We start from the raw sequence: 43,485 nt of genomic DNA, 5'->3' as shown, positions 1-43,485 counted from the left end.
TGCCCGGGCCAGCCTGGATCAACCAACCCGCCGAACCCGCAGTCGCGGAGACCGAACCGAAACTAGCCGCCTAAACTCACGCTGGCCTCATTCACCTTGACAAATTCCGATGTCCCACCCACTCCCCTGGCCCAGCGCAGCGAACCCCCGAATTTCGGGGGAACCATACGACAAGTATGCCGAATCCGACGCCCCACGTCCAGATTCAAAGCGAGTTACCCCTGGTAACTCTATAGCTTGCTCCAAAAATAATTTCACCTCATCGGCGCGAATGCGAAGGTGAGTGTGAACTAAAGCAAGTGCTCGCACTTGTATCACCGGGAACGCTCTTACCCCCGGTATCGTCGACTGTATGAGCGATGCAAATGTGACTAACGACGAAGTGGCCGTGCGTGCACGCGCCTTGATTGAAGCTGACGTGTCAGCCCGTGTGAATGCGGTCGTGGCCATCGCTGAGGCGGCGAAGCAGAACGATGCCGCCAACGCCCACCTCAAGCAGGTAGTGAAGGATGCAGAGGCGGCTCTGAGAGAGTCCAGCAACGCGCACGCCGCGGCCTGGAAGGCAGCGCTGAGCGCCGGCTGGACTGAGAAGGAACTGCGCGCGACGGGCGTTCGTTCGCCCGGGGGTTCGGCACCGAAGATGCGTAAGCGCCGCGATGCACCTGCAGTGGCAGACACACCTAGCGAGTGACTACTTCGTAGGAAAAGCGACACAGTGGGCCCCGCCAGAGCGTGCAGCTCGGCGGGGCTTTGTCGTACCCTCCGGAGTTTCGCTTTAACCAAGAAGTGCTCTGCAGTGGAACTAGTTGCACTTCGCTCCCACGGGAGTAAAGGGTGCCGCGCAGATTCCTACGGAATCCGACCTCCGGTCGCCCTTGACACCCGCTCCGCTGCGTACAACGGGCTCAGGTACCAGCAGATGGCAAGCCATCGGCTGATAGCCGATACATCGAAATAGTTCAGGCCACCTGTGATCTGACGTCGATGGACTTCCGGACTGAGAAGGGGAACGACCGTGAATGACTCACTGACCGTATACACGCTGCCGGGGTGCATGCAATGCGACCTGACCAAGCGAGTGCTTGACGACGCGGGACTGCCGTACATCGTGGTCGACCTGGCCACGAACCCGCACGCGGTCGACGCTGTGAAACAGCTCGGCTACGCATCCGCACCAGTCGTCGTAGTCGGCGCCGCCAGCTGGTCAGGATTCCGACCCGACAGAATCAAAGCCCTGGCCAAGGCACCGGCCACTGTGCCGGCCGCATCGACTGATGAGCCGGGGGACGACTCATGGGAGTAGCCAAGAGCCGGCCGCAGGTCGCGGAGCCAAAGCGACGCGCACTCACGCCCTCAGAAACCGCGGAGCGGCTGCGACTGAGCAACCGGGATCTCGCGCGGCTTAGGCACCGCGGCGAGGGGCCAGCCTTCGTCGCTCTGTCGAGAAAGACTGTGCGCTACCTGCGGTCAAGCGTCGACGAGTGGGAGTCCCGGCACACCACCTGGAACGGCGACCGCCCCGCATAGGTCACCGGCCGGCGTCGTGGCTCCGGTTATGCTCAGGGCTCTCGGTACGATGCCGGGGCCCGGCCGGTGCGGCGTGCTTTTCTGGGGCACGAATCTCTGTCGCGCTCGTCGGGTACGTGCGGGAGTTCAGGTCAACTATGCGCTGCAGCTCTGGATCCAGCGCGGCCGGGGCCGGCTCGACCACGGGCAGCGCCGACCGCGCGTGCAACTCTTCGATCGACGCTGGCGGCGTCTCCCCGGCAGAGATCGCTCGCGCGCGTACCTCCGCGAAATATCCTTCCGCTGCACCTGGTCGCGGGGCATCGTCCATCGGCTCATAGAGCCGTCCGTCATCGGTGTAGGTCACCCCGTCGACCTCGACGTAAGTCACGCCGTCGATATGGTCATCGAGCATCTGGTTGAACCTGCGATCTTGCTCGGTTGCGCGAAACTCATCCGCGAGCATCCCGCCCGCGATGGCGTCAAACCCGTCGTCGTTGCTGGCGGCAGCGTCGGTCATCGTGCCTCCTTCGATTCGTGCTGGTCGGCGTCGTCAGCGAGGGCTCGGCGCACGCTCGACGCCCCGACCTGCAGCGTGTGGGCGATGGTCGCCCAAGTCGCTTTCTCGGCGCGCATGCGCCGGGCCACCGCGACGCGTTCGGCAGTCATCACGCTTGGCCGGCCGCCGAGCCGGCCGCGGGCCCTCGCGGACGCGAGGCCGGCGCGGGTGCGGTCGGAGATGATGCGGCCATTCATCTGCGCGAACGCCGCACAGATGTGGAAGAACAACTCACCGCCGGGGGTAGTGGTGTCGAACGGCTCCGTGAGCGACTTGAACTCCACGCCGCGCTCCCCCAGGTCAGCGACAATCGTCACGACGTCGGTCATCGACCGGCCCAGCCGGTCCGTGCTGTAGACCAGCAGAGTGTCACCACGGCGCAAGAACTTCATGCACTCGACCAGGCCCGGCCGGGCCGCGTTCTTCCCCGTCAACTTGTCCGAGTAAATGAACTCCGCACCAGCCGCGCGAAGCGCATCGCTCTGCGAATTCAAGTTCTGGTCCTGCGTCGAAACGCGGGTATAGCCGACGACACTCATACGCCGGCCGTCAGCTCAGGGAAGCTCGTCTCCCACACCTCTCGGATGGAATCAGGCAGAGTCAACTGCGGCCAGATCCGAATGAGCAGATCACGGTTAAGCGCCTCGATTTGAGCCGCGGCATCTGAGCGGGTAATGACCTGTTGGTAGGCAGCTACCACGGTCGCGTCGAACGTTAGATCGACGGCGAATTCCTTCCCAATGTTGGCTGACACGTCGATGGTGGGGTCCAGTACGCCCGCAATCCATGCAGGTAGCCATACATGGCCCGTCGCCGGCCCTCGGAGCCAGCTGAGACTGTCGGGAGCGGTCTGGCCCCTGGCACGGCGCCAGCGCCGCAGATCTTCGTCGTCCATCGGTTCCTCGTCCAGGACGAAATCTCGAGAAAGCACTTCACTACCTCCCATATCCCTGATCGTTGCTGCGCTCTTGTCCCCGCGCCTGGTAACCCCGGCCCTCCGCCGGGCTTGCCTCCCCGGGCCGGATGATCGCCGTTGCGCTCGTCGGAAAATTCCGCTTGTTCACGTCGATGATCCGCTGCAGCTCCGGGCTAAGCGGGAGTGTCTGGGCCGGCGCGGGCTGAACTCGATCCACCGTGATCTTGTCGAACACTGCCACCAGCTCCGCCGGGCGAACCGCGAGGTAGCCGACTGGGGGGCGTGATCGCTCTGACTGTTCGTTCCACACAGCCTTGTCGATCAGGCGGTGGTCCAGTTTGAATGCCGACTGCTCGGCAACCTGGTCGAGGAACAGCTTGCCTGTCCGGCCGTTTCCCTCACGGCCGAAATGCGCCTGATTGATATTCGCGTAAACGTTGGCGAGCGTTGACACGAAGTCATCGCGCCCCAGAGCGGGTAGATCCGCGTTGCGGATCGCGCCGGTGGCGTTTCGCCAGTAGTCCTCGATCTGGTTCGGCTGAGCGAATGGCTTACCGCCGCCTTTGTGCATTCCGAACGGCCTCACCTTGCCCGCCCAGTTCGGGTACAGCTCTGAAAACAGAGCGGCGTGCAGCTGCTTGGCGTGAGCCAGGTCAAACGTCTTGTTGATCGGGATGGCGCCCCGCAGAATGTCGCGGCGGGCAGCACCGGAAAGAGAATTCTCGAGCCGCTGCAGGTGAGCAGGGTCGCGGATCCCCGCAGTGTTTCGCATGACGTGCTTGTTGCCTGTTTCCGTGAGCGGATACAGCGTCGATTGAAAGTCCGGGTACGCCGTATCGAACTGCTCCGCGCGGGGCATCAGCTTTCGACGTCCGAGGCCGGCAGCCCGATTTCAGCTCGCGCAAGTGCCTTGAACTGCTCGGTGGAAATCTGGTCCGTGGACAGGAGCACCATCAGCTCGACGTCGCGCCGGGTCGCCTCGTAGCCTTCCTGCGCATCGCTCGCGAAGTTGCTCGCGATCTGCTGCGTCAGGTCCGGGTCGACACCCTCGAACAGGCCGGGGTAAAGCGCTTGAACGTCATAGCCAGCGGTCATAAGAAGCCCTTTCGACAGTTCCTCCCATTTTACAGGATTCAACCGAAAACGTCTAGAGGTAGCTTTCGGTAATTATGATTCCGGCAATGAGTTTTGGACAGGTAGCGGCGATTGCTGTTATCGCTAAATGGCGGCGATCTTTGATCGCTCTTTGGCGCAGCCCTCGACGTGCCCATAAACGATCGTTATTGGGCGCTGCTTCTTGAAAACGTATCCCCAAAACTGAGCATTGACCGGAGGCGTCCCGTGCCCCGGTCCGACAACCTAGACGACCCGCTCCCCCTCTCCGGAATCTGGACGTCAACCGCGGCATTCTGCACGCGGGCTCTTGAGTATTCCTCCATCCAACTCAGGGTCACTGCCCGTCGGTAATCTTTGCCAGAGGCATGCCAGGCGGCCCACAGGGCCACCATCAGCGCTACCACTGCAATGACCACGAGCGGTATCGCGACCGAGCCCAGAGTCGATCCGAGTTGCTGCTGCGTGATTCCTCTCACAATTCCGGTCTCTGGGTCCGTCATCTTGATCATGATGCCGAACCAGCCGTTGGCTACAGCGAGGACAAGAGTCCCTAGCAGCGTCGCCGCCACAGTGACGGCACCGAGAATCCCCGACAGTGCCGGCGCCGCGTTCCCGGCTGCGTTCCGTTCAATTCGATAGCGAAGTTCCATCATCACTTGGACTTTCACCGCTTCATCCTCGGCAAGGAAGGAGCGCACTCTTGCTGCCGTTTGAGTCAGGTCGTCATGAATATGACACTGCGATGCACGCTGCGCCGGATCTTTGAAACGGTGATCGAGATACCAGCCCCACGCGACCTGCATTCGAGAAGACTGACGTTCTGGAGGTGCACCTGGAATCTCTGACATACGTGAATGATAGGGATCCTCACCGACACCGCAATGCGGCCGTAGGCATGACCTCGCCGTTCATACAGCCCGCCGATTCACCACGTGATCGTGCCCCACTGCAGACGATCACTATCGGCCAGTCCGCAAATGTGCGTCGAGAGCGCGCCGAGAAGCGTTCAACGCAAGCTGAACCTTTATGGCTTCTTTCTTGTACGGCGGCATTTCTGGATCCTCAAGATGAGCGTGGAAAGAGACGTCTGAACTGACGTGGCTCTCCCAGAGTTCGGGGAGACGTTCAGGACCGATGGCGCCGAAAAGGGTGAGTGCTTCACTGCCCATACGGCCCGCTTCGTCGGAGTCTTTGGATCCTCCCCGGTTGTAATTTTCAAGCAGTCTTTGCAGCAACTCCTGCTCACGAAAGAGCCGCTGAAACTGTTGATCAGCGGTTGAGATGGCCAGGGCAGTCCTCCTGTCGAGCCACCCCAACACCAGCGCCACAACGGACGCAGCCACAGCAGCGAACATCGCAATAATGACAGCTGCAACCGCGGCGAGAACTGCGGCCACTTGAATCCATAGTGCAACCTCTACTTGTTCCATATTCGCGACGCTACAGTCCTGCTGAATGTTTGGCTGCACAGCGGGCCGCTGGGCACGTGGGACGGGCTATCGTGCCGGCATGGAACCGGACTCCCTGGGCGCTCCCCCGAACTGCGAGCGATGCCTAGTCCCGATGCTGGCCGCCGGGTCGCCGACTAACCCGTTCTGGCAGTGCCCATCGTGTGAGCTGGTGCGCCTGGTCTAGCTCGAAACGCTGCGACCGGTGGCGGATAATGGGGGGATGAAGTGGGACCTGGCACACCGGCCGCGAGACGCGGATGAGTCCACGCCGGCCACGGTCGAAGCGCCGAATAGCTGGGCGGCCGTCGAGCAGCTGCGCGGCACGATCCCCGCCGATCACCTGGTGCTGTACGTCAGGCCGGGGCGGTAGCGACCAGGTAGCCGACCCTGGGCCCTCCCCACTCATTCGAACCTATGTTCTAATGGTTGTTTATGGCCTCGGACACCGAACGCGCCAGCAGCTCGAACCCGCACCAGGCGGTGCGGGCCGACACCCTCGGGCAGGTCGAGCCCGACCGCGGGGGCGAGTTCGTCGTGCGCCCATACAGCCTCACTCCCCCGGAGCTGGGCGAATTGTCGGTGGCCATGGCCGGCGAACCGACGCGCGTCCTCGCCTGGGTGAGATACCCCGCCACCGCTGACCACGTGCGCGCCCTGGCCCTCGCCTGGCCGCCTCGCGCCGTCTACGTCGAGTGGGAGGATTGCGGCATCCACCGGGCGTGGGTGTGGGCCTCGGCCGTCGAGCGCACTTCCGCCGACCAGGAGGCCGCCGCAGCCGCCCCGGAGCGGCCGCGGGCGGCAGTGGTAACGGCCAAGGGCACGGTCCTTTTGGTGAGCAAGACGGAAGTTCTAGCTGACGGGTGCCCCGCTCAGACATTTGAGGAAGCGATTGAGTCTTACGGCTGGGCTGCGGCGATAGACCTACTCGACCCCACCTGACGTTTAGCCCCGTTAGGAATCGTTTGAGCCGTTCTTGCCGTAGTAGAAACCAATGACAGCTGCCGCCAACGCCTGCGGTCCAGAGATCGCCGCCACCGCCATGGTGAACTTCTCCCCGTCGATCCAGCCACAAACAAGAGCAAGCATCACCATGAAGTAAAGAACAGTCAAAATTCCGAGCACTGCAAACGTCAGGAACTGACGCGTGACCTGATCGTGGGTGCCCTTGGGCCACTTGCTGCGCTTCTTCTTGAACTTGTATGGGCCTGCCGCCGGCGTAGCGAGTTCGGAAATGTTCTCGTCGAACTCATCGTGGCCAGAAAGCGCCGTCAGGGGCGCGGCGGAATCAGCCATTGCGCGCTTCGAAGCACGGAGGCTCGGAGGGCATCAAAACGAAAAAGCCCGTCAGCCCCGGGTACAACGGACGCTCGTCATCAACGAGTTCCAGGACCGGGTCGAGCAGGAGAGTGCGTCGGTACATCTCGGCAGCAGCTTCCGCGCTGCATGCGGCGATGAATTGCTTCACGATGGTCCGATCCGAATCGGAAATGGTGAGTTCAAAGCTGCTGTCCTGGTGAAACTCCTGGAAGGCTTTTCCTGTCACTGGATCTCCTTCCATGTTGAGTTTGTTTTTCGGGCCGACAGTTCGTCCCGCATTCCTCACAGTATACACAATGATGCGCAGTCCATGCACATTTTTTGCACATTAAGCGTGCCAAAAGGGTATAGTGACGGTATGAAGCCGTTTTGACACCACCCAAACGACCTCGATCGCACTCCGTGAGCTGCACTCCCGGAGCCCTCACCGCCGGCCCAATTGGCCGGGTAGTAGTAGACCCCAAGCACAATTGCTTTGGGGTTACTCAGCACAACTCCTAACCCCATGAAGGAACAGTGGATCATGACATCTATCCACCCCAGAAACGACACAAAATCTTCTCGCCGTCAGAGCGCGGAAAAAATCGTTCGCCTCAACGTGAACCTAAATAGCGACACCGCCGAAGCCCTCAAAGACCTTGCTGAGGAACGAGGAATCTCCGTGACGGAAGCCGTTCGCCGCGCCATCTCGGTTTATAAGTACATCGAGGATGAAGTGAGCGCGGGTCATAAGGTCCAAATCGCCGACAAAGTAAACAAAACAGTCACGGAGCTAGTTCTCATCTAATAGCCGCTGAGCGGATATTTGCTGGACGTTCGACTGAGCCGGCACCTTGCGAGGCTGCACCTTTTTCGGTGCAGCCTCGTTCGCGTATTTAGCCTGCGAGCATTGGCCCAACGAGCGTTGCGAGGGATTCCTAGCTGAGGTCGACTCTCAGGTGTGGCGGGTCTATGAGGGTGAGACGTACATCGGGATCGTCACCGAGACTGACGCGACGTCGGCCGGACCCTGGCCTCACTACACCGCGCAAAGCGCTGGTGATGAGGCCACTACCGTCCCCACTACCGACGATTGGCGAGCTGCGCTCGACCACCTGATCGAGGCAGCTGACGCCAGCTAGCCGGTGAGTTAGATCCGGGCTAGGCGCGCAGCGTAGATGGCCGTGCGTTCCCGGTCGTATGCGTCGTCGGGACCGTACACGGCGCTGCAGTTCGTGCAACGAGTTGCGGGACCGAAGTCGGACGGCAGCGGATCGAAAACGAACTGGTCAATGTCCTCGAACGACGTCACCGACTCGTCGAACGTGCAGACTTCGCAAGCCCGGCCGTGCACACTGCCTGTCTCTGGTCCGCTAGTCATCTGCACAAACTAACAAGACCCGCTGACACGGCCTCGGGCGGTGAGCGCCGGCCATGTAGCCGGGCTCCTGGCGGATGCCAGCGAGTCCGCTCACAATGGTTCGATGGAGCCGCAACGTCGCGCACATAGCCGCTGGGCGTCCCCCTGGGGTGAGTTCACCTATCGGGCCGCTGTGTTCCTGCGCATCGTCGCCCTCCTGGCCGGCGTCGTGATGGCGGGCCTGGTGCTCGTGCACCTGGTGCGCGAGGGCTGGGCGTCGTTCCTGCTGCAGGCGTGCGTCGAGGCGGGCGTGTTCCTGGTTGTTGGGATCCTGCTGCAGCTCGTGGTGCTCGTGCGCGACCGCGCCGTGCGGCCATAGCCGTTCGGTGGGCAGAGAAACGCCCCCGGCCGGGAGAGAGGGCGGCCGGGGGCGTGCTTGGGGGCTCGTGACCTGGCGGAGCGGGTCGATCGAGGATGGTTACTGAGTGGGCGGGCGGTATCCCTGGCCGTTGATCGCGGTCTGGGCTTTGTCCAGCTCGTCTCCGAGCTGGTCGGCCAGCTGCGCGACACGGGTCAGGTGATCAACCGCCGTTGCGATGCTCTGCACGGGATCTCCCCCGTCGTCTTCCTTGACGTCGAACTGGTCGAGTGAGCGGCCTAGGCCGCTTGCGAGCTGTTCGAGGGCCTGCGGGAGCCGGTGGCCGACCCATTTGACGTTGCCCAAAATGTCGCAGACGAGGGGCGCTGGCAGCTTTGCTGCAAACGTTGCGTCGGTCAGTGACCGGATGGCTTCGGCCGCGTTGTCCGCGTACTGGACTGCTGGTGCTACGTCGTCGCTGCTGGTCATGTCCGCTGCTCCTGTTGATCGCGTTCGGTATGGCCGCCGGCTGGCGGCCTACGGGTGTTATGCCTGGTCGTCGGGCTTGCTGTTGCGGCGGATCTGGGCGACGGCGCGGCTGAGCTCGGCGCCGATGTAGTCGGCGTCGATGACGCGGCCGTAGGTCTTGGATCCTTCGGGGCCCCAGCTGTTGGTGTGCTCTCGGCCGACGACAATCACGGCATCTCCCTTGTGGAGCGTTGCCGCTGCGTTCTCGCCCAGCTCGAACTTGGCCTCAACGAAATGCGTCGTGGCGTCAACGTGTTCCATGTACCTTCCGGCGCGGTACTCCCCCGTGTTCTCGATGACTCGAAATTTCGTGATGTTGAGACTGCCAGCCTTCACTACGTCGACGTCGGCGGCGAGGTTCCCAGTGATCGTGCGCTGAATTGACATGGGTTCTGCTCCTTCGATGGGTTGTGCGGTTAGGTACGGTTTCGAGCTATTCGGCAAGTGCGGTGATGAGTTCTGGTCGAAATCCGGACCAGCTGGTGAATGCCGTCTCAACGACGGGTGCCTGCAGGTGTCCGAGCGCCCGTATGTGCTCGAGCGCGGCTTCGTCCTGGGACAAGTCGACGACCGCGTAGCTGATGCTCTCCTGGTCAAGCTTCATCTTCGTCATTCGACACGGCTGGCACTCCGGCAACGTATAGACGACCACTGACGCATTCATGTCCCTGTCCCTTCCCCACCAACAATTCTTTGTGCCTGTCTGGCAAAGGGAATCGATTGAGAGCGGGAGTGCCGTTGTGCAGGGTCGTGGAATACCGGAGCGAGAGCAGCGAGCGAGGATATGCCGCGAAAGCCTGGAATGGAAGGCGCGGAGCGAACTACGGTGAACGGCCAGACAGGTGCAAGCATCACAGGCTCTACAGTGCCGCGCAGCGGCTCCTCTAGGAGCCGGCCTCCGTGCCGGTGACCGTCTTGCATGGCTATTTTGTTTGGTACTTCTCGCGTATGGCGGCCTCGACAACGCTACGGATCGTTGCGCCGTCTTCCGCGGCCGAAGCTGCGTCGATGAGTTCGAGAACATCGGGGGCCAGCCGGGTACTGAACGGCACCGTGGCCTCTCGGCGCGGCCGGCCGCGACGCGGTGCGGCGCCAGCCGTAGCCGCGGGTGGCTCCGAGGCCACTGGCGTGACCTGAGGAACCGGCGCACTCTGGCGGTAGTCCACCGGGTCTACGCGCTCGTCGGGTGCCGCCTGCGGCTTGCGGCGGCGGCTGAGGTCTGGTCGGTCTTGCTGCTGGTCGCTCATCGAATCACCTGGTTCACGATCTTGGTGTACGCGGCCACGACGGGCGCGCCCTTTCTATAGTTGCCGTACCACTCCCCCGTGAGGCGAACTTCTTGAATGATGGCCCTTTCGGGTACTAGGGGCATGAGAAGCATTCCGGTGGCGCGCAGCTCGTCCGTGCTGGCTACGGCTGGGCGGGAGGGGATTGTCTCTTGTACCCTGCCGAGGACGATCCCGGCCTCGGAGAGCGTGATGGGTGCGGCGATGCGTGTTCTGCTGAGGCGGAACTGTTCGACAGTGCGCCGTGCGCCTGCAACGCCGTCCACGCCGTCACTGGAGGCCGTGGCGGCATAAACAATCGAGTCGGCAGCGTTCAAGGCTGACAGGATGAGCGGGCCGCCCTGCCTGTTGGGGCAGTCGATAACCACCAGGTCAGCGGAGATACCGACAAGTGCCGTTCGTAGTCTCAATTCGGCGTGGTCTGCTCGATCGGCCTCACGGTTGGAGACGTTGCGAGCGGAGGGAATCACGCGGAGATTCTTTGACCAGGTGGACTGCACGGCCAAGTCCTCGCCCCATCCTTGCGGGTCTTCGTCTCCGAGAATCGCGCCGACGTGGAGGCCTTCACCGGAGGGTGCGACGTCGAGCCATTTGGTCGCTGCTGCACGGGGGTCAAGATCAACCAGGACCGTCCGCCGGCCTTGCTCGGCGGCGGTCATTGCGATCGATACGGCGGTAGTCGTTTTCGAGACGCCGCCCGATTCGCTGTAGACCATTAATATTTGCATGCTTTCAATCATTCCTGCTTGCATTCCTTCTGTCAATGATTCCTGCTTGCATTCCTTCTGTCAAGGATTCCTGCTTGCATTCCGTCTGTCCATCATTCCTGCATTCTGTCTTTCTGTCTTTCATGCATTAATTATCCGCCTGGAAGAACGGGCAACTCTCGCTATCGCGCCTACCGGGGGAGTGTGAGGGGGTCGCCCCTCACCGGCCGGCCCACGAGGGCCGGCTGACAGTTGGTTCTGGCTAGTCGGCCTCGACGAGGCACTGGGGGCAGCTCTTGGCGATTGACAGGGCGCGGTTGAAGTCGTCCATGCGGTGCAAGCTCTGGTGGCCCGCGCAGGCGGAGAATCGTTCGGTCATGGTGTTGCCTTCCGGCTGGGGGAGGGGCGGCCGTGGCCGCCCCTCCGGATGGTTAGTCGTTGACGCGGGTGAGAGTGTCGACGAAGATCACCTATCCGGCGCTGTCGATCGTTGCCGTGTGCGCCAGGGTGTACCCGGCTTGTGCGTGGTTGTGCAGATCCTCACTGCGCTTGGCGAGCTGACGGGTACGGCTCCATGTGTCGTCGTCGCCTTTGGTGATGGGCGTCTCGATTGTCTGGATGCTCATGGTGGCCATTGCTCTTCCTCCCGTTCGCTAGATGTTGCGGAGCATGCTCACGACCGTGGGGAACGGGGACAGGCTCTCAACGAGGGTGTCGACGGTTCCCGGGTCGGGCTTCTGCGCGAATGACTTCTGGACCCGCGCGAGCTGGCGGTCTGTCAGCCCCACGGTTTTGCCGTCTGGGGTGGTGCCGACTGCGATGGCGGTTCCAAAGATCACGGTCGGGTTGCCGAGCAGGTGGGCGAGCACGGTTGCGGGCAGGTTCAGGGTCGACCCGTTGATGAGTCCTTCATCGTCCACGAATAGGTCGATGCCGTCGGCCAGGTCGACAACGGCAAACATGCGGCAGTCGATGGCGGCGGCTATATCCGTTCCGCTGTTCTGACCGTCCAGGTCGAGTGTGGTGATGGTTTCGGTCGGTTTGATCTTGACGCTGCGGATGGTGGTGGTGGTCATTGTGTTCCCTCTCCAAGGATGGTGAGATACGCGGGGTCCCGGGCTCTCGTGGGCAGTGGTTGTGTAGTCGTCCACCGTTTTTCTGCCCTTGGTGGCAAGAGAAATCGATTGAGAGCGGGAGTGCCGTAGTGCACGCAATCTGGTGCGAAATAAGGGAGCTTGCGACCGCGTGCCAGATTGTGGGTGACGAAGGCACGCAAGCGAACTACGATGACCGGCCACCAAGGGAAGAAAAGTTCTATCAGGTCAGGCCGGCGCAGCCGGTTCCGCGTGGATACGGCCTCCGTGCCGGATTCACCTGGGGGAGTGTGAGGGGGCGCCGTCCCCCTCACGGCCGACCCCGTGAGGGTCGGCCCGACCGGTCAGGTGGTGGCGGTTGAGCTGGCGGTTACGTCGTCTTGGTCGCCTTCCCAGAAGTGGCCTAGTCCTGCGTCGACCATGCTTCGGATCAGCGCGGCCGCATTGATGCCGTGTGCAGCTCGGTCGGGAAACGACAGGGTGACGGTGATGCTCTGGGTGGGGGCAGCCTGGTCGACGTCGCCGTGCTGCGCGTCGGTGGCGTATTGGTACGTCCACGCGATGGCCACGGCGCCGGTCGGGCCGTCGCCTGCGGCCGTGATGGCGGCGCGGTGTTCGTCCTGGCCGAGGTGGGGTGCTCGGCTGCAGCTCCACGGGATCCCGATAACGTCGACGGTCGTGGTTCCGCACGTGGCCCCGGTGGGGCTGAGGTCGGCGGCGGGGGCGTCCTGGTCGACCTGGTGCGCCTCGAGCGTGGCGGGGCGTTGGTAGGTGATGATCATGGCCGGATCTCCTGTGGTCCCTGTGTCGGGACCGTTCTCGAGGGTGGGTGCCGGGCGGGGCCGGCTGCAGCTGGTGGGGGAGTGTGAGGGGGTGCCCTCTCACGGCCGGCCCTGGGTGGGCCGGCCGCTGGGGCGGGATTACTCGGGCCGCACGAGCTGCTGAATCTCGGCGTATGGGGCGGTGTCGGTCCAGGTGTAGCCGGTGGTGACGCTGACTGTTTTGAGGTTGGCGCGCACGACTTCGCGCCACTGGCCGCGGATCTTCACCCGGTCGCCCTTCTTGACGGTGGCGCGGTCGTAGCCGGTGGCTTTGCCGCTTTCGACCTGGGCGGCGCGTACGGCTTCCCAATAGGCGATCTGGTCGCGCTTCTCGTCGAGGTGCGGAGCGAGGCGGGCCGTGCGGGCCTGGATCTGCTCGGCGGTGGCGTCGATGTAGCCGCGTGTGTCGTCGTAGCACTGCGCGGTTATGCGGCGTTCGAGCTTGCGGAGCTCAGCGCCCAACGTTTCGATGCGGTTGGCCACGGTGACCGGGTTGTAACGGGCGTCTGTGGTGTGGGTGGCCGCGTCGGCGCGGGCCTGGGCGACGGTGGCCTCTGCGCTGGCTTCGACTGATTTACGCATGGCCGTGTCTGCTTTGGCGATCGCGTTGCGGTGGCGGCCTTCTGAGTGGTGGCCGACCTTGATCGGCTCGCCTCCCTCGGGCAGCCGGTCCAGCGCTGCGCGGGCCTTGTCGTAGGCGGCATCTTCCGCGCTGGTCTTGCGCGCTGCTTTCGCGGCCAGGGCGTCGACCCGGTCGGCCTGGCGCTCGATCTTTCCGGCCTCGACGTCGGCGGTTGTGCGGTGGCCGTTGTCGATTTCGGTTGTGACCTCAAACCCGGCGGCTTCAAGTGCCGACTTGGTGCGGGTGATGGTGTGCAGCTTCGGCAGGCGGTCCCGGGACTGGGGGACGAACCAAGCGCTGATGCTGCGGCCCCAGCGCCATCCGGTGGACTTGAGGACTTCGGCGGTTCCGTCGCCTCGGCTGGTCCCATCGATCATCGTTCCGGCTTCGTGGGTGTGGGTGATGGTGAGCATGAGTTCTTCCCTCGATCTAGGCGAAGCTGTCGGCGCAACGGGTGGCGGTGCAGGTTTCGCCCGGCTGAGTGTCTGCGGCACCTTCGGACCGGCAACCGCTGCAGGCGCACCCGCTGGCGTAGCGCTCCCCGGGGTAGGTGTTCTCGTACGGGTAATCGGTCTCAGCCATCGGTTCTCTTCCTCTTGAACAACTGTTTTTTTGCCCTATCTGGCAAGAGAAATCGATAGCGACCGGGAGTGCCGTAGTGCACGGATTCTCGGGCGAAATATGCCCGCAGGGCGCGTCCGAGAATTTGGGTGACGGAGGCACGGGAGGGAGCTACGGTGAAACGCCAGAAAGGACAAAAAGCCCCATTGGACAGTGCCGCGCAGCGGCTCCGATTCGCTTGTGACGGCAGCGCCGTCTTGGTTTCAGAGTGATGTCACTCTGATAGCCCCGGCCGCGCAGCGGCTCAAATTGGGGGAGGGGTACAGCGGCCGCGCCGCTGTTCGGTCACGGCCCGTTAGGGGCGGGTACCTGGTCATGGCGACGTGTTCGTTGGCGCATTTCGTGGCCGGTCCGCCCACTACCGCACGCAACACGCCCGGGAATCGAGTAAACAACACAATGATCAGGCTGTATTCAGGCAATATTCGACAGCGAATATTTCCGCTACCAGGCATTTAGTAATCCGCTGCTAACGGCGCTCAGACGTCGTTCGTTTCACTTTCAGGGTGAATCAAATCTCACTCGTAAACGAGCACTTAGGACGCGGCACCCATTCCTCCGCGTGGCCGACTGGGGCGGAGGTCACGTGGTGCTAGGGGACACTTCGCAAAAGTTAGGTCACACCGACCGGAAACCATTCATTCGTGACGAGAAGCATTTGAACCGTTTTGCTGTCGGCGTGTTCGCGTAGCGTTGTGCCTACGGCGACGTGCTTGTGAAACGACTCGTGTGAAACGACTTCATACGAAAAAGAAATGGCCCCGGGTGCAACCGGGGCCAATCCAAGAAAGCACTCACCGATCCGCAATAACCCAAACTGCACGTAAGGAGAATTGATGACGATCGATCTGTCAAATGGTATGAGCGAGTACGCCAGCCACGATACCTCAGGGGCTTCAGAGAGTGTGGGTCCGCGGGGGTCGGGTGGGCGCCGTTCTGCGGTCTTCTTCACGGTCTTGGAGCGGTCACTGGCCGTGATTTCGGTTTCCCGGAATCTTCTGAGCCTGCTCGATAAGACCACGCAGTTCTTGGCGCAGTGGGGGTGGATCCCGCCCCGTCTCGCTTGGTGATCCGGCTCCCCACGCGCGCAAAGCGTCCAGGTTGAGGCTTTCGACATCATCGTTGCCAGGGTTCCGTGCCACAAATTCTTGGGGTCGCTGCGTGGGTGGGCCCGGCGTGGCAGTGGGGGACTGTCACGCCGGGTTGGAGCAGACGTTACTCCTGGAGAACGTCCTCGGTTTCGCGGCAGGCAGTCGTACCCTGGCGGTCGGCGTTGGTCGACGAAACTGGCCAATGCGTTCTCGGCGGGATTGGTTTAGTTCGCCCTGACCGACGGCGATTCGGTCAGGAGCTGCTCGAACTGGTCCTCCGTCGTGGCGCCGGCGCTAATGAGGGCGGGCATGAACCGGGCGATCGCGTCAAACCCCGCCGCCTGGCTGCCGTACACCCCCAAGGACACCAGGTGGCTGGTGCCGTTGGACATGCTGAGCTCCACGCAGGGGTAGTGCTCTTCTGGGGTGATGCCCATCCGGACGGCGTCGGCGAAGGTGTTGCTGTCCAGCTGCTCCTGGATGGAGACAACCTGGTCGAGGTTGATCCACACGTCGTCGGCGCCGACCACGGGGCGGGTCCGGTCGTGCTCGTAGGTGGTCACGGCAAGTTTGATGAAGCGCATAAGGGCGTCCTTTCGAGTAGCGGGTCCTCGAACGCTAAGCCGGGCCGCCGCCAGGGTGACGGTTGGCTTTGGGTCCTGTGGAGAACTTGCCGGGGTGGGGGAGTGTGAGGGGGCGGGGGCCCCTCACCCGCGGTCGCCCCGGTCACGGGGCGGCCGCGGCCCGCACTCATTTGACCGGCAGTGCCTGCAACGCGATCTCGAGGGCACGGTCGTAGCTCATACCGCCGGGGCGGATGGTGCCCTTTCTGAACCGCAGCTCTTTAGGTGTGCGCATGGTGCCCTGGTAGTTATCCGGGGCCTCGTGCAGGGGACCGTAGCCCGGGTTCAACAAGGCCCACCTGGTGAAGGGGTGCCCCGCGTGCAAGACCTTGTCGATGAACACAGGGGTGGGGTTCTGGCACAGCGCCCAGAACCGGGCCGCTTCGCGCCGCCCGGTGAGTCGTTCGCCGATCGGGCTGGCTGTCAGGCCGGGGGCGGGCATCCGCCGGGTGGTCGTGTAGTGCACGTACGGGCGCAGCTTCGAGTCGTCCCGGGCAGGAATCGCATCCATCGCTTGGAGCGAGGCCCGGGCAGCTTTGGCGTGAACGCGGGCTACCGCGTTGTCGTGGCCATGATCCAACGTCCACACCCGAGCATCGAGAACACAGCACACCAGATTCCAGTCGTAACTGTAGAACTCCACCAACCGCTCCAGATCCCGAACCGTCTTCCACCCCGGGATGGCGTACCGGGCGAAGAACGCGTTCGCGGCTTTCCGGTCGGCTGCAATGTCATCACTGCTGCGTACAGGCCCGGTGACAACGACGTGGGACAGATACATGAGACTCTCCGCTCAACTGATTTTTTTGCCTGTCTGGCAAGAGAATCGATTGAGAGCGGAAGCGCCGAAGTGCCCGCAGTCTCGGGCGAAATAAGGGAGCCTGCGACCGCGTCCGAGAGTGTGGGCGCAGGCGCGGGAGCGAACTACGATGACCGGCCAGACAGACAAAAAAGTGCCTGAACCAAAGCCGGCCGCAAAGCGGCTCCACAGGGTTCGCGTTTGTGAAGGTGGTGGCGTCGGTAGGCTGCGGGCATGCCGGCGACCGAGAGTACGACCACCCCCATTGATCTAGCCCGTCAACTGGGCCACACCGATAACGGTCGAGCGATTCGAGGATGGTTGCGGCTACATCACCCGCGTCCCGGCGTCGAAAAGCACCAACCGTGGGTCCTCACCAACTCGTTAGCCACCGAGGTCCTCGCCGTCTTCCAGCACTGAGCCGCAGTCGCACACCCACTCCAGCTGAGCGTGGCGTGGCCGCGTTTACGCGGCGTCGCCGAGGTACTGCCAGCGGCTCTCTGGATTGAGGTTGCCAGCTGCGACGAGCTCGAGCGCGCATCGGTGGTCGGCCAGGTTGTCACTCGAGCGTGGATAGCGCGGCCAGACCCGTTCTCCGGCGTTGCTGGCTTCGAATAAGGGCCGGCTCGACACGTGAGGGCGCTTAGGCCGGTGCCGGGGGTGGGTGTTCATGGTGGTGACTTCGGCTTGCCACCACGCCCACACCTCCCGCTCCACCCGATACCGCTCCAAACGGGCCAACAGCGTCCCGGCCACACCGAGGATCTTCGCCGCCTGGTCACGGAGGTCCTGCTTGGACCTGGCCCACCCGTCACGGTGGCTGACGAGGAGTTTGTGTCGGCGCAGCCGGCCCAGGATCGTCGCGGTATGCCGGGCAGTGACGCCCAGAAGGCGGGCGGCGGTCTCAACGGTGACGGAGGAATGCTGCTTCAGGAGGGCGTAGAGCTTGCCAGCGAGGTGACCCAGACCGCGGCGAGTGAAGAGGTCGTGACGTTGGTCGGTGAGTTGCGCCTCGAGCTGGGCCACGAGAGCGGCGCGGGTGTTGAAAAGCTCGTCAGCGCTACGCGTGACGACAGGCAGATCGGCGGCGGGGGGGCGGGGGTTATGTAGTGGTTGTGACCGGACTGTACGTGGGGTTGTGGAAAACGTGGAGACTAGCCGCCATTCCGCTGCGTTTCCCTCGTCGCTGGCCGTGACCTTCTCGACGTAGCCGGCCTCTGTGAGGGCGATGAGCGCGTTGGCCGCGGTGGTACGGCCCAGGCCTGCCATGGGGCCCAGGTCCCGGATCGAGGCGGCGACAACGCGTTTGCCGGTCTGCAGCGTCAGGTACGCCAGGGCCCGGAGAATCGTTTGCTGGTTCGACGTAGCCTCCGTTGCACCCCACCGGCCGGGGTTGACCCGGAACCGCTCCAGCAGGTCCGCCACACCGGTGACGATGGCGTCCAGCTCCGTGAGGTCCTCCGGGGGTTTCTGTGCCGGCAGGGGGCGTTGCAGGGCCGCGTACTGCACGGCGACGTTCCACTGGCGCTCCAGGCGGGCGCGGGCCTCGCCGGCAGAGCGGGGGCGGCGGCCGCCACGGCCGGTGTTCTTCGTCCGGTAATGCTCCATCCCCGGCGCACTCTTCACAGCGTGTTCGACGTCCTGGAGAGTCCAGCCGGCATTCGCGACCGAGAGCAGGCACATGAACCCCGTCCAGGACGGGTTGCTGCCGCCGTCAATGGTGGCCATGTGCGCAGCACCTGCGGCGCTCAGTGCGCGGTGGCCCCGGTGGTGGGTGTCTACGGGCCCGGACGGGCGGCTCTCCTGCGCCCGCAGCGCAGGCTTCCGCTCCTCAAGCAACCGGGCCAGGGCCGCTAGGTCGGCGGTCGTCGTCGACGGGGCAGCCAGGGCGGCCAGGGAGCCGCGGAGCACGGTGGAGTGGCTACCGTCGCGGTGTGGGGACAGCGGCGGCCGGGCGGCGCCGGTGACAGTGTTCAGGAGCATGCCGAAGTCCAACTGGCTATACGTGACCTGGGCAACCCGGGCAACAGGAGCCACGTTGCTCTTAGCTGCCCCGTCCTGGAGGGCGATCCAGAGGTGGCGGCCGCCAGTGCCTGAAGACTGGCAGACGACGTGCTCGATCGACAGCTCGTCGAGGATGCGGGAAAGGGCATCGCACTGGTCGGCGGCTTGCTCCATCAGCTCAGCGTCGACCGCGCCCTGGATTTTGCCGTCGAAGTCGAAGCAAAGGAACCGAAACAAGCCCGTGTCATCGGCCAGGTTCATCGCCCACGGCGTCGTGGGCTCAACCGGTCCGACCCGGTGAATCAAGGGGTAGTTGTTCTCATCCAGACGGCCATACGCATCGCGTTTCATCACCCGGACCTGGTCGCGCGGACTAATACGGCGCGTCAAATCCCACGCTGTCCGCTGCTCCGTAGACACGCCGAACACCTTTCTGGGTGCATTCGGCATGAAATCAGCTATGCTCTGTGGCATAGAGAAACCTCCCGTGAGGGCTGGTGATCTGGATTAGCTCGAACCTCTACCGCCGGGAAGCTGAGAGGGTTTGAGCTACGAAACTTGCAGAAGCCCGTCGCGAAAGCGACGGGCTCTTTCGTTTAAGCGGCTGGTATGGGCAGCTCCTCGAGTTGGGGGCGGCCGATGTCGAGCACCGGGAGGTGCCCGCCGTTCTCCGCAAGTGACCGAAGCAGAGTCTGCATGTACAGGGCCTTCGCCGCGCCACTTGCTGCTGCCGCCTCGTTCACGAGGGCGAAGATTTCCGGGTCAACCCGGACCTGCAAGAGGACAGTTGGTGCGTTGTCCTGGCGGCGTCTGCGTCCTGGTTCCATGGCCATGGAGCCAAGGGTGGCAGAACACATCGCTATTAATACATTCACCCGGCGGCGTGTCGGATTAACTGCCGAGGAGGTACGCCTCGTAACCCTGGAGCGCCGTCCGGAGTGCGCTGGAATCGAGCGCATAGATGACTCGCTGGCCTTGCCGCTTCTCGCCGGCGTCCGAAGTGACGATGCCTGTCGATTCCATTTCCTGGAGGTGGCGGAACACGGTTTGGTAGGTGGTGTTGAGCTCTCGCTGGATTGCACCAGACGTCATCCCTTCTGGGTTGAGCGCCAGTAAGCGGATGATCGCACCTCGAAGGGGATTCGCACCAAACACCACTGTCGCCCTCTCGGCCGATGGCGGCAGAGGTTCTTCAGGGGACGCATAGCGTGGCATCCCCTCATTCTGCCGCAGCTGAACAATTCACGACTCTACACTAACACTTAATGTTAGAGTCGAATTAGAGGTGCTGGCGTGACGCAGACGATTAAGACAAGACCTTGGCACTGGCCGGCACAACAGCGCCAGCGATTAACCCAGGACGAATTCCAGGACCTGGCCGAAGTCACGGGTGACGAGATCTCGACGAGCGGTGAAAACGGTCCCAGCAGGCCGGCGGAGAACGTCGTCGGGGGCATCATCCTCGACGTAGCCCATCGATCGGAGATCGATGAGCGCGGCGTGGACTGCGGGGCGGCTCATCGTGTCGCCAATCGCGTCGAACAGTGCGTTAAAGCTCAAGGGCCTGGGAAGCAACACGCGGAGCACAAGCACGCGGGAAGGCGCGGAGAAGAGCTCTTGGAACAGTGCCACCCGGTCAGGGGCATGTTTCATCAGATTGTCGTCGCGTGCCATGCGCTCAATTCTGGCGTGGATCCGCGCATTTCCGGCCGCAACACGACTCGTTTGCGGTTAATGCAAACGCATCTAATTACGTGTGTAAATCAACAAGACTCCCAATGTCGGTGGTCGCACATAGGGTTTCGAATCGACCCGTTTGCGTGACCACATGAACAGTCACCGAAATTCAGGGAATTTGAGCGGACACACAGTCCGGACACACCCCTCGTTCAGGTGGCATTTGGGGGCGAAAAAGTAGAGACTAGTCAGGGCCTTTGGGGGGCGTCCTATATCCCTCGGATGCGTAGCAAGAGTTCGAGAGGAGATACCGCACATGAGTGACACCAGTCACCGCAGCACCCGCGATGTCTTCGGCGCGGCTGACCGCGCCGGAGATTACATCGAGGAAGACACCACCCACATAGCCCCGCCGACGCCTCGCCGTCGAGCGGAAACAACTGATGGTGCCCCCACGCGCCTCCCAGCGGGGATTGACGCAGAACCCGTCATGACACCGGTGCATGTGGAGCTCGCACCTGAGGGGCCGGCCACCGTGAACCTGGCCAGCACCTCGGTACTGTTTGGTGGGTCGGCGACCGCCCTGGTCGCCGGGTCGCGAATGACGAACCCAGCCAAGGCCACCACAGGGTTCCGGGGCGCCCTGGCGAATCTGGGCCTGCCGGTCGGGCCCAGTGCCGCGGAACTGGGGGAGCGGCGCCTGCAAGAGCAGCGCACAGCCCATGAGACCACCGTGCGCCAGGCGACGTGGACACGTGCGGTGTCGGTGCTAGTGAACAACCCGAAGGGCGGCACCGGGAAGACTCCGACCGCGTTGTTGCTTGGGGGAGTGCTCGCCGCGATTCGTGGCGGGTCTGTCGCGATTTTGGAAGTCTCCGACGACCCCGGCGCCTTGAACTTCCGGGCTGAGGGGAACCCGCAGCTCGGCTTGGGCGAGCTGGTCCGCGACGTCGACCAGGTCGGCACCGTCGGCCGCCTCGCCGGATACACCGCCCCGCAAACTTCGTTCGCGTCCGTGATCGGATCCACCGGGCGACGTGAACGCCTCACCGGCGACTCCGTCGTGGCCGTGTCCAACGTCATCGACGAGTTCTACGCCATCCGCGTCATGGACTCCGGCAATGTCCCCACCTCCTCCGCATTCCAGGGCGCCGTGTCTGTAGCCGACGTCCTCGTGATCCCCGTCATGAACGCTGGAGACTCGGTCCTGGAAGCCATCCAGCTGCTCGAGGAGCTCCGCGCTGCAGGTGGCGACTCCGCCGGACTGGCCAACCGGGCGATCGCTATCCGACTCACCGACGGACGCCCCGAGAACGACGCCGTCCGCCAGGAAGTCGAACGCCTCCTCAACCAAGCCGGCGTCACCGCCCTGCACGACATCCCCTACGACGCGCACATCGCCGAGCGCGGACAACTGACTCTCGCCCAGCTCCAGCCCGCGACCAGAGAAGCATTCGTGGCCGCGGCCGCGAGCGTGGTCCGAGCACTGCAATCCGCGGTCTCCACCGCCCCCACACAGAACCGAAAGGCCTAACCCACCATGCACGACCTCATGCTCCGCGCGGCGATCGACAATCCCCTCGACGGGATCCTGCCTGACTTCTCATTCGGCGGAGCCGAGTTCACCGCCCTCTGGCAAAAACTCATCGCCGCCCTCTGGGCCATCGGGATCCTCGTCTCCATCGGATACCTGATCTTCGGAATCGTCGCCATGGCCGGGGCCTCCGGAGACACCAACCCCAACCCACAAGCCCACGCCCAAGGGCGACGCAAAGCGGTGTGGGCAGGCATCGCCTTAGCCGCCCTGGCAGGCCTAGCGATCATCGTCGGCGCCGTCCTCTCGTTCGCCGGCTAACCGCCCCTCACCCAAGGAGTCCCCTCATGCGAATGGTTACCGCATCAGGCCGCAGCCGGTGGCCTCTCGTCATCGGTGGCGGCCTCCTGGTCCTCGCTATCGGCGGCGGTATCGCCTACACAGCGACACAGCCGGCGACCGAACCGGCCACAACACCCACCCCGAGCGTGCCCACAGCAACACCGACACCGACCGCCACAGGTGGCGCGTCCGGCAGCGGTGACAACGAAGATGACGTCGCACCCACCGGCTGTCTCGGTGGCCTGGACCGCGACGTCAACATGGTTCTCAGCGCCCAGAAAGCGGCCAAACATAGCGCCTACGGAGCTGTAGAAGTCGCCACGGCCTTCTATCGATTCGTCTGGCAATCGCCCTACCCAGCCTCAGCAGATGCGATCGCTGTAAGCGACGCCATCATGTCTACCGGCACGCCGGAATCGTATCGGGACCTCGCTGGCACCTATGCCTCCACTGACGACCTCACAAACGGTGAGGTTGAACCTGGTGCCCCCTTCCATCTGTCAACCACGAACGGGCTCTGGCTCGTCGGTGAGAACTCGAAGGCTGACCGCGTAACGGTAAATATTGCCGCCGGCTACGTAGTGAATGGAGAACTGAGCCCAACTAAGGTCACAGCTCAGGCCTTCGTCATGGTCTGGGAAGACGGCGCATGGCATGTGGCCGAGGGCGAACAGCCTGACGCAGAGAAACTCACTGCTGGCGGCAACCGCTACACCGGGGGCTGCTGATGGCAGCGGGAGACGGCTGCACCAACATCGCCACCTGCGCATGGGACGGCGCAACGGGAGGAATCAGAGATGCAGTTGGCGGTGTGAATAACGCCGTGAATACGGCTGCGGGTGTCGCGAACTTCTGGTCGGATCCAGCGGGGAATTCGTTCAAGATGATGCAGAACGGGGCCAAGGGCCTGGCCGATAACGTGCTGCCGGCGCTGACGCACGCGACCCTGCCGGATCTGACCGCGGATTGGTTCCTGCAGGCGTATCGGGTGTCGTTCGCCCTGGCGATTTTCGTGTTTGTCGCTTTGCTGATTCCTCAGATTGTGCGTACCGCGCGCGGGCACCAGTCAGGCCGCGAGTTGGGCGAATCGCTCGCGTTGTACGGGCCGGCGTTCATTCTCGGTGCCATGTTCGGGCCTGCGCTCGGCGCGTTCCTCGTGTCATTCTTTGGTGCCCTGTCGGATTCGCTGATCTCGTGGGGTGTGACGAACAACGCACAAACGATCGTGGACAAGTTCTCCGTGATGCTCTCGGAGGAGAACAGTGACGGTTTGGCCGGCGGCGCCGTTCTCGGGGTGATCTTGATGTTCTTCATGATCCTGGGCTTGTTGATTGTGCTGCTGATGCTAATCGTGCAGCTCATCACCCTCTACTTCTCTGGGGTGCTGTTTCCGTTGGGGTTCGTGTGGATTGTTGACCCGCAGAAGCGGAAGTTCGGGTCCAAGATCGCCTACCTATGGTTCGGGATCCTCGCGTCCCATCCGCTGCTGTTCTTCCTGCTCGCGATCGCGTACAGCATGATGTCCGCGCAGGTCGACGTGTTCTCCGGGTCGCCTACGCTTGCGAAGACGGTGACGTTGGTGGTATCGATCCTGGCGTTGTTCATGGCCGGGCTGTCGCCGCTGGCATTGACGAAGTTCGCCCCCGTCATCCCCACCGGTGGCGGCGGCGCGGCGGTTGCGGGCCCGACAATTGGGTCCCAGTCGATGCAGCAGGCCGACGCGAAGTACGGCGGCAGCAGCCCCAGTAGTTCGGCGAGCAGCAAGAGCGATGACAGCTCGTCGGCATCCGACGAGTCGGATAACTCACCGGTCACCACCGGCGGCACCGGCAGCACGGGTAGCAGCTCCGGAGGCGGCGCTTCGGCTGCAGCCGAAGGCGACACAGCGACGTCGTCGATCTCGGAAGCCGCCTCACTCGGCGGCACGGCTGGCGGGACGACCGCCGGCGCCACTGCAGGCGGCGCGACTGCCACCGCTGGTGGGAGCGCCGCCGCCGCGGAGACCGGGATGGCGGCAGCTGGGGCGGCGGAGTCGGCGACTGGTGTCGGGGCGGCGATCGGGATTCCCACGATGATCGCCGCCGGAGCGAAGGCTGGTTTCGATACGACAAAGAAGGTCACTGATTCGGTGACGGACGCTGCGGTCGCTCCGGTGGAAGACCACGAGCAGCACTATGGAAAGGACTCCACCCATGAGTAACGCGGAGTCCTACGTCCGGCACCTGGGTGGTGAGACGGGTCACCGCGGATTCTTTGGCGGCACCGCCTCCAAGACCCGCGTATTCCTGTTGGCCGTGTTCATTGGCGGCGGCATGGTCGGCATGGTCATGGGTTTGGGCTGGCCGGCCCTGCTCGTGGCTGTGGCCGGGGTGGGCATCACGATGCTCACGACCGCACGCACGCACCGGGGCACGGTGCTCGAGCGCCGCCGGAAGCGGGCCCGCACCAGGGCTCGCCGCCGGCTCGGCACCGACGAGTTCCTGCCCTACGAAGTCGGGGCGTGGGACCAGCTGCAAGAAGCCATCAACCAGGGAACCAAGACGGAGAAACGGGCAGCGGAGCGCACCGCACTGAAGATGCGAGCAAACCCGGACGGCGCCGACGGTATGGGCTGGCTGCAATACGCCTCGAATATGCCCGGCATCGCCTGGCATGCTCCGATCGGTGAACAACCGTACCTATCGGTGGCGTTCTCCGTGTCAGGGCAGTTGCGCGGGATGGAGACCGCGGCCGCGCTGACCCGGGCGGCTAATGCCTGGGGGAAGTTCCTGGCCCGCCGGGCGGCACCGTCGTCGTTGATCCGGGACGTGCAGACTCTCACCCGCGTGTTGCCGCCGGACTCTGCCCGGCAACAGCAGTGGGTGAAGACCCGCCTTGAGCCTGTTCACGAGGAGTGGACGGCCGCGCAGCGGGAGTCGTTTGAGGCGCAGAAGCTCTCCTATGACGAAGTGATCCGCAAATCTAGTGCTGACGCGATGGTGCAACGCCACTACGTTGTCGTGTCGTGGCCGTTGGATCAGCAGTTCATCGACGCCGCCACCAAGTTCGGCCGCGGCCGCGACGCCTGGCGAGCTCTCATGGCCGACCAGATCCTAGCCACCGAACGGGGCCTGAACGACGCGAAGATGGGCGACGTGCGTGCCCTGACGGCGAAGCAGACGACCGCGTTGATGCTGCACCAGCAGAACCCGCACCTGCCCATCGACCTCACCCGCACCGTCGACCCCCTCCAGGCCGGACTCCGCTCGCACGATGAGTTCTCCGCACACGTCGTCGAAGACGTCGACCCGACAGCGCTGATCATGGGGGACGACGGCCCGGTGTCACCCCCGGTGACCTGGTGGCACCGGACGGCCGCGATACACGGCCAGAACCTCGCCGTCGCCGGCCGCAGCCCACTCTGGTGCCTGGACCTACTCATCGGCCGAGAACTCACCTTCGTCCGGTCCGTGTCCTTCCACCTGCACCTGGTCCCCGCCGGACAGGCCAAAGCGAAGGCCCGTGCGGACGTTGTCCGTGACCTCGCCGGGGTCCTGGCCGACCAGCAGAAAGGCCGCCTGGTGTCCGACGACTCGACCACACGAATGTCGGCCGCGCAACGCCGCTCCGCAGACCTAGCCGCCGGCTCCCACCACCATGGCGTCGACTGGATCGGGTTCATCACCATCTCCGCGCCCACCCGCGATGACCTCGCCCAAGCGTCCCGGCAGCTCGAGGAAGCCTGCGCGACCGGGCTGGGTATCGAGCGGCTTGATTGGCAGGACTCGTTCCAGTCCGCCGCGTCCGGCACGACCTGGCCCATCGGCCGGGGCCTTCGCCCCGCAAGCCCAACATTGACGTCCCGGGCGATCAACCGGCTCGCCGGCCGCACCGAGAAAGAAGCCCTCTCATGACCCACAAACCCGCCACACCAGGCGTCGAGACCGTTGCCGGCAACCGCACCCACGCGGCGGTGAAGAAGCCTTGGTACGCGTCCGTGCCGGGCCTGCGAATCTTCCTCTCGCCCACAGAGAGCGTCCCGCCCGTCCTCACCGGTGAAGAGGACGCGGCCGCTAACGACCAGGTCGGGCCGACCGCCCGACCGGTAGACGTGCCCCCGTTCTCTCGCCCCGGAGCCGTGCTGCGTGCCTCACCGGGCGCGGCGGCACGGGGTTGGTATGCGCCGAAGCTGGCCGGGGCGCCGACGACGACACGGCAAGCCGAAATCCTGAACACCGGCATCATCGGTGCCCCAACGGGGATCGAGGGCGTCGTCAACGGCACCGACAACCTCTCCTCGACGATGATCAGCCACGACGCCCCAACTGCGTACAACGCGTCCCCAAGGAAGTTGACCTCACCGAACGTGCTCATCATCGGCACCGTCGGGTCGGGGAAGTCCTCGTTTACGAAAACGGTGATGGTGATGCGGCCGCTACTGCTGAAAAACCACCGTGCGGTGGTGTTCGACAAGAAGGACGAGGGCGGCGAAGGCGAATACGCGGCCCTGACCCGACGGATGGGCACCGAACCACTCCGGTTCGACCCGGACGGCACCGGGACCAGGTTCAACCTCATGGACCCCCACATCGCGCAGGGCACCGGGCTGCAGGGGCAGATGCTGCTCATCAACGCGGTCGCCCGCATCGCCCGCGACGACACCGCCGCCACCGAATGGGAAGAAAAAGCCACCCGGCACGCCCTACAGCTGCTCTTCGACAAGTTCCAAGACACCGAAAGGGCTGCGACGACGACGGACCTGATGCCGTACCTGGGCATGGTGCCCACCGATCAGGGACTGTCAGGGGAGGCGTCGGAGCGGTTTCACCAGGCTGGGCTGTCGATTCGGTTCGGGCTGCAGAACCTGCTGGAGACCTACGCCGGTGTCTTCGACGGCGAGACCAGTCGGCATGTGGATCTTTCTCACAAGCTGACGACGTTCGATATTTCCCAGTTGCCGGATTCGGGGCCGGCGATTCCGACGGTGATGGCGATCGGGAACATGTGGCTGATGGGCCGGCTCCGCCAGGAGCGCGGGTTCATCACCAACGTGATCTACGAAGAGGGCTGGCACATGATCGGCGGCCCCTCCGCCCAGCTCGTGAAATCCAACCAGAAACTCTCCCGCTCCCTCGGCATCTCCAACGTTTTCGTCATGCACAAAGGCACCGACATCCCCGCCGACAGCCCCGGCTACACCGTCGTCCAGGAAGCACAGACGGTGTACGCGTTCCGGCAGGACCGCCCCGAAGACGCCCGGTGGGCGCAAGAGACGTTTAACTTCGCCCCCGACACCACCGCCACACTCATGGGCTTGAACCCGGGCAACTGCGTGTTCAAGTACGGGTCGAACCCGGAAACCCACATCCGCCACATCCGCTCGGACTGGGAGATCGAGGTCACCAACACCGACTCCGCCATGGCCGCCGGCGACACCCCCACCTGACACCGGTATGCAGAAAGCTATCTGGGGGACCGGGGCCGTCGTGCTCCTGGTAGTCATCTTCACCGGGCTACTGCTGATCACGGGTGGAGGCCCCGGCACCAACGCGTGCGCGGCGGTCGCGGCGAACCCTCAAGGCGCCGCCGAACGCAGCGCGGTCGCCGGGTACCACGGGGACCAGCTGGTGAACGCGGCCCTGATCATGAACGCCGGGGCAACGCTGGGCGTCAACGTGCACGGGCAAACCATCGCCGTGATGACAGCCATGGGCGAATCCACGCTGCGCAACATTGAATACGGCGACCTGGCCGGCCCCGACTCCCGCGGCCTGTTCCAGCAACGCGACACCTGGGGAACCCTGTCCGAACGGATGAACCCGACCCAGGCGGCGTCGTTCTTCTTCGAACGTCTCCTGCGGGTGTCGAACTGGGAGACGATGACACCCACGGCCGCAGCGCACGCCGTGCAGATCAACGCCGACCCCAACCACTACACGAAGTACTTCAACGGTGCGGAAGCCGTGGTCACCGCGCTCACCACGGGGGATGCGGCCTGCGCGGCCGGGATCGGCGGGGACGCCAGAGCCCTCGCGGCCGGCCTGGTCGTCAAGATCGACGCGGGCAACATCACCGGGTTGTCGCCGGATCACCTCCGCGAGATCCGCTGGATCGCCGACGGCGAAACCAGAGAGAACTGCGGCATCGACACGCGGATCCTGCAAGTGATCACCATCGCCACCAACACGTTTGGCAGCGTCGGGATCTCCGACATCAACCGGGCCTGCACCGGCCAGATCCTCGGCTCCGGATTGACGTCACCGCACTCGGCGAACGGAGGCGGCCATGCCGTCGACTTCTACTCCTTCGACCGGATGCCCACCACCGGCGCAGACCCGAACGCGTTGAAACTACTCAAAGCGCTCAGCCCGGTCATGCCGGAAGGGTCCGGCACCGGGCAATCCCAGTGCCGTGCCGACGCCGGCGTGACGCTGGATCTGTCGATGACGCAGTTCAACGACTACTGCAACCACGTCCACATCGCCGTCGACCCGTACAGCACCGACCCCCTCAAACTCGGCACCTAATGCCCCACCTGACTACGCCTGCGCTGCAGGTCGCAAGGAGACTCCGATGATCGACTGGAAAGCCCGCATCATGACCGGCCTCCTCGCCCTCATGACCATCCTCGGGTTGCTCGTCTCCGTGCACGCCGGCGCCGCCCTCACACCCACGGGTGTCACGTACCCGTGGAACCCGGCCGCCCTGGCAGGCGACTTCCTCTTCTTCGACGCACCCTGGCCGCCGGCCGCGACCTGGACGTCCCTCGTGGCACTGGTCCTCGTGGTGGCGGTGTTCGCGTTCGTCCTGGCCAAGCAGGCACAGCGGGCGTCACTCAAACGCAACAACATCGCCCTCAAACACATGGCCACGCGCAAACAGTCCGCCGTGTTGCGCGAAACAGCCCGGACGAAGGAAGCCGCGCAGTTGCACCCGGCCGCGGTGAACCTGCCGGCGGGGGAGCGGGTCGGCCAGCTCGTCGGCCGCGGGAACCGGTGGGTGTATCAGGGATGGCGGGATTTGGGCGTGTACGTGTGCGGCACCGGCCGCGGCAAAACCTCAGCATTGGTCATCCGCCACATGCTCGAAGCCCCGGGAGCGGCGATCATGACGTCCAACAAGGTCGACGGCGTTCGCGAAACCCTCGCCGGCCGGGCCGGCCACGGACAGACGTTCATCTTCGACCCCAACCGCATCTACCGCCGAGATACCCGCCCCGACTTCGTCTTCAACCCGCTCGACTACGTGCAGAGCGCAGCCGACGCCCGCGAGCTCGCGGCCATCTTTGAAGCTTCCACCCGGAAAGCCTCCGACCGAGGCGGAGACTCCCAGTTCGACACCGCCGGCCGCGACATGCTCGCCTATTTCTTCCTCGCCGCCGCGCTCGAGCACGATCCCCTCTCACAGGTATTCGCCTGGATCGCCCGCGCCGAAGGACACGAGGTACAGCGGATCCTCGCCCGGCACGGGAAAACCGGGCCGTCCTCGACAATCGAGGGCATCCTGAGCTGGCCCGAGAAGACCAAGGGCAGTGTCTACGCCACCGCGCAGCGGATGGCTTCTGCCCTCGCTGACGATGATCTCTTGGCCTGGACGAGCGCCGATAGGGTCCGTCGATTCAATCCGGACGAGTTCATCCGCAGCACCGATACCCTCGTGCTGCTCTCCAAAGACGGCGAAGGATCCGGCGGCGCCATCCTCACCGCCCTCATCCGTGCGATCTGCAAAACCGCCGAGCACGCCGCGCAAGGCAACGGCGGCCGGCTCACCGTGCCGCTGGTGATGGAACTCGACGAATGCGCCAACATCGTCCGCTGGCCAGAACTGCCCTCGGTGTACTCCTACTACGGGTCGATGGGCATCATCTTGAACTCCTACTTCCAATCCCGCGCCCAAGCGATCGACGCGTTCGGCAAAGACGGCTGGCAAACTCTCTGGGACGCCGCCGCTACCCGCGTCTTCGGCGGCGGATCCGGCGACGATGACTTCCTCCGGTCGCTTGCCGCGCTGATCGGTGAACACGACGAGATCACCTACGGCAGCTCCACTGGCAAAGACGGCCACACGTCCACGTCGACCAACACACGCAAGGTCAACACCCTCGACATCGCCGCCCTCGGCTCCCTCCCTGAATGGCGCGCAGTCTTGTTCAGCTCCAAATGCCGGCCCGTCATGGTCAACACCGTCCCCTGGTTCCGCGACAAAACCCTTACCGCCACCATCAACCGCACCCCGCCGGCCAAGACACCGGCACCCGTCCGCACCGCTGCAGCGGAAGCGGCAGCACGTGGCTGAGTACGACGACTACGACGCAGCCGACACTGGGGAGGATGTGGTTGACGTCCGCCAGATGTTCCTCGACTGGTTAACCAGCCACCTCAGCACCGTCGAGGTCGTCGGCACTAAACCGACACCGTGGTGCGACCAATGGTGGCTACATCCGGAGGTCGTCGCCCGGTTCAAAGCGCTCTGGCACGCCAGCATGCAAGCAGACGCCAGCGTCATGGACGGCGACGCCGGCGCCGTCTCGTCCTGGTGGATCAACCACTGGGACCGCCACGCCGCCGTCATCTTCGACAAGTCAAACGGTCCCTTCCGCGACTGCGACCCCGACCAAGGGCACTTCCACCGCCGCAAAAACGGAACGGTCAGGATTGTGCCCGCATCGATGCCGCCGGACAACGTGGAGCTGTAGCGGCACGCACCGCTGGAACAGGCTTGTCCCGTCAGCCACGTGGTCAAGAACGTGCACCGACACAAATTAATCATTAAACGACGATTTCTCAAAAAAGAGTATTGGGCGGCTGCGGTCGGAGAAGCCGTCGGAGGAACGCTTAGGCGGGTGGGAACGATGACGCGAGTAGGCGATGAACGTGTCTCGCGGTCTCATCGCTTACTGGGCCGGGTTTCAGCAGGTTCTCGAGCGCCTTCTTCGGCCATGAAACCTGGACGCCATCACTCGTGAAGTCGCCACCGAAGAGTGGCCAGTCGGCGTCCACGAAACAGAGCACCCCGCGCACGGGAATCCCCTCGAGGTCTGCGTCTTCGAGTGCAGATCTGACGAGGTCGATCTGCTTGCGGGCGCCGTCGACCAGCTTGGTACAGTCGCGCGATCCGACCATCAGTTTCTCCGTGCGGGGACGGAAAAGGCCTCCGTCGACTCTCAAACTGGGACGACGGCCTTGATATTTCTTGGCGTCGATGACGAAGACCCCCGAGGGGCAGACAGCGATGTGATCGATATTGGCTCTGGTGCGAGGGATGCGACGGTCGTGGAGAACGTGAACGCCACGTCCAGTGAGCCTGTCGAGGCGTTGGCCCAGGACTTCCTCTCCTCGCGCTCCGGTGGCCCACGCCCGGGTGCTCTGCGGATCATCGCTCAGCGTGAGTATGAACTTGCCCACGTAGGGGTGGTCGTCCAGGATCCTCGCCTCGCGTTTATCCTTGCGTCGGTCGTATTCCCGTTGGGCCGAGGCACCGGCGATGCCCGTGAAGACCGCGGACTGCTCTGATCGTGGTTTCGAACCTGCGGCCGTGGTGGCCTCCGGAGGCAGGGCAGCCGTGGTGCTGGCGATCATCGGAGCAGCGGCGGGCGGATCCGCAGGGCACTCCAAGCAGGCGACGGTCTTGGTCTCCCGCTCGTACACCGCCATCGTCCCAGCAGAGATTTCGCAAGCGCAAATTCGGCAGCGCCCCGCGTACCGAAGGCGCATTGTCTTGGGCGGCAACGCCGCGTCACCGCTCACGTTAGACACACTAGGAGCCGCTGGACCGCAAGAGACGGAGACGCTGGGGCGGTGTAGCCAGGATTGGGGCGTCGTCCGTATCGATTCGGAACTGGGCCAACGAATGTCGCCACATTCTCTTTTCGGTCCTCTCCCGCTGTGCGGAGTCGCGGTTTCATTTGTCGACGCCTACAGCTCGGCGGCTGGCTCTGTCTCGGGATTCTCTGCCTGCTCCCGCACTCTCTTACGGACCCATCCGACGGTCCCCACTAGATCCGACCAGTTCACAGCACCTGAGCGGGTGATCTCGAACACGATCTGCTTGAGCAATTCACGCAGCTCTTCCTCGCTGAGTGGCCCGATTGTGTCAAGCAAGTCCGGAGTGGTGGCAATGGCCCTCGTTGTCGCCTCGACCCATTTCCGTTCGGCCGCTCTCCTCTGGGACCGGGCGAACAACGCCTTAGCGCGCCACCAAAAGGTGATCACGAAAATAGCGATGCCGATCAGGAGAAAGGTCAGATCGCGCGGCATAGTCGGAGTCTATCGACGGCGACCACATCAGCCGGATCGCGTAAAGCACGGCCGACTATCCCGACTTGGTGGGGGCCCGCACATCGTCACCTGAAGCACCGCGGCCAACCAAGGAGAGTGTTCCTGTGTCGGTGGCCGTCGATACCCTCCGAGCAACTATTACTGAGGGGTGTCCGTGGTGCGCAGCGCGAGGTACGAAATTGGGGCAGTTGTCATGTCCAAGAACCCGAGTACGTCCAAGATGGAAGAGGACGTCCGACAGAAACTTCTCGACGCCGGGCTAAAGCTCCACAAAGGCCGCTCGGCCATCCAGTGCGGGCACGAAGCTTCCAGAGATAATCACCCGGTGCTTTCTCCGGACATCCTCATCAAGAGCGCCAAAGTTGCTGTGGAGATTGATTCCGATTACACCCATGCGGACGAATTCATGAAAGATCAGCTCCGAAACCAGCTGTTGGGGGAGGTGGGTTGGACAGTTGTTCGCCTGCGGCTCGGCGGCCTCAGCGAAGTCGGACCACACGACGTCATCTCCGAGTCCTCTGGTCCCACTAAGGCGTCGATCAACGCCCTCATTGAGGCGATCCGAGATGCTGTCACTGGCAGGCCCGGGACGGTTCGGCACATAGCAAAGGCGGTTCGCCCGAAGAGCACGAAAACGCCTTCCCGGCTTGGGGCTATCTCCCCCCACAAGTACACCGAGAATGCCTTCCACGTCTCCTGGATCGGAGAAGGGAACACTATCGAACGGATGGTTGCGATGGATGGCGGGAACTACCTAGCCGTCGGGGAAGGGTGGGGTGCGCCACGGTTTCTCTGCTGGCTCGGGCTCGCTGGCATCCCGAAGGCACAGTGGAGGGCCCCGCTCATCGAGTTGCTGACAGAGATGGATGATTTCGGATCCGTGTCCCAGTTCCCCTGGGGCGACCACCTCTTCACCGGTGCGCAAGCATCGAAGATCCGAGTATTCGAGAAATTCAATGCTGGCGGAGAAGATTGGGACGCCACATGCAACTTAGTGGGGGTCGACGCGATAACCGAAACGGCTTTCACTGCTCAGGGTGAAGTGCTCGCACAATTGCACGACGGAGCTGTCGACGCAGGGTGGCGGCTGGATGATCTACTGATCACGACCGGGATGCATGGGCCATACCAACGGTTCCGGCTCATACGTAGTGGGGTCCGCGCAAAACTCTGGGCGACCACCTAGAACACCCCAAACGCTTTGAAAGCGTACATAACGTATACTTTTCAAGTATGAGCGTAATTGTTGAGCCGATTCTGGAGGAACTGGCCTCGGGCCAGTGGGGTCTGTTCACGGCCGCGCAGGCGAGGGCTCGCGGGGTTAGTCGAGCCAATCTCTCGCATCGGGAACGGGATGGGCGTCTGGAGCGTCTCGTTCACGGCGTGTACCGGCTCGGCGGCGTTCCGGTAGCACCGCTGGATGATCTTCGTGCCGCATGGATGTCCACTGTTCCGGAACTGCTGGCCTGGGAACGGCTCGAGAACCCGCACGTGGTGATCGGCGGTGCGGCTGCGGCCGCGGTGCATGAGGCTGGCGATATCGAGCCAGCCCCGTATCGGATGATCACCAGCGAGCGTCGCCAGACCCAACGACCAGACATCGCATACTCGCGTCGCCAACTGGAACCGCGAGACGTCGTCGTTGTCGAGGGTCTCCCGGTGACGAGCATTGAGCGCACCGTCGCTGATCTTGTCGATGAGGTGGGCGACCTCTCCCTGGTTGGGGATGTTCTGGCCGACGCAACCCGAGGAGAGCGCGCCGTCGACCTGGATCACCTAGGACTTCTCCTTGCCCCTTTCGCGGCAAGGTACGGCCATCCTCGACGGGACGGCACGGCGCTTCTCGAACAAATACGCCGGAGTGCCGGCATCGACGACGTCACCGCAACTCTCGCGCTCATTCGGCGACCCGCTGTCGGCGCCGCCCTCGAGCAGGTCATCACCCGCGCAGCAGGGGAACAGCTCAGGATCCTTGCTGAGCGGCTTCAGTTCCAGCTGCATGGAAGCACCCAGCTCAACGAACAGCTCGAACAACTGCTTGCGCCGGTGAGAGAAGCGCAGAGTCGCCTGGCTTCCGGGATCGCGGACGCCGTGCCGTCCCCCTTCCTGGAACTCCATCGGGAGCAGATGGAGCAGATCACCAAGGGAATCGCGGACCAGATGCCTACCTTCACGATGCCGAAGATCTCGGTTCCAACCATGAACTTCGGCGGGGCTGTCCCCATCATGACCACGACACACGCAGTGCCCGCGTCCTCCGCCATCGCGCCCAAAGATCCAGGCGCTGGAGAGTCACGCCGCGGCCAGGAACCGACCACCGAAGAGGAAACGACCGATGGCAAATGATCCCTACCCAGACGGACGGGCGATGCTCGCCGCTCTCAAAGAGAAGGCACGCTCCGCGCACCGCGCTGGACTGGGGACTTCGATCCAGAGCCTCCAGGATCTGGCCATCTTCGACCGCTTTCTTTGCCGGGTCTTCTCCGTGGACGATTGCCCGTTCGCGCTGAAAGGCGGAACGAGCATGCTCGCGCGTCTGCCCGGAGCCCGGAGAACAACCGACGTTGACCTCGAAACAGCAGAGATGAGCATCGATGAGGCCATCACCCAGCTCACACAAGCCGCCAGCGCCGATCTAGGCGATCATCTCGAGTTCCGATATCTTCATCACCGCGATACGGGTGGACCCAACCAGCCGGGTCTGCAGGCTGCTGAGGTCACCTACAGCGTCACCGTCCGAGGTGCCGGCACTCGGAACCCGATCAAGGTCGACCTGGCCATTCATAAGCGCACGCCGACCGCACCGCTGGAGAGCATCGTCCCAGCGTTCCGGCTCGACCTGCCTCGCCTCGGTACCGTCTATGCCTACCAAGCGATCGCCGTTGAGGACCAGATCGCGGACAAGGCCTGCGCCACGATGTCGATCTACGGCGGCCTTCCCTCCACCCGATCGAAAGACCTCATCGACCTGGCCATCCTCGCCCGAACAGTGCGTATCGATGCCCGCCAACCCCGCAGCAGCGTCTTTACAGAAGCGGCCCACCGGCATTTGCCCGCGTTCATGGCGCTCGCGGTGCCCCGATCAATGACTGACCCGTATCCCAACGGCGCAAAGGACGTGGCGGTCCTTCACGATCTCCTCAATCCGGACGACGCCGTTGATCTGGTTAATAGGATGCTGCGTCCGGCTCTCACCGGCGAGATTACCGACGGACAATGGGACCCGACCCAGCAGGAGTGGATTCCCCACAATTAGCCAACGCTGACCTCGACATTCATTGTGTATCGACCGCAGAGCATGTTCTGTGTCGATCGCCCCAGCCGGTCCAGAGTCGTGATGATGAGAGTGTCGCCGGCCTCGAGGGCGTTGAGCGCGCGATCGAAGTCCGGCCTCGAGGCGCTCGAGCGCCGGAAACGCTGTTGTCGACGTAGAGGTCATCACGTCGGACACCAGCGGCCAAAAGATCCACCTCTTGCCGGTCGGGGGCTGCTGGCGCGTCGATACGCGCGCGTGGCCGATCAGCTTCGTCACGGCGTGCTTAGGGTGTCTGATAACTAACGGTGAGTACCGCAATTCAAGCAGGAGGTTGTGCGACGTAGTTATGAGACTCGCCGGGCCGCAAGATTCCGCCGACTCTGAGAAAGTGCAGGTCACGGCCGTGACACGTCTTATATCCCTAGGGATACGAGACACGCTCGATGGTGCAGATATGGTGCCTGCGCGGGCATGTTGACGTGGACACGTCTGCTCGACAGGCCGTGGTTGGTGGAGCGATCCCGCTGGTCGACGTAGCGTGGAAATCACTCCGCCAGTTCGGATGGCCCAACGATGGTACGTCCATGCCCGGCGGAGGATGGTGCCCGATCGTTCACGGTCGGGCACCACCCACGAGCACCGTCGCCCTTGTCCATCGAGGGTCGGTGACCAGACCTTCGAGGAGACTGCCGACGATGCCAGCTAGCATCGACCGTCAAAGCGGTCATGGACATGCACACGGCCATCGGTGAAGCCCAGCGCGCATCGCAGCTCGACCGCACGTTGCGGGAGCAGTACTCGCAGGTACGTGACCGTTTGCCGGCCATCGTCCGCGCCGAAACCGGACAGACAGGCAGCGCGATGCCGACGCCGGCCGAAGGCCTTGACCCGGAGCTAGCGAAGATCGTCCAAGCCGCACAGCGCGGCCAGGTCGTCCCCGGAACTGGCTCGCCCGTGCCGACACGTATCGAGTCCCACAAGCCACAGACCACCGTCACGCCGAACGGGCGCGACGGTCACGAGAGATAACGAGGGGGCACCACAATGGCCGAAGAATCAGACGGCATCGGCGACGAGTTCGACGGGCAGATGCGTGTTGCTCTGACCGTTGCCACGCAGATGGCCGAGCGTTTCGCCCGGCTCCGTGAGGAGCTGGCCAGGAACGCCCAGGTGCGCACCGAGCAACAGACCAAGGAACTGCAGGTTCGGTTCGGTTCGATGCGGAGCGGAACGCAGCACGAGCCAGCCTGGCTCCCGTGCAGCAGCAGGAGTGGTGGAACACTGCGGGGATCGACGACATTGCCACGGCTTACGAGACGGCCGACGCATGGCGCACCGTGGATCCCGACATTGCGCGCACCTCCGATCGCATGCGCGAGGAACTGCGCGGCCTGTACGGCATCGACGTGAACAACCTGGACGCCGACCCCACCGCAGTACGAGAGGCACTAGCCCGTGCCCAGCAGGACCGCAGCGCTTCCGCGGAGAGCCGAGGCGAGAGCGGCACGGACTACGCCGAAGCGGCAGCGCTGCTCACGGTAGCCGACCAGCTGGACCGCAAAGCCGAAGAACGCGACCGCGGCCAGGAACGCGCCGAGAACACAAGCGACGAGCCCGCGGAGGGTTTGTCACGGGAGCAACTGACCGGCAGGGCAGACGTCACTCGTGACGACGCCGCGAACACCTACGACAGCGCAGGGCGCCGCGAGTCGTACGCCGCCGACATGGAAAAGTCGAGCGTCGATCCCCAGCTACAGAGAGTCCGCTTGGTTGCCGATCGAGAGAACGGTACCCACCCCAACGCGGCCGTGGCGACTAAGCCAGGCAAGCAGGCCAAGGCCCGCAACGGCTCTCAGAGTCCCGGCTTGCAGCGGGAACGTGGTGGACTCAGCCGCTAGCGGCTATTTGAATCGACAGGTCGGCTTAGATCGAGTCTCGATCAGCAACGACACGTAGACCCATTCACCCGAGCATTGCCGAAGATCACCGTTGCGTGGCGTTCCCAGTCGTATGCTGGTATGGCAAGGATTTCAAACCGAGCGCCGACGCAGTGGTGGTGTCTTCATGACCCAAAACATAGCAATTTTGTTCTGAATTACAACGTTGATCACCTGAAACGACGCTGATGCTTCCGCTTAGCGTAGGTTGGATAAACACGAGCACTGCATCGCGATCGGGAGAGAGGCTTCAGTGGCATCCACCCTGCACGACGTTGCAAAGCTGGCCGGCGTCTCTTTCAAGACTGTCTCTAACGTTGTTAATGATTATCCGTTTGTCCGCGATCAAACGCGAAGCAAGGTGTTGGCGGCTATAGAGGAGCTGGATTACCGGCCGAATCTCCAAGCCAGATCCCTTCGCCTCGGCAGAACGGGAATGATCGGCTTCGCAGTGCCGGAGTTGAGCCTTCCGTATTTCGCCGAATTGGCCGCCCAGGTTATCGAGGCTGCGCAGCGGCATGACCTGACGGTGCTGACAGAACAGAGCATTCCAAGTCGCGCAGGCGAACTCGAAATCTTATCTAGTCCACGACGGCGCATGACCGACGGTCTAATCTTCAATCCACTTTGGTTGGAAGACAGAGACATTCCTCAACTAGAGGCAGCGGGGCCTGTGGTGCTCTTGGGAGAAGCGTTATTCCCCGGGACGATGGATCAGGTCGTCATGCGCAATGTCGAAGCATCGCGTTATGCGACCGAGTACCTACTCGAGACCGGTCATAAACGCATCGCGGCAATTGGAGCTGATCTTTCTAAGCCCGGAGGATCTCCTCATTTCAGGCTCGAAGGCTACCGGCAGGCGTTACAAGCAGCAGGCATAGCCTTTGATCTCAATCTCGTGGGGGAGGCGACCCCTTGGCACCGATTGGATGGGGCGCGGTCCATGCGGCACGTCCTTGGGCGGGGGGACCCTCCCGACGCCGTATTCGCGTTCAATGACACTTTGGCGCTCGGCGCAATACATGCGCTTCAAGAAGTGGGTCTTCGTGTCCCATTTGACGTATCGGTTGTTGGTTTTGACGATATTGAGGAAGCGCAATACTCGTTTCCAGAGTTGACAACAATCAATCCCGGCAGGTCCAGCATCGCCGAACTTGCCGTGACTGCGCTGGCCAGACGTATTGCTGACCGGGGGGCTGTGCCACATCTCTCTGAACCGGACTTCCATTTGGTGGTACGAAAGTCGGTCATGCCGAGGTCTCATTCGTGACGCAATCGGCAGCATCTGCTTGACATTCCGTCCAAGTTATACAAGCATCCATCGCAGGGCAATTAACACAACGTTGCAAATTGCAAATGCACAACGTTGTAGAAATGCCTGACACGAGCAGCGTTCATCACATTTCCTCGCATCCAACCAGTTCAAAGGAGAACACAGTGAGATTCAAATCCGTCCTCGCGATCGCGGCAACCGCGGCGCTAGCAGTTGGGATGACTGCGTGCAGTTCCGGCGGCGTATCATCCGGCGATGCACTCGCGGCGGGCCCAAACGGACCAGCTAAGGCGAGCGATTGCACCAACAAAATTGTTGAAAAAGGTGCCCCGCTGGTCACCGTTTGGGCATGGTACCCCAACGCCGCTACGGTCGTCGACAACTTCAACAATAGTCACACGGACGTTCAGGTTTGCTGGCGAAACGTGGGCCAGGGCCAGGCGGAGTACAGCAAGTTTCAGACTGCTATCGCTGCAAAAAAGGGCGCACCCGATGTCATCATGCTCGAGGGCGATCAGCTGACTTCATATGAAATTCAGGACTCGCTTGTAGACATCAGCGGTCTCGGCTGGGACGATGTAAAAGCAAACTTCAGCGAAGGCGCCATTAAGGACGTCTCTGCGGGCGACGGCGTTTACGCGGTACCTGTCGACGGCGGCCCAATGGGAATGATCTACCGGACCGACATTTTCGATAAGTACGACATCGAAGTGCCGACCACCTGGGAAGAATACGCTGCGGCCGCTCAAAAGATGAAAGATGCGGGCGGCCCCCTTTTCGGCGACCTGGCGAGTAATACCCCAGCCGCTACACTCGCACTCCAGTCCCAGAAGGGTGCGATCCCCTTCGTCTACAACTACTCGGAGGACCCGAAGACGATCGGGATTGAATTGAACGATCCAGCGTCCGTTGACGTTCTCAACTACTGGGCTGACCTCTCCCAAAAGGGACTGATCGGCAAACAGGACCAGTTTACGACGGACTACATTTCCGGTTTCATCAAGGGCGACTACGCGACATACATTGGGGCGGCATGGGGCCCCGGTTACCTGACTGGAGCCGGGGTAGGCCAGGGCGAAGATGCGGGCCGCTTGGCCGCTGCTCCCCTCCCGCAGTGGGACGCGTCCAATCCTGTTCAGGTGAACTGGGGCGGATCAACGTTCGCCGTGACGACGCAGGCAACGGATAAGAAGCTTTCCGCGCAGGTTGCTCTCGAGCTCTACGCCGATCAGGAGTCGGTCAAAGACGGATGGTCGAAGCAGGTCATCTTCCCCCTGAGCAAGGTCGGGCTCGAAGATCCAGACTTTCTCGAGGGTGGCTCCGCGTTCTTCGGTGGCCAGCTCGCGAACAAAGAGATCTACGTACCGGCAGCGAATGCATACACCGGCGCAACGCTTCCTCCCTTTACCGCGTATTACTACGCTGAGCTGCAAAAGCAGATCGCAGCCATCAATACCTCGGGCCGATCCGGCGACGAAGCGGCAGAAGCACTCCAGAAAAGCGTGGTGAAGTACGCAAAGAGTCAGGGCTTCACTGTCACCGAATAATCAATAACGTGTGGGCCGGCCGCTAGGACCGGCCCACAATGCATTCCCTAGATCGACAAGGAGGACGATCCGATGACTACCGAGACTTTGCCACGTCCCGCGCATCCGACGACGCGCGGAACGAAGTCAAAAAACAAACCAAACCGACAAGGGATTCGGCAAAAAGGCGCCATCGGGTGGATCTTTATCTCCCCGTTTCTCGCAGTGTTTCTGCTCTTTCTCGTAATTCCGCTTGGGTATGCGCTATACCTCAGCCTTTTTACAAAGGGACTCGCAACGGGTACAACTTTCTCAGGCATAGATAACTACGTGAAGGCATTTACGGACCCGTCCTTTCTGAAAGGCGCTGGTTTTGTACTCGCTTTCACAGCGGTTCTCGTCCCTGTCCAAATGATCGTGTCGGTGGCCGCAGCGCTAGTACTAGATGAGCTCGCTTCCCGATTCGCGCGTCTCGCGCGTCTGGCAATCTTTCTTCCCTACGCAATCCCAGCCGTCATCGGCGCCCTAATGTGGGGGTTTCTATACAGCCCGACATTCGGACCACTCGATGGAATTTTCGGCTTCTTCGGCGCACAAGCTCCGCTCCTTCTCGGGCCCGACAGTATCTTCGGATCTTTGATCAACGTCGTCACCTGGCAATGGGCCGGCTACTACATGATCATCGTTTTCGCGGCGTTGCAAGGCATAGATCCATCGATCTACGAAGCTGCCCGACTCGATGGTGCGAATTCTTGGCAGATTGCCCTTCGCGTGAAGCTGCCTATGGTGTCGAACGCCCTCGTCCTGATCCTCGTCTTTGCTGTCATCGGTACATTGCAGTTCTTCACAGAACCGCAAATACTCGCGCCAGTCGCCAACGGAACGGTGACTCCAGATTTCACGCCGAATATCTACGCGTACAACCTTGCTTTCACCTATGCCCAATTCAACTATGCATCGGCGATCTCATTCGCGCTGGGCATCGTGATTTTTATCGCGGTATACGTGTTCTTGTTCTTCACCCGTAAACGAGGGAGCGTCTTCGCATGACCGCTGTTATTGAAAGTCGCGGGACCCTCCGCCAAAGCAACCAACGAGGAGCGAGGCGACCCTCCTCCGTCGTCTCTCACCTCTTCCTCGTCGCGCTGATCATATATTTCCTCGTCCCCCTCTGGTGGTTGGTCGTAGCGAGCTCCAAGAATGTCCAGGGCCTTTTCGACGGCACCGGCGGTGCACTGTGGTTTGACCAGACAATCGACTACGTAGGAAACCTCAGTCTCCTATTTACGTACAACGATGGGATTTACCTTCAGTGGATGGCCAACTCTGCCCTCTACGCAATTGGCGGGGGAGTGGGGGCTACCGTTATCGCCGTTCTGGCAGGATATGGTTTTGCCAAGTTTGCATTCCGGGGACGCAACTTCACATTCGCTCTCTTGCTGGGTTCAGTAATGGTCCCTGCAACGGCATTGGTGATCCCGACCTTCGTGCTGTTCTCCACTGCTAGTCTGACGGACACCATGTGGGCAGTCATCCTGCCTTCATTCTTGAATCCGTTCGGCGTCTATCTAATGCGTGTCTACATAGCTGATGCCGTGCCGACAGAACTGATGGACGCTGCTCGGGTTGACGGTGCGAGCGAGTTCCGAACCTTCATCCAGGTAGCGCTCCCTTTGATGAAGCCGGCGGTAGTCACTGTTCTACTTCTGTCAGTCGTTGCGAACTGGAATAACTACTTCCTGCCGCTCGTGATGTTGTCCAACTCGCAGTTGTTCCCAGTCACGACTGGACTTGGTTTGTGGCAAGGCTTGGCCTCGGCAAACAACGGTGGCGGGACATCTCTTTGGAATCTGATCATCATAGGGGCACTGGTTTCGGTCATTCCCCTCATCATCGCTTTCCTTTCGCTCCAGAAATATTGGCAGGGCGGGCTGTCTATGGGCAGTCTCAAGTAACGAGCACATTTACAGGATGGAGATGCATCCAGCGGGTGTGTCTCCGTCCTTCTGCATTGGTCGCCGCTACGGCGCCCCCGTCGTGCGTTGAGCTATTGAGCCCAATAATCGGCGGGTAGCGATGTTCGCGGCAGTCCGGCCAGCTGGTGGCACGTTTCCGGGACCACGGTAGCGCTGGCGGACGGTGTACTGCCCTGCTGTAGAGGGACAACGGATAAGGCGTCGCGTTTCATAAGTAAGGGCGAATTCATATCGGACCATGAAAAAATATTGGTGCTGTCGGGAACGGCGGAGTTACCGCGAGTTGTAGAGATTGTTTGCGGCCGTGCCCTACTGTCCGTAGGCGGCCACGGAACTGCCCACTGACAGCCAGTAGAACCGACCGGCGCGCTCGGCCTGACCCGGGCGGTTCCGGAGAGCACGCCGATGGTCACGTTCGACACCGGACAGTACTTCGTCCCGCACACCTGCTGGGCGTTTGTTACTCCGCAGTCGGGTTGGGGCTGAGGAGTATGTCGTCATCATCCCCGTAGGCTGCGAGGGCCACGTCGAGGTCGCCCGGCACAACCGGGCCCGGCCCGCCAGCCCTCGCATGGACGACGCCCACTTCCCCGATCACCGGGGGAATCCCAGGCGACCCCACGATCACACCGCGCACCACCGCGGAAGCGGAGTTCCCGGCGCGCACGCCTGGTTGCTTGAGGCCGCTGAGGCCGACACCGCGAGGATGAACGTGAAGATGGCCGAGGACGAGGCGCTGGCCAAGATCGGCGGCACCGCCCGAGTCGACAAGGCCCTCGACCAAGCGGCGACCTATGGTCGCTTCGCGACTGGCGACCACGCCTCCCTCCTCAGCGCCGGCGGTGTTAACGCCGACCCAAAACAGGGCCAATAGTGCCGTTTGAAAACAGGACCACTATGTGTGTTTCTACTATGCCGTATCGGGCGTCGGCTGGTGGCTTTTGAGCCGG

At 62.8% G+C, this 43,485-nt stretch carries 55 protein-coding genes and 2 pseudogenes; 27 read left to right on the top strand and 30 right to left on the bottom strand.

Annotated elements, in window-relative coordinates; genetic code table 11:
• The first annotated feature begins 352 nt into the window (after positions 1-352).
• From E3T61_RS09020 to E3T61_RS22665, 3 genes are all read left to right on the top strand, one after another.
• Positions 353-691, top strand: a complete 339-nt coding sequence (locus tag E3T61_RS09020; protein WP_134640527.1) for a hypothetical protein — start codon at positions 353-355, stop codon at positions 689-691.
• Between the two features lie 324 nt (positions 692-1,015).
• A complete protein-coding gene (gene nrdH / locus E3T61_RS09015) occupies positions 1,016-1,303 on the top strand; it encodes a glutaredoxin-like protein NrdH (RefSeq protein ID WP_255455666.1) in 288 nt (95 codons plus the stop codon).
• Positions 1,294-1,527 carry a helix-turn-helix transcriptional regulator gene (locus E3T61_RS22665; protein ID WP_134640526.1) on the top strand — a complete coding sequence of 78 codons (234 nt, stop codon included), beginning with the start codon at positions 1,294-1,296 and terminating at the stop codon, positions 1,525-1,527. The genes nrdH and E3T61_RS22665 overlap by 10 nt, the downstream gene beginning before the upstream one ends.
• Position 1,528: 1 nt before the next feature.
• On the opposite strand, the gene E3T61_RS09005 is transcribed toward E3T61_RS22665, so the two are convergent.
• From E3T61_RS09005 to E3T61_RS08975, 7 genes are all read right to left on the bottom strand, one after another.
• Positions 1,529-2,026: a hypothetical protein gene (locus E3T61_RS09005; RefSeq protein ID WP_134640525.1), complete on the bottom strand. Its 498-nt coding sequence runs from the start codon at positions 2,024-2,026 to the stop codon at positions 1,529-1,531.
• Positions 2,023-2,604 (bottom strand): recombinase family protein, encoded by a 582-nt coding sequence (locus E3T61_RS09000; protein WP_134640524.1) that lies wholly within the window; start codon positions 2,602-2,604, stop codon positions 2,023-2,025. Before E3T61_RS09000 ends, E3T61_RS09005 begins: the two co-directional genes overlap by 4 nt.
• Positions 2,601-2,960, bottom strand: a complete 360-nt coding sequence (locus E3T61_RS08995; protein WP_134640523.1) for a hypothetical protein — start codon at positions 2,958-2,960, stop codon at positions 2,601-2,603. The genes E3T61_RS09000 and E3T61_RS08995 overlap by 4 nt, the downstream gene beginning before the upstream one ends.
• Positions 2,961-3,000: 40 nt before the next feature.
• Positions 3,001-3,840: a Fic/DOC family protein gene (locus E3T61_RS08990; RefSeq protein WP_134640522.1), complete on the bottom strand. Its 840-nt coding sequence runs from the start codon at positions 3,838-3,840 to the stop codon at positions 3,001-3,003.
• A complete protein-coding gene (locus tag E3T61_RS08985; protein WP_134640521.1) occupies positions 3,840-4,076 on the bottom strand; it encodes a hypothetical protein in 237 nt (78 codons plus the stop codon). The genes E3T61_RS08990 and E3T61_RS08985 overlap by 1 nt, the downstream gene beginning before the upstream one ends.
• Positions 4,077-4,261: 185 nt before the next feature.
• Positions 4,262-4,945: a hypothetical protein gene (locus tag E3T61_RS08980; RefSeq protein WP_134640520.1), complete on the bottom strand. Its 684-nt coding sequence runs from the start codon at positions 4,943-4,945 to the stop codon at positions 4,262-4,264.
• Positions 4,946-5,056: 111 nt separating this feature from the next.
• Positions 5,057-5,527 carry a hypothetical protein gene (locus E3T61_RS08975; protein ID WP_134640519.1) on the bottom strand — a complete coding sequence of 157 codons (471 nt, stop codon included), beginning with the start codon at positions 5,525-5,527 and terminating at the stop codon, positions 5,057-5,059.
• A 241-nt stretch (positions 5,528-5,768) separates the two neighbouring features.
• Here E3T61_RS08975 and E3T61_RS21900 point away from each other — a divergent pair, with 241 nt between their 5' ends.
• On the top strand, positions 5,769-5,918 hold the full coding sequence (locus E3T61_RS21900; protein ID WP_165789050.1) for a hypothetical protein: 150 nt from the start codon (positions 5,769-5,771) through the stop codon (positions 5,916-5,918).
• Between the two features lie 62 nt (positions 5,919-5,980).
• On the top strand, positions 5,981-6,487 hold the full coding sequence (locus tag E3T61_RS08970) for a hypothetical protein (RefSeq protein WP_134640518.1): 507 nt from the start codon (positions 5,981-5,983) through the stop codon (positions 6,485-6,487).
• A 12-nt stretch (positions 6,488-6,499) separates the two neighbouring features.
• On the opposite strand, the gene E3T61_RS08965 is transcribed toward E3T61_RS08970, so the two are convergent.
• Together E3T61_RS08965 and E3T61_RS08960 are read right to left on the bottom strand one after the other, a co-directional pair.
• Positions 6,500-6,841 (bottom strand): hypothetical protein, encoded by a 342-nt coding sequence (locus E3T61_RS08965; protein WP_134640517.1) that lies wholly within the window; start codon positions 6,839-6,841, stop codon positions 6,500-6,502.
• Positions 6,834-7,091, bottom strand: coding sequence for a hypothetical protein (locus E3T61_RS08960; RefSeq protein ID WP_134640516.1), 258 nt, complete (start codon positions 7,089-7,091; stop codon positions 6,834-6,836). The genes E3T61_RS08965 and E3T61_RS08960 overlap by 8 nt, the downstream gene beginning before the upstream one ends.
• 297 nt (positions 7,092-7,388) lie before the next feature.
• On the opposite strand from E3T61_RS08960, the gene E3T61_RS08955 reads away from it, so the two are divergent.
• Positions 7,389-7,652 (top strand): ribbon-helix-helix protein, CopG family, encoded by a 264-nt coding sequence (locus tag E3T61_RS08955; protein ID WP_103431168.1) that lies wholly within the window; start codon positions 7,389-7,391, stop codon positions 7,650-7,652.
• A gap of 342 nt (positions 7,653-7,994) precedes the next feature.
• On the opposite strand, the gene E3T61_RS08945 is transcribed toward E3T61_RS08955, so the two are convergent.
• Complete coding sequence (locus E3T61_RS08945; protein WP_134640515.1) at positions 7,995-8,225, bottom strand: hypothetical protein; 231 nt, start codon at positions 8,223-8,225, stop codon at positions 7,995-7,997.
• A gap of 103 nt (positions 8,226-8,328) precedes the next feature.
• Between E3T61_RS08945 and E3T61_RS08940 the strand changes: the two genes are divergently transcribed.
• Positions 8,329-8,583: a hypothetical protein gene (locus E3T61_RS08940; RefSeq protein WP_134640514.1), complete on the top strand. Its 255-nt coding sequence runs from the start codon at positions 8,329-8,331 to the stop codon at positions 8,581-8,583.
• A gap of 99 nt (positions 8,584-8,682) precedes the next feature.
• On the opposite strand, the gene E3T61_RS08935 is transcribed toward E3T61_RS08940, so the two are convergent.
• The 16 genes from E3T61_RS08935 to E3T61_RS08870 all read right to left on the bottom strand — a co-directional run bounded on the left by E3T61_RS08935 (position 8,683) and on the right by E3T61_RS08870 (position 20,432).
• On the bottom strand, positions 8,683-9,051 hold the full coding sequence (locus E3T61_RS08935) for a hypothetical protein (RefSeq protein WP_134640513.1): 369 nt from the start codon (positions 9,049-9,051) through the stop codon (positions 8,683-8,685).
• Positions 9,052-9,108: 57 nt separating this feature from the next.
• Positions 9,109-9,477: a single-stranded DNA-binding protein gene (locus tag E3T61_RS08930; protein WP_134640512.1), complete on the bottom strand. Its 369-nt coding sequence runs from the start codon at positions 9,475-9,477 to the stop codon at positions 9,109-9,111.
• 46 nt (positions 9,478-9,523) lie between these two features.
• Positions 9,524-9,754, bottom strand: coding sequence for a glutaredoxin domain-containing protein (locus tag E3T61_RS08925; protein WP_134640511.1), 231 nt, complete (start codon positions 9,752-9,754; stop codon positions 9,524-9,526).
• A gap of 259 nt (positions 9,755-10,013) precedes the next feature.
• A complete protein-coding gene (locus E3T61_RS08920; protein WP_134640510.1) occupies positions 10,014-10,337 on the bottom strand; it encodes a hypothetical protein in 324 nt (107 codons plus the stop codon).
• Positions 10,334-11,116, bottom strand: coding sequence for a ParA family protein (locus E3T61_RS08915; protein ID WP_241992476.1), 783 nt, complete (start codon positions 11,114-11,116; stop codon positions 10,334-10,336). The genes E3T61_RS08920 and E3T61_RS08915 overlap by 4 nt, the downstream gene beginning before the upstream one ends.
• A 437-nt stretch (positions 11,117-11,553) precedes the next feature.
• The gene (locus E3T61_RS21895) at positions 11,554-11,718 is read right to left on the bottom strand and encodes a hypothetical protein (RefSeq protein ID WP_166793190.1); all 165 of its coding nucleotides are present in this window, start codon (positions 11,716-11,718) and stop codon (positions 11,554-11,556) included.
• 18 nt (positions 11,719-11,736) lie between these two features.
• On the bottom strand, positions 11,737-12,159 hold the full coding sequence (locus E3T61_RS08910; protein ID WP_134640509.1) for a DUF3846 domain-containing protein: 423 nt from the start codon (positions 12,157-12,159) through the stop codon (positions 11,737-11,739).
• Positions 12,160-12,521: 362 nt separating this feature from the next.
• Positions 12,522-12,959 carry a hypothetical protein gene (locus tag E3T61_RS08905; RefSeq protein WP_134640508.1) on the bottom strand — a complete coding sequence of 146 codons (438 nt, stop codon included), beginning with the start codon at positions 12,957-12,959 and terminating at the stop codon, positions 12,522-12,524.
• A gap of 138 nt (positions 12,960-13,097) precedes the next feature.
• Positions 13,098-14,033 (bottom strand): DUF3560 domain-containing protein, encoded by a 936-nt coding sequence (locus E3T61_RS08900; RefSeq protein ID WP_134640507.1) that lies wholly within the window; start codon positions 14,031-14,033, stop codon positions 13,098-13,100.
• A gap of 16 nt (positions 14,034-14,049) precedes the next feature.
• Positions 14,050-14,202: a hypothetical protein gene (locus E3T61_RS21890; protein ID WP_166793189.1), complete on the bottom strand. Its 153-nt coding sequence runs from the start codon at positions 14,200-14,202 to the stop codon at positions 14,050-14,052.
• 1,354 nt (positions 14,203-15,556) lie between these two features.
• The gene (locus tag E3T61_RS08895; RefSeq protein ID WP_134640506.1) at positions 15,557-15,916 is read right to left on the bottom strand and encodes a hypothetical protein; all 360 of its coding nucleotides are present in this window, start codon (positions 15,914-15,916) and stop codon (positions 15,557-15,559) included.
• Between the two features lie 166 nt (positions 15,917-16,082).
• The gene (locus E3T61_RS08890) at positions 16,083-16,736 is read right to left on the bottom strand and encodes a hypothetical protein (protein WP_134640505.1); all 654 of its coding nucleotides are present in this window, start codon (positions 16,734-16,736) and stop codon (positions 16,083-16,085) included.
• A gap of 483 nt (positions 16,737-17,219) precedes the next feature.
• Positions 17,220-19,109, bottom strand: a complete 1,890-nt coding sequence (locus E3T61_RS08885) for a hypothetical protein (RefSeq protein ID WP_241992475.1) — start codon at positions 19,107-19,109, stop codon at positions 17,220-17,222.
• Positions 19,110-19,354: 245 nt separating this feature from the next.
• Positions 19,355-19,591 carry a hypothetical protein gene (locus E3T61_RS08880; RefSeq protein WP_134640503.1) on the bottom strand — a complete coding sequence of 79 codons (237 nt, stop codon included), beginning with the start codon at positions 19,589-19,591 and terminating at the stop codon, positions 19,355-19,357.
• Positions 19,592-19,649: 58 nt separating this feature from the next.
• Positions 19,650-19,973, bottom strand: coding sequence for an ArsR/SmtB family transcription factor (locus E3T61_RS08875; protein WP_134640502.1), 324 nt, complete (start codon positions 19,971-19,973; stop codon positions 19,650-19,652).
• Between the two features lie 135 nt (positions 19,974-20,108).
• A complete protein-coding gene (locus E3T61_RS08870; protein ID WP_134640501.1) occupies positions 20,109-20,432 on the bottom strand; it encodes a hypothetical protein in 324 nt (107 codons plus the stop codon).
• 319 nt (positions 20,433-20,751) lie between these two features.
• Here E3T61_RS08870 and E3T61_RS08865 point away from each other — a divergent pair, with 319 nt between their 5' ends.
• From E3T61_RS08865 to E3T61_RS08825, 9 genes are read left to right on the top strand one after another with little or no spacing between them, the layout of a single operon-like run.
• The gene (locus tag E3T61_RS08865; protein WP_134640500.1) at positions 20,752-21,969 is read left to right on the top strand and encodes a MinD/ParA family ATP-binding protein; all 1,218 of its coding nucleotides are present in this window, start codon (positions 20,752-20,754) and stop codon (positions 21,967-21,969) included.
• A gap of 6 nt (positions 21,970-21,975) precedes the next feature.
• The gene (locus tag E3T61_RS08860) at positions 21,976-22,290 is read left to right on the top strand and encodes a hypothetical protein (RefSeq protein ID WP_241992474.1); all 315 of its coding nucleotides are present in this window, start codon (positions 21,976-21,978) and stop codon (positions 22,288-22,290) included.
• A gap of 26 nt (positions 22,291-22,316) precedes the next feature.
• Positions 22,317-23,039 (top strand): hypothetical protein, encoded by a 723-nt coding sequence (locus E3T61_RS08855; RefSeq protein ID WP_134640499.1) that lies wholly within the window; start codon positions 22,317-22,319, stop codon positions 23,037-23,039.
• On the top strand, positions 23,039-24,511 hold the full coding sequence (locus E3T61_RS08850) for a hypothetical protein (protein WP_134640498.1): 1,473 nt from the start codon (positions 23,039-23,041) through the stop codon (positions 24,509-24,511). Before E3T61_RS08855 ends, E3T61_RS08850 begins: the two co-directional genes overlap by 1 nt.
• On the top strand, positions 24,504-26,204 hold the full coding sequence (locus E3T61_RS08845) for a hypothetical protein (RefSeq protein WP_134640497.1): 1,701 nt from the start codon (positions 24,504-24,506) through the stop codon (positions 26,202-26,204). Before E3T61_RS08850 ends, E3T61_RS08845 begins: the two co-directional genes overlap by 8 nt.
• Entirely contained in the window at positions 26,201-27,736 is a 1,536-nt protein-coding gene (locus tag E3T61_RS08840) for an ATP/GTP-binding protein (protein WP_134640496.1), read from the top strand. The genes E3T61_RS08845 and E3T61_RS08840 overlap by 4 nt, the downstream gene beginning before the upstream one ends.
• A gap of 7 nt (positions 27,737-27,743) precedes the next feature.
• Positions 27,744-28,817: a hypothetical protein gene (locus E3T61_RS08835; protein ID WP_134640495.1), complete on the top strand. Its 1,074-nt coding sequence runs from the start codon at positions 27,744-27,746 to the stop codon at positions 28,815-28,817.
• A 46-nt stretch (positions 28,818-28,863) separates the two neighbouring features.
• Positions 28,864-30,585, top strand: a complete 1,722-nt coding sequence (locus E3T61_RS08830; protein ID WP_134640494.1) for a type IV secretory system conjugative DNA transfer family protein — start codon at positions 28,864-28,866, stop codon at positions 30,583-30,585.
• Positions 30,578-30,985, top strand: a complete 408-nt coding sequence (locus E3T61_RS08825; RefSeq protein WP_134640493.1) for a DUF4913 domain-containing protein — start codon at positions 30,578-30,580, stop codon at positions 30,983-30,985. The genes E3T61_RS08830 and E3T61_RS08825 overlap by 8 nt, the downstream gene beginning before the upstream one ends.
• Before the next feature lie 139 nt (positions 30,986-31,124).
• Here the strand turns inward: E3T61_RS08825 and E3T61_RS08820 are convergent, their stop codons facing one another.
• Together E3T61_RS08820 and E3T61_RS08815 are read right to left on the bottom strand one after the other, a co-directional pair.
• A complete protein-coding gene (locus tag E3T61_RS08820) occupies positions 31,125-31,868 on the bottom strand; it encodes a nuclease-related domain-containing protein (protein WP_241992473.1) in 744 nt (247 codons plus the stop codon).
• Positions 31,869-32,204: 336 nt separating this feature from the next.
• Positions 32,205-32,546 (bottom strand): hypothetical protein, encoded by a 342-nt coding sequence (locus tag E3T61_RS08815; RefSeq protein WP_134640492.1) that lies wholly within the window; start codon positions 32,544-32,546, stop codon positions 32,205-32,207.
• A 214-nt stretch (positions 32,547-32,760) separates the two neighbouring features.
• Between E3T61_RS08815 and E3T61_RS08810 the strand changes: the two genes are divergently transcribed.
• The 4 genes and pseudogenes from E3T61_RS08810 to E3T61_RS08800 all read left to right on the top strand — a co-directional run bounded on the left by E3T61_RS08810 (position 32,761) and on the right by E3T61_RS08800 (position 35,823).
• The gene (locus tag E3T61_RS08810; protein WP_134640491.1) at positions 32,761-33,753 is read left to right on the top strand and encodes a PDDEXK family nuclease; all 993 of its coding nucleotides are present in this window, start codon (positions 32,761-32,763) and stop codon (positions 33,751-33,753) included.
• Between the two features lie 47 nt (positions 33,754-33,800).
• A pseudogene (locus tag E3T61_RS22660) lies at positions 33,801-33,950 on the top strand (type IV toxin-antitoxin system AbiEi family antitoxin domain-containing protein); the annotation flags it as partial.
• A complete protein-coding gene (locus E3T61_RS08805; RefSeq protein ID WP_241992472.1) occupies positions 33,951-34,913 on the top strand; it encodes a hypothetical protein in 963 nt (320 codons plus the stop codon).
• On the top strand, positions 34,903-35,823 hold the full coding sequence (locus E3T61_RS08800; RefSeq protein WP_134640489.1) for a nucleotidyl transferase AbiEii/AbiGii toxin family protein: 921 nt from the start codon (positions 34,903-34,905) through the stop codon (positions 35,821-35,823). Before E3T61_RS08805 ends, E3T61_RS08800 begins: the two co-directional genes overlap by 11 nt.
• 38 nt (positions 35,824-35,861) lie before the next feature.
• On the opposite strand, the pseudogene E3T61_RS08795 reads toward E3T61_RS08800, so the two are convergent.
• A pseudogene (locus E3T61_RS08795) lies at positions 35,862-36,099 on the bottom strand (recombinase family protein); the annotation flags it as partial.
• A gap of 450 nt (positions 36,100-36,549) precedes the next feature.
• Here E3T61_RS08795 and E3T61_RS08790 point away from each other — a divergent pair.
• Positions 36,550-36,852 carry a hypothetical protein gene (locus E3T61_RS08790; RefSeq protein WP_134640488.1) on the top strand — a complete coding sequence of 101 codons (303 nt, stop codon included), beginning with the start codon at positions 36,550-36,552 and terminating at the stop codon, positions 36,850-36,852.
• Positions 36,853-36,879: 27 nt separating this feature from the next.
• Here E3T61_RS08790 and E3T61_RS08785 read toward each other — a convergent pair whose 3' ends face one another.
• A complete protein-coding gene (locus E3T61_RS08785) occupies positions 36,880-37,062 on the bottom strand; it encodes a hypothetical protein (RefSeq protein WP_134640487.1) in 183 nt (60 codons plus the stop codon).
• Positions 37,063-37,079: 17 nt separating this feature from the next.
• Here E3T61_RS08785 and E3T61_RS08780 point away from each other — a divergent pair, with 17 nt between their 5' ends.
• From E3T61_RS08780 to E3T61_RS08755, 6 genes are all read left to right on the top strand, one after another.
• Positions 37,080-37,721 carry a hypothetical protein gene (locus E3T61_RS08780; RefSeq protein ID WP_134640486.1) on the top strand — a complete coding sequence of 214 codons (642 nt, stop codon included), beginning with the start codon at positions 37,080-37,082 and terminating at the stop codon, positions 37,719-37,721.
• 292 nt (positions 37,722-38,013) lie between these two features.
• Entirely contained in the window at positions 38,014-39,030 is a 1,017-nt protein-coding gene (locus E3T61_RS08775; protein ID WP_134640485.1) for a LacI family DNA-binding transcriptional regulator, read from the top strand.
• 167 nt (positions 39,031-39,197) lie between these two features.
• Complete coding sequence (locus E3T61_RS08770) at positions 39,198-40,580, top strand: ABC transporter substrate-binding protein (RefSeq protein ID WP_198418662.1); 1,383 nt, start codon at positions 39,198-39,200, stop codon at positions 40,578-40,580.
• A gap of 72 nt (positions 40,581-40,652) precedes the next feature.
• Positions 40,653-41,609, top strand: coding sequence for a carbohydrate ABC transporter permease (locus tag E3T61_RS08765; RefSeq protein ID WP_134640484.1), 957 nt, complete (start codon positions 40,653-40,655; stop codon positions 41,607-41,609).
• Entirely contained in the window at positions 41,606-42,514 is a 909-nt protein-coding gene (locus E3T61_RS08760; protein ID WP_134640483.1) for a carbohydrate ABC transporter permease, read from the top strand. Before E3T61_RS08765 ends, E3T61_RS08760 begins: the two co-directional genes overlap by 4 nt.
• Positions 42,515-43,106: 592 nt before the next feature.
• The gene (locus E3T61_RS08755; RefSeq protein WP_134640482.1) at positions 43,107-43,409 is read left to right on the top strand and encodes a hypothetical protein; all 303 of its coding nucleotides are present in this window, start codon (positions 43,107-43,109) and stop codon (positions 43,407-43,409) included.
• Positions 43,410-43,485 lie beyond the last annotated feature (76 nt).

Source organism: Cryobacterium lactosi (assembly GCF_004403945.1).
Classification (GTDB): domain Bacteria; phylum Actinomycetota; class Actinomycetes; order Actinomycetales; family Microbacteriaceae; genus Cryobacterium; species Cryobacterium lactosi.
This window is presented reverse-complemented; position numbering and strand designations above follow the sequence as displayed.

Excerpts from the sequence above, each read along its gene's own strand:
- E3T61_RS09020 (WP_134640527.1), top strand. The coding sequence starts at position 353 with ATGAGCGATGCAAATGTGACTAACGACGAAGTGGCCGTGCGTGCACGC.
- E3T61_RS22665 (WP_134640526.1), top strand. The coding sequence starts at position 1,294 with ATGGGAGTAGCCAAGAGCCGGCCGCAGGTCGCGGAGCCAAAGCGACGC.
- E3T61_RS09005 (WP_134640525.1), bottom strand. The coding sequence starts at position 2,026 with ATGACCGACGCTGCCGCCAGCAACGACGACGGGTTTGACGCCATCGCG.
- E3T61_RS09000 (WP_134640524.1), bottom strand. The coding sequence starts at position 2,604 with ATGAGTGTCGTCGGCTATACCCGCGTTTCGACGCAGGACCAGAACTTG.
- E3T61_RS08995 (WP_134640523.1), bottom strand. The coding sequence starts at position 2,960 with ATGGACGACGAAGATCTGCGGCGCTGGCGCCGTGCCAGGGGCCAGACC.
- E3T61_RS08990 (WP_134640522.1), bottom strand. The coding sequence starts at position 3,840 with ATGCCCCGCGCGGAGCAGTTCGATACGGCGTACCCGGACTTTCAATCG.
- E3T61_RS08985 (WP_134640521.1), bottom strand. The coding sequence starts at position 4,076 with ATGACCGCTGGCTATGACGTTCAAGCGCTTTACCCCGGCCTGTTCGAG.
- E3T61_RS08980 (WP_134640520.1), bottom strand. The coding sequence starts at position 4,945 with ATGTCAGAGATTCCAGGTGCACCTCCAGAACGTCAGTCTTCTCGAATG.
- E3T61_RS08975 (WP_134640519.1), bottom strand. The coding sequence starts at position 5,527 with ATGGAACAAGTAGAGGTTGCACTATGGATTCAAGTGGCCGCAGTTCTC.
- E3T61_RS21900 (WP_165789050.1), top strand. The coding sequence starts at position 5,769 with ATGAAGTGGGACCTGGCACACCGGCCGCGAGACGCGGATGAGTCCACG.
- E3T61_RS08970 (WP_134640518.1), top strand. The coding sequence starts at position 5,981 with ATGGCCTCGGACACCGAACGCGCCAGCAGCTCGAACCCGCACCAGGCG.
- E3T61_RS08965 (WP_134640517.1), bottom strand. The coding sequence starts at position 6,841 with ATGGCTGATTCCGCCGCGCCCCTGACGGCGCTTTCTGGCCACGATGAG.
- E3T61_RS08955 (WP_103431168.1), top strand. The coding sequence starts at position 7,389 with ATGACATCTATCCACCCCAGAAACGACACAAAATCTTCTCGCCGTCAG.
- E3T61_RS08945 (WP_134640515.1), bottom strand. The coding sequence starts at position 8,225 with ATGACTAGCGGACCAGAGACAGGCAGTGTGCACGGCCGGGCTTGCGAA.
- E3T61_RS08940 (WP_134640514.1), top strand. The coding sequence starts at position 8,329 with ATGGAGCCGCAACGTCGCGCACATAGCCGCTGGGCGTCCCCCTGGGGT.
- E3T61_RS08935 (WP_134640513.1), bottom strand. The coding sequence starts at position 9,051 with ATGACCAGCAGCGACGACGTAGCACCAGCAGTCCAGTACGCGGACAAC.
- E3T61_RS08930 (WP_134640512.1), bottom strand. The coding sequence starts at position 9,477 with ATGTCAATTCAGCGCACGATCACTGGGAACCTCGCCGCCGACGTCGAC.
- E3T61_RS08925 (WP_134640511.1), bottom strand. The coding sequence starts at position 9,754 with ATGAATGCGTCAGTGGTCGTCTATACGTTGCCGGAGTGCCAGCCGTGT.
- E3T61_RS08920 (WP_134640510.1), bottom strand. The coding sequence starts at position 10,337 with ATGAGCGACCAGCAGCAAGACCGACCAGACCTCAGCCGCCGCCGCAAG.
- E3T61_RS08915 (WP_241992476.1), bottom strand. The coding sequence starts at position 11,116 with ATGATTGAAAGCATGCAAATATTAATGGTCTACAGCGAATCGGGCGGC.
- E3T61_RS21895 (WP_166793190.1), bottom strand. The coding sequence starts at position 11,718 with ATGGCCACCATGAGCATCCAGACAATCGAGACGCCCATCACCAAAGGC.
- E3T61_RS08910 (WP_134640509.1), bottom strand. The coding sequence starts at position 12,159 with ATGACCACCACCACCATCCGCAGCGTCAAGATCAAACCGACCGAAACC.
- E3T61_RS08905 (WP_134640508.1), bottom strand. The coding sequence starts at position 12,959 with ATGATCATCACCTACCAACGCCCCGCCACGCTCGAGGCGCACCAGGTC.
- E3T61_RS08900 (WP_134640507.1), bottom strand. The coding sequence starts at position 14,033 with ATGCTCACCATCACCCACACCCACGAAGCCGGAACGATGATCGATGGG.
- E3T61_RS21890 (WP_166793189.1), bottom strand. The coding sequence starts at position 14,202 with ATGGCTGAGACCGATTACCCGTACGAGAACACCTACCCCGGGGAGCGC.
- E3T61_RS08895 (WP_134640506.1), bottom strand. The coding sequence starts at position 15,916 with ATGCGCTTCATCAAACTTGCCGTGACCACCTACGAGCACGACCGGACC.
- E3T61_RS08890 (WP_134640505.1), bottom strand. The coding sequence starts at position 16,736 with ATGTATCTGTCCCACGTCGTTGTCACCGGGCCTGTACGCAGCAGTGAT.
- E3T61_RS08885 (WP_241992475.1), bottom strand. The coding sequence starts at position 19,109 with ATGAAACGCGATGCGTATGGCCGTCTGGATGAGAACAACTACCCCTTG.
- E3T61_RS08880 (WP_134640503.1), bottom strand. The coding sequence starts at position 19,591 with ATGGCCATGGAACCAGGACGCAGACGCCGCCAGGACAACGCACCAACT.
- E3T61_RS08875 (WP_134640502.1), bottom strand. The coding sequence starts at position 19,973 with ATGCCACGCTATGCGTCCCCTGAAGAACCTCTGCCGCCATCGGCCGAG.
- E3T61_RS08870 (WP_134640501.1), bottom strand. The coding sequence starts at position 20,432 with ATGGCACGCGACGACAATCTGATGAAACATGCCCCTGACCGGGTGGCA.
- E3T61_RS08865 (WP_134640500.1), top strand. The coding sequence starts at position 20,752 with ATGAGTGACACCAGTCACCGCAGCACCCGCGATGTCTTCGGCGCGGCT.
- E3T61_RS08860 (WP_241992474.1), top strand. The coding sequence starts at position 21,976 with ATGCACGACCTCATGCTCCGCGCGGCGATCGACAATCCCCTCGACGGG.
- E3T61_RS08855 (WP_134640499.1), top strand. The coding sequence starts at position 22,317 with ATGCGAATGGTTACCGCATCAGGCCGCAGCCGGTGGCCTCTCGTCATC.
- E3T61_RS08850 (WP_134640498.1), top strand. The coding sequence starts at position 23,039 with ATGGCAGCGGGAGACGGCTGCACCAACATCGCCACCTGCGCATGGGAC.
- E3T61_RS08845 (WP_134640497.1), top strand. The coding sequence starts at position 24,504 with ATGAGTAACGCGGAGTCCTACGTCCGGCACCTGGGTGGTGAGACGGGT.
- E3T61_RS08840 (WP_134640496.1), top strand. The coding sequence starts at position 26,201 with ATGACCCACAAACCCGCCACACCAGGCGTCGAGACCGTTGCCGGCAAC.
- E3T61_RS08835 (WP_134640495.1), top strand. The coding sequence starts at position 27,744 with ATGCAGAAAGCTATCTGGGGGACCGGGGCCGTCGTGCTCCTGGTAGTC.
- E3T61_RS08830 (WP_134640494.1), top strand. The coding sequence starts at position 28,864 with ATGATCGACTGGAAAGCCCGCATCATGACCGGCCTCCTCGCCCTCATG.
- E3T61_RS08820 (WP_241992473.1), bottom strand. The coding sequence starts at position 31,868 with ATGATCGCCAGCACCACGGCTGCCCTGCCTCCGGAGGCCACCACGGCC.
- E3T61_RS08815 (WP_134640492.1), bottom strand. The coding sequence starts at position 32,546 with ATGCCGCGCGATCTGACCTTTCTCCTGATCGGCATCGCTATTTTCGTG.
- E3T61_RS08810 (WP_134640491.1), top strand. The coding sequence starts at position 32,761 with ATGTCCAAGAACCCGAGTACGTCCAAGATGGAAGAGGACGTCCGACAG.
- E3T61_RS08800 (WP_134640489.1), top strand. The coding sequence starts at position 34,903 with ATGGCAAATGATCCCTACCCAGACGGACGGGCGATGCTCGCCGCTCTC.
- E3T61_RS08790 (WP_134640488.1), top strand. The coding sequence starts at position 36,550 with ATGGACATGCACACGGCCATCGGTGAAGCCCAGCGCGCATCGCAGCTC.
- E3T61_RS08765 (WP_134640484.1), top strand. The coding sequence starts at position 40,653 with ATGACTACCGAGACTTTGCCACGTCCCGCGCATCCGACGACGCGCGGA.
- E3T61_RS08760 (WP_134640483.1), top strand. The coding sequence starts at position 41,606 with ATGACCGCTGTTATTGAAAGTCGCGGGACCCTCCGCCAAAGCAACCAA.
- E3T61_RS08755 (WP_134640482.1), top strand. The coding sequence starts at position 43,107 with ATGGACGACGCCCACTTCCCCGATCACCGGGGGAATCCCAGGCGACCC.